At 71.3% G+C, this 49,981-nt stretch carries 52 protein-coding genes (1 of these 52 cut by a window edge); 30 read left to right on the top strand and 22 right to left on the bottom strand.

Going from position 1 to position 49,981, the window contains the following annotated elements; translation table 11 throughout:
* Window positions 1–15: 15 nt before the first annotated feature.
* The 3 genes from SSMG_RS24860 to SSMG_RS24850 are packed head-to-tail and all read right to left on the bottom strand — an operon-like array spanning window position 16 to window position 3,230.
* Window positions 16–1,002, bottom strand: coding sequence for an RNA polymerase subunit sigma-70 (locus SSMG_RS24860; RefSeq protein ID WP_009080565.1), 987 nt, complete (start codon window positions 1,000–1,002; stop codon window positions 16–18).
* A 15-nt stretch (window positions 1,003–1,017) separates the two neighbouring features.
* Entirely contained in the window at window positions 1,018–2,571 is a 1,554-nt protein-coding gene (locus SSMG_RS24855) for an MDR family MFS transporter (RefSeq protein ID WP_009080563.1), read from the bottom strand.
* Window positions 2,572–2,621: 50 nt separating this feature from the next.
* Complete coding sequence (locus SSMG_RS24850) at window positions 2,622–3,230, bottom strand: TetR family transcriptional regulator (protein ID WP_009080561.1); 609 nt, start codon at window positions 3,228–3,230, stop codon at window positions 2,622–2,624.
* 100 nt (window positions 3,231–3,330) lie between these two features.
* Between SSMG_RS24850 and SSMG_RS24845 the strand changes: the two genes are divergently transcribed.
* Entirely contained in the window at window positions 3,331–4,074 is a 744-nt protein-coding gene (locus SSMG_RS24845; protein ID WP_009080559.1) for an SDR family NAD(P)-dependent oxidoreductase, read from the top strand.
* A gap of 158 nt (window positions 4,075–4,232) precedes the next feature.
* The gene (locus SSMG_RS24840; RefSeq protein WP_037714758.1) at window positions 4,233–5,459 is read left to right on the top strand and encodes an LCP family protein; all 1,227 of its coding nucleotides are present in this window, start codon (window positions 4,233–4,235) and stop codon (window positions 5,457–5,459) included.
* Here the strand turns inward: SSMG_RS24840 and SSMG_RS24835 are convergent, their stop codons facing one another.
* The 4 genes from SSMG_RS24835 to SSMG_RS47155 are packed head-to-tail and all read right to left on the bottom strand — an operon-like array spanning window position 5,460 to window position 8,105.
* Entirely contained in the window at window positions 5,460–6,812 is a 1,353-nt protein-coding gene (locus SSMG_RS24835) for a sensor histidine kinase KdpD (RefSeq protein ID WP_009080557.1), read from the bottom strand. It abuts the gene before it with no gap.
* Window positions 6,809–7,489, bottom strand: coding sequence for a response regulator transcription factor (locus SSMG_RS24830; protein ID WP_037714756.1), 681 nt, complete (start codon window positions 7,487–7,489; stop codon window positions 6,809–6,811). Before SSMG_RS24830 ends, SSMG_RS24835 begins: the two co-directional genes overlap by 4 nt.
* 50 nt (window positions 7,490–7,539) lie before the next feature.
* The gene (locus SSMG_RS47160) at window positions 7,540–7,713 is read right to left on the bottom strand and encodes a hypothetical protein (RefSeq protein WP_009080554.1); all 174 of its coding nucleotides are present in this window, start codon (window positions 7,711–7,713) and stop codon (window positions 7,540–7,542) included.
* Complete coding sequence (locus SSMG_RS47155) at window positions 7,710–8,105, bottom strand: hypothetical protein (RefSeq protein WP_009080552.1); 396 nt, start codon at window positions 8,103–8,105, stop codon at window positions 7,710–7,712. Before SSMG_RS47155 ends, SSMG_RS47160 begins: the two co-directional genes overlap by 4 nt.
* Before the next feature lie 141 nt (window positions 8,106–8,246).
* On the opposite strand from SSMG_RS47155, the gene SSMG_RS47150 reads away from it, so the two are divergent.
* Entirely contained in the window at window positions 8,247–8,618 is a 372-nt protein-coding gene (locus SSMG_RS47150; protein WP_037714754.1) for a helix-turn-helix domain-containing protein, read from the top strand.
* A 3-nt stretch (window positions 8,619–8,621) separates the two neighbouring features.
* On the opposite strand, the gene SSMG_RS24815 is transcribed toward SSMG_RS47150, so the two are convergent.
* Window positions 8,622–9,389: an IclR family transcriptional regulator gene (locus tag SSMG_RS24815; protein WP_009080548.1), complete on the bottom strand. Its 768-nt coding sequence runs from the start codon at window positions 9,387–9,389 to the stop codon at window positions 8,622–8,624.
* Window positions 9,390–9,546: 157 nt separating this feature from the next.
* Here SSMG_RS24815 and SSMG_RS24810 point away from each other — a divergent pair, with 157 nt between their 5' ends.
* Entirely contained in the window at window positions 9,547–10,257 is a 711-nt protein-coding gene (locus SSMG_RS24810) for a CoA transferase subunit A (protein WP_009080546.1), read from the top strand.
* The gene (locus SSMG_RS24805) at window positions 10,254–10,883 is read left to right on the top strand and encodes a CoA transferase subunit B (protein ID WP_037714751.1); all 630 of its coding nucleotides are present in this window, start codon (window positions 10,254–10,256) and stop codon (window positions 10,881–10,883) included. The genes SSMG_RS24810 and SSMG_RS24805 overlap by 4 nt, the downstream gene beginning before the upstream one ends.
* A 124-nt stretch (window positions 10,884–11,007) precedes the next feature.
* On the opposite strand, the gene fahA is transcribed toward SSMG_RS24805, so the two are convergent.
* From fahA to SSMG_RS24760, 9 genes are all read right to left on the bottom strand, one after another.
* On the bottom strand, window positions 11,008–12,177 hold the full coding sequence (gene fahA / locus SSMG_RS24800; RefSeq protein WP_009080544.1) for a fumarylacetoacetase: 1,170 nt from the start codon (window positions 12,175–12,177) through the stop codon (window positions 11,008–11,010).
* Window positions 12,174–13,001, bottom strand: a complete 828-nt coding sequence (locus SSMG_RS24795; protein ID WP_037714749.1) for a hypothetical protein — start codon at window positions 12,999–13,001, stop codon at window positions 12,174–12,176. The genes fahA and SSMG_RS24795 overlap by 4 nt, the downstream gene beginning before the upstream one ends.
* Entirely contained in the window at window positions 12,998–14,197 is a 1,200-nt protein-coding gene (locus SSMG_RS24790; protein ID WP_009080540.1) for a homogentisate 1,2-dioxygenase, read from the bottom strand. The genes SSMG_RS24795 and SSMG_RS24790 overlap by 4 nt, the downstream gene beginning before the upstream one ends.
* Before the next feature lie 158 nt (window positions 14,198–14,355).
* A complete protein-coding gene (locus tag SSMG_RS24785; protein ID WP_009080539.1) occupies window positions 14,356–14,895 on the bottom strand; it encodes a MarR family winged helix-turn-helix transcriptional regulator in 540 nt (179 codons plus the stop codon).
* Window positions 14,896–14,938: 43 nt separating this feature from the next.
* Window positions 14,939–16,273, bottom strand: coding sequence for an MFS transporter (locus SSMG_RS24780; RefSeq protein WP_009080537.1), 1,335 nt, complete (start codon window positions 16,271–16,273; stop codon window positions 14,939–14,941).
* A gap of 139 nt (window positions 16,274–16,412) precedes the next feature.
* Entirely contained in the window at window positions 16,413–17,819 is a 1,407-nt protein-coding gene (locus tag SSMG_RS24775; protein WP_037714746.1) for an FAD-dependent oxidoreductase, read from the bottom strand.
* The gene (locus SSMG_RS24770; RefSeq protein ID WP_037714744.1) at window positions 17,816–18,610 is read right to left on the bottom strand and encodes an SDR family NAD(P)-dependent oxidoreductase; all 795 of its coding nucleotides are present in this window, start codon (window positions 18,608–18,610) and stop codon (window positions 17,816–17,818) included. Before SSMG_RS24770 ends, SSMG_RS24775 begins: the two co-directional genes overlap by 4 nt.
* Entirely contained in the window at window positions 18,603–19,436 is an 834-nt protein-coding gene (locus tag SSMG_RS24765) for an SDR family NAD(P)-dependent oxidoreductase (protein ID WP_009080531.1), read from the bottom strand. The genes SSMG_RS24770 and SSMG_RS24765 overlap by 8 nt, the downstream gene beginning before the upstream one ends.
* Window positions 19,437–19,459: 23 nt before the next feature.
* Window positions 19,460–19,879, bottom strand: coding sequence for a nuclear transport factor 2 family protein (locus SSMG_RS24760; protein WP_009080529.1), 420 nt, complete (start codon window positions 19,877–19,879; stop codon window positions 19,460–19,462).
* A 118-nt stretch (window positions 19,880–19,997) separates the two neighbouring features.
* Here SSMG_RS24760 and SSMG_RS24755 point away from each other — a divergent pair, with 118 nt between their 5' ends.
* A complete protein-coding gene (locus SSMG_RS24755; protein WP_100266869.1) occupies window positions 19,998–20,675 on the top strand; it encodes an IclR family transcriptional regulator in 678 nt (225 codons plus the stop codon).
* A 90-nt stretch (window positions 20,676–20,765) separates the two neighbouring features.
* Here SSMG_RS24755 and SSMG_RS24750 read toward each other — a convergent pair whose 3' ends face one another.
* Together SSMG_RS24750 and SSMG_RS24745 are read right to left on the bottom strand one after the other, a co-directional pair.
* Window positions 20,766–21,416, bottom strand: coding sequence for a response regulator transcription factor (locus SSMG_RS24750; RefSeq protein WP_009080525.1), 651 nt, complete (start codon window positions 21,414–21,416; stop codon window positions 20,766–20,768).
* On the bottom strand, window positions 21,413–22,645 hold the full coding sequence (locus SSMG_RS24745) for a sensor histidine kinase (RefSeq protein ID WP_037717901.1): 1,233 nt from the start codon (window positions 22,643–22,645) through the stop codon (window positions 21,413–21,415). Before SSMG_RS24745 ends, SSMG_RS24750 begins: the two co-directional genes overlap by 4 nt.
* Window positions 22,646–22,822: 177 nt before the next feature.
* Here SSMG_RS24745 and SSMG_RS24740 point away from each other — a divergent pair, with 177 nt between their 5' ends.
* The 5 genes from SSMG_RS24740 (at window position 22,823) to SSMG_RS24720 (ending at window position 27,465) form a co-directional block, all read left to right on the top strand.
* Window positions 22,823–24,262 (top strand): glycosyltransferase family 39 protein, encoded by a 1,440-nt coding sequence (locus tag SSMG_RS24740; protein WP_009080520.1) that lies wholly within the window; start codon window positions 22,823–22,825, stop codon window positions 24,260–24,262.
* Window positions 24,259–24,888: a GPP34 family phosphoprotein gene (locus SSMG_RS24735; protein ID WP_009080518.1), complete on the top strand. Its 630-nt coding sequence runs from the start codon at window positions 24,259–24,261 to the stop codon at window positions 24,886–24,888. Before SSMG_RS24740 ends, SSMG_RS24735 begins: the two co-directional genes overlap by 4 nt.
* 81 nt (window positions 24,889–24,969) lie before the next feature.
* Window positions 24,970–25,734: an isocitrate lyase/phosphoenolpyruvate mutase family protein gene (locus SSMG_RS24730; protein ID WP_009080516.1), complete on the top strand. Its 765-nt coding sequence runs from the start codon at window positions 24,970–24,972 to the stop codon at window positions 25,732–25,734.
* A 10-nt stretch (window positions 25,735–25,744) separates the two neighbouring features.
* Window positions 25,745–26,767, top strand: a complete 1,023-nt coding sequence (locus tag SSMG_RS24725; protein ID WP_037714741.1) for an aminotransferase class V-fold PLP-dependent enzyme — start codon at window positions 25,745–25,747, stop codon at window positions 26,765–26,767.
* A 32-nt stretch (window positions 26,768–26,799) separates the two neighbouring features.
* Window positions 26,800–27,465 (top strand): hypothetical protein, encoded by a 666-nt coding sequence (locus SSMG_RS24720; RefSeq protein WP_100267119.1) that lies wholly within the window; start codon window positions 26,800–26,802, stop codon window positions 27,463–27,465.
* Window positions 27,466–27,513: 48 nt separating this feature from the next.
* Here SSMG_RS24720 and SSMG_RS24715 read toward each other — a convergent pair whose 3' ends face one another.
* Window positions 27,514–28,434: a ferritin-like domain-containing protein gene (locus SSMG_RS24715; protein WP_037717897.1), complete on the bottom strand. Its 921-nt coding sequence runs from the start codon at window positions 28,432–28,434 to the stop codon at window positions 27,514–27,516.
* A 111-nt stretch (window positions 28,435–28,545) separates the two neighbouring features.
* Here SSMG_RS24715 and rimP point away from each other — a divergent pair, with 111 nt between their 5' ends.
* The 7 genes from rimP (at window position 28,546) to SSMG_RS24680 (ending at window position 35,259) form a co-directional block, all read left to right on the top strand.
* Window positions 28,546–29,064: a ribosome maturation factor RimP gene (gene rimP, locus SSMG_RS24710; protein ID WP_037714739.1), complete on the top strand. Its 519-nt coding sequence runs from the start codon at window positions 28,546–28,548 to the stop codon at window positions 29,062–29,064.
* A complete protein-coding gene (nusA, locus tag SSMG_RS24705) occupies window positions 29,061–30,119 on the top strand; it encodes a transcription termination factor NusA (RefSeq protein WP_037714737.1) in 1,059 nt (352 codons plus the stop codon). The genes rimP and nusA overlap by 4 nt, the downstream gene beginning before the upstream one ends.
* A gap of 89 nt (window positions 30,120–30,208) precedes the next feature.
* On the top strand, window positions 30,209–30,511 hold the full coding sequence (locus SSMG_RS24700) for a YlxR family protein (protein WP_050788270.1): 303 nt from the start codon (window positions 30,209–30,211) through the stop codon (window positions 30,509–30,511).
* A gap of 89 nt (window positions 30,512–30,600) precedes the next feature.
* Window positions 30,601–33,555 carry a translation initiation factor IF-2 gene (gene infB, locus SSMG_RS24695; RefSeq protein ID WP_009080503.1) on the top strand — a complete coding sequence of 985 codons (2,955 nt, stop codon included), beginning with the start codon at window positions 30,601–30,603 and terminating at the stop codon, window positions 33,553–33,555.
* Between the two features lie 65 nt (window positions 33,556–33,620).
* Window positions 33,621–33,914, top strand: coding sequence for a DUF503 domain-containing protein (locus SSMG_RS24690; protein ID WP_009080501.1), 294 nt, complete (start codon window positions 33,621–33,623; stop codon window positions 33,912–33,914).
* Window positions 33,915–33,947: 33 nt separating this feature from the next.
* Entirely contained in the window at window positions 33,948–34,421 is a 474-nt protein-coding gene (gene rbfA / locus SSMG_RS24685) for a 30S ribosome-binding factor RbfA (RefSeq protein ID WP_009080499.1), read from the top strand.
* Window positions 34,422–34,425: 4 nt separating this feature from the next.
* Entirely contained in the window at window positions 34,426–35,259 is an 834-nt protein-coding gene (locus SSMG_RS24680; protein WP_037714735.1) for an alpha/beta hydrolase family protein, read from the top strand.
* Between the two features lie 37 nt (window positions 35,260–35,296).
* Here the strand turns inward: SSMG_RS24680 and SSMG_RS24675 are convergent, their stop codons facing one another.
* Entirely contained in the window at window positions 35,297–36,331 is a 1,035-nt protein-coding gene (locus SSMG_RS24675; protein ID WP_037714732.1) for a TRM11 family methyltransferase, read from the bottom strand.
* A 25-nt stretch (window positions 36,332–36,356) separates the two neighbouring features.
* Between SSMG_RS24675 and SSMG_RS24670 the strand changes: the two genes are divergently transcribed.
* On the top strand, window positions 36,357–37,367 hold the full coding sequence (locus SSMG_RS24670) for a bifunctional oligoribonuclease/PAP phosphatase NrnA (RefSeq protein ID WP_009080496.1): 1,011 nt from the start codon (window positions 36,357–36,359) through the stop codon (window positions 37,365–37,367).
* Window positions 37,368–37,642: 275 nt separating this feature from the next.
* On the opposite strand, the gene SSMG_RS24665 is transcribed toward SSMG_RS24670, so the two are convergent.
* Window positions 37,643–38,212, bottom strand: coding sequence for a TetR/AcrR family transcriptional regulator (locus SSMG_RS24665; RefSeq protein WP_037714728.1), 570 nt, complete (start codon window positions 38,210–38,212; stop codon window positions 37,643–37,645).
* A gap of 244 nt (window positions 38,213–38,456) precedes the next feature.
* Between SSMG_RS24665 and SSMG_RS24660 the strand changes: the two genes are divergently transcribed.
* The 11 genes from SSMG_RS24660 to dapB all read left to right on the top strand — a co-directional run.
* Entirely contained in the window at window positions 38,457–39,794 is a 1,338-nt protein-coding gene (locus tag SSMG_RS24660) for an MATE family efflux transporter (protein WP_009080489.1), read from the top strand.
* 57 nt (window positions 39,795–39,851) lie between these two features.
* Complete coding sequence (locus tag SSMG_RS24655; protein ID WP_009080488.1) at window positions 39,852–40,673, top strand: PhzF family phenazine biosynthesis protein; 822 nt, start codon at window positions 39,852–39,854, stop codon at window positions 40,671–40,673.
* Between the two features lie 113 nt (window positions 40,674–40,786).
* A complete protein-coding gene (locus SSMG_RS24650) occupies window positions 40,787–42,103 on the top strand; it encodes a nitrate/nitrite transporter (RefSeq protein WP_037714724.1) in 1,317 nt (438 codons plus the stop codon).
* A 100-nt stretch (window positions 42,104–42,203) separates the two neighbouring features.
* Entirely contained in the window at window positions 42,204–43,121 is a 918-nt protein-coding gene (gene truB, locus SSMG_RS24645) for a tRNA pseudouridine(55) synthase TruB (protein ID WP_009080484.1), read from the top strand.
* A 41-nt stretch (window positions 43,122–43,162) separates the two neighbouring features.
* Complete coding sequence (locus SSMG_RS24640) at window positions 43,163–44,128, top strand: bifunctional riboflavin kinase/FAD synthetase (RefSeq protein WP_078560869.1); 966 nt, start codon at window positions 43,163–43,165, stop codon at window positions 44,126–44,128.
* A gap of 165 nt (window positions 44,129–44,293) precedes the next feature.
* On the top strand, window positions 44,294–44,767 hold the full coding sequence (locus SSMG_RS24635) for a helix-turn-helix transcriptional regulator (RefSeq protein ID WP_037714715.1): 474 nt from the start codon (window positions 44,294–44,296) through the stop codon (window positions 44,765–44,767).
* Window positions 44,768–44,770: 3 nt separating this feature from the next.
* Complete coding sequence (gene thpR / locus SSMG_RS24630; RefSeq protein ID WP_009080478.1) at window positions 44,771–45,274, top strand: RNA 2',3'-cyclic phosphodiesterase; 504 nt, start codon at window positions 44,771–44,773, stop codon at window positions 45,272–45,274.
* 145 nt (window positions 45,275–45,419) lie between these two features.
* Window positions 45,420–45,689: a 30S ribosomal protein S15 gene (rpsO, locus tag SSMG_RS24625; protein ID WP_009080476.1), complete on the top strand. Its 270-nt coding sequence runs from the start codon at window positions 45,420–45,422 to the stop codon at window positions 45,687–45,689.
* Window positions 45,690–45,925: 236 nt separating this feature from the next.
* Complete coding sequence (locus SSMG_RS24620; RefSeq protein ID WP_009080475.1) at window positions 45,926–48,175, top strand: polyribonucleotide nucleotidyltransferase; 2,250 nt, start codon at window positions 45,926–45,928, stop codon at window positions 48,173–48,175.
* Between the two features lie 80 nt (window positions 48,176–48,255).
* On the top strand, window positions 48,256–49,626 hold the full coding sequence (locus tag SSMG_RS24615; protein WP_199785977.1) for a pitrilysin family protein: 1,371 nt from the start codon (window positions 48,256–48,258) through the stop codon (window positions 49,624–49,626).
* Window positions 49,623–49,981, top strand: the start of a protein-coding gene (dapB, locus tag SSMG_RS24610) for a 4-hydroxy-tetrahydrodipicolinate reductase (RefSeq protein ID WP_009080471.1). Its footprint extends 391 nt past the window's final position; the window shows 359 of its 750 coding nt (coding positions 1–359); it begins with the start codon at window positions 49,623–49,625; the stop codon falls past the right edge of the window. The genes SSMG_RS24615 and dapB overlap by 4 nt, the downstream gene beginning before the upstream one ends.

Below are 49,981 nucleotides of genomic sequence, written 5' to 3'. Positions count from 1 at the left end.
CCGCCCGGGCGTTTTTTATGCGTCGAACGTTTCGGCGAGTCCATACGGCGCCAATGCCGCGGTTTCGAACGCGGCCATCGCGGTGACCAGTCCGTTTCGCACGGTGAGGACACAGACGCCGAAAGCGCGATAAACCGATTCGCCGGGCCGGCGCAGATATCCGGCGACCGCGGGCTGCCGGTTGGCGCGCACTGGCACCATCCGGAAACTGCCCCGGTAGTGCGGCGATTGCGGATCGAAACTCGGCCTGAGCGCGCCGAGAATCCGATCACGGCTGTCGAACCACAACGGGTACGGCGGCATCACCGCGCGTGCGTCCTCGCTCAACACAGCGGCCACCGCCTGCACGTCCGCCGATTCGTAGGCGGCGATGAACTTCCGCAGCAGCGCCGTTTCCTCGGCGGTCGTGCTGTCCGGAGCGGACCATTCGGCGCGTCGGGCGGGCAGCCGGGCGCGCAACGTCTCCCGCCCTCGCTGCAGCGCGCTGTTCGCCGAGGCCACCGAAGTGCCCAGCAGTTCCGCAGTGTCCTTTGCGGACCAATCGAGCACGTCGCGCAGGAGCAGCGCGGCCCGTTGCCGCGGCGGGAGCAATTGGATGGTGGCGAGGAACGCCAGTTCGATGGTTTCCCGTTCGACGACCGCAGCGCCGGGGTCGTCCGGCGCCGCGGGGTCGAGCAGCAGGTCGGGGAACGGTCCGAGCCATGGAACGTCGAGCGCGGAGATTTCGCCGGCCGGGTCGCCCGCCGGGCCCAGTTCGTCCGGCAGCGCGCGCCGCGGCCGCCGGGCGAGCGCGTCGAGGCAGACGTTGGTGGCGATCCGGTACAGCCAGGTCCGCACGCTCGCGCGCCCAGCGAAGCCCGCACGGCCTTTCCAGGCCCGGAGAAACGCCTCCTGCGTGAGGTCCTCGGCCTCCTCGAACGAACCGCTCATCCGGTAGCAGTGCACGCGGATCTCACGGCGGTGCCGTTCGAGCTGGGCGCCGAACTCCTCGTCGCTGGTCACCCAGCAGACGGTAGCTCAGACCGCCTCGTCCGCCAGCCGTTCCAGCCCGCTCTTCGTCTTGAGCGGCAGGTGCTTCAGGAACGCCACCGCGACCACGACCAGCAGGGCGATCGGCGCGCTGATCAGGAACAGGTCGCTCGTCGCGATGCCGTACGCGTCCCGGATCACCGCGACGACCGGAGCGGGCAGTTGCGCGAGGTCGGGCACCTTCCCGCCGCCGGACCCGGCGGACGCGGCCGGTCCGAGCCCGTCGGCGATGAGCGTGCCGACCCGGCTGGCCAGCACCGCGCCGAGCGCGCTCACGCCGATCGACCCGCCGAGGCTGCGGAAGAACGACAGCGTCGAGGTCGCCGCGCCGAGATCGGCGGCGGGCACGTCGTTCTGCGTCACCAGCACCAGGTTCTGGTTCAGCATGCCCACGCCGACGCCGAGCACCAGCATGGACAGGCTCAGCTCGAGCAGCGACGTGTGCGCGTCGATCAGCCCGAGCAGGCCGAGCCCCGCCGCCATCAGCACCGCGCCGAGCAGCAGGAACGGCTTCCATTTGCCGGTGCGGCTGATCAGCTGGCCGGACACAGTGGACGAAACGAGCAGGCCGAAGATCATCGGCAGGCTCATCAACCCGGCCACCGTCGGGGATTTGCCGAGCGCCAGCTGGAAGTACTGCGACAGGAACACGGTGCCGCCGAACATCGCGACCCCGACCAGGAAACTCGCGACAGTGGCGAGCGTGACCGTGCGATTGCGGAACAGCGCCAGCGGCACGACCGGTTCGCGCACCTTCGCCTCGACCCACACCGCGAGCACCAGCACGAGCACGCCGGCCGGCACGAGCACCGCGGTCTGCCAGGAACCCCAGGCGAAGGTCGAGCCGGCCAGCGACGACCACACCAGCAGCGTCGAAACGCCGAGCATGATCAGGAACGCGCCGAGGTAGTCGACGTGCACCTCGCGGCGCAGCGTCGGCAGGTCCAGCGTGCGCTGCAGCAACAGGATCGCGGCGAGCGCGAACGGCACGCCGAGGAAGAAGCACCAGCGCCAGCCGAGCCACGAGGTGTCCACGAGCACACCGCCGATCAGCGGGCCCGCGACCGTGCCGACCGCGAAGACCGCGCCGAAGACGCCGGAGAACTTGCCCAGCTCGCGCGGCGAAACGATGGCCGCCATGATGACCTGGGCGAGCGCGGTGAGCCCGCCGCCGCCGACGCCCTGGGCGATCCGGCTGAGGATCAGCACGTCGATGTTCTGTGCGAGACCGGCCACCAGCGAGCCGACCACGAACAGCCCGAGCGAGAGCTGGATCAGCAGTTTCTTGTTGTACAGATCGGAAAGCTTGCCCCAGAGCGGGACGGTCGCGGTCATCGCGAGCAGTTCGGTCGTGACGACCCAGGTGTAGGACGACTGGCTGCCGCCCAGCTCGGACACGATCCGCGGCAGGGCGTTCGCGACCACAGTGGACGCGAGGATGGCGACGAAAATGCCCATCATCAGGCCGGACATCGCCTGCAGCACGTGCCGGTGGCTCATCGCCGGTGCGGGCGCGGGCGATTCCGCGGCGGACAGGGACATGGACAGTCCTTTCCGGACTCAGAGAGAGATTCGGAGAGATTCGGGGAGGTTCAGCGGGGGTCGGGCAGGCCCGCGGCAGCCGCGGCGGCGGCCTCGTCGAAGATCTCGAGCAGCGGTCGCGTCCCGTTCCGGGCGGCCCAGCGGGTGAGCGACGCGGTGAGCACCCCGCCCGCCACCGCCAGCAGCAGCGACGGGAACAGGTCCTTCTCCGCGTCGGTGCCGGAACGCTGGGCGATGGCCGCGACCAGCGGCTCGCGCGAGCCGGAGTTGAGCGTCGTCGCGCGGACGAGCAGCGACGGATCGCCCTGGATGATGCGCAACCGGGTCAGCCACTCGTCGCGGTCCCGCTCGATGTCGGCGAGGTCCTCCCGGACGGCCGCGATGAACGCGGGAAACGCGTCGACCCCTTCCGGCTGCGCGAGAAACCGGGCGAGCGTTTGCTCGGCCCGCTCCGCGTGGTCGGCGTACGCGAGCAGCACGGCGTCCTCTTTGACCGGGAAGTAGTTGAAGAACGTGCGCGCGGACACCCCCGCCTCGGCCGCGATGTCGTCGACGGTGACCTGGTCCAGACCACGCTCGGCAACCAGCCGAAGCGCGGCGAGAGCGATGGTGCGGTGGGTTTCGAGCTTCTTGCGCTCGCGCAAGCCGGGAGGGGGCACGTGCTCAGGGTAGCCAGATCTTGCAGAAGCTGCAAAGTTGCAGTTTGTGAACCAGGGCACCTCGCCGGGGCCGGGGGAGGTGCTGGCAGACTCACCCACCGTGAGCGGAACGGTGCTGGTACTAGGCGGACGCAGCGAAATCGGGACGGCGGTGGCCGTCCGGCTGGCGCGGGGCGGGGCGCGGCGGTTCGTGCTCGCCGCGAGGCCGGGAGCGGACCTCAGCGAACCGGCGGCCGCCCTCCGGGAAGCGGGGGCGGAGACCGTCGCGACCGAGGACTTCGACGCCGACGACCTCTCCGCGCACCGCCCGCTGCTCGAGCGCGTCATCGAGGGGCACGGGCCGCTCGAGACCGTCGTGCTCGCGTTCGGCATTCTCGGCGACCAAGCGCGCGCGGAGACGGACGCCGCGCACGCCACCGCGATCGTGCACACCGATTACGTCGCTCAGGTGTCGGTGCTCACTCACACGGCGGAACTGTTGCGTACTCAGGGTTCCGGAAACCTCGTCGTTTTCTCGTCGGTCGCCGGGATTCGCGTGCGGCGGGCGAATTACGTGTACGGCTCGGCGAAAGCGGGCCTCGACGGGTTCGCCTCGGGACTGTCCGACGCGCTGCACGGCACTGGCGTGCACCTGCTGCTCGTGCGTCCGGGCTTCGTGATCGGCCGGATGACCGAAGGAATGTCTCCCGCGCCGTTCTCCAGCACCGCCGATCAGGTGGCCGACGCGACCGTCGCGGCATTGCGCCGCCGCCGGGAAGTCGTGTGGGTGCCGGGCGTGTTGCGCTTGGTGTTCGCGGCGATGCGGTTCGTGCCGCGCGCGGTGTGGCGGCGGATGCCGCGCTGAACTCCCTGTGCCCGCAGGGGCACCGGCTGTCGCCGCGCGCTCGGCCGAACGGGCAGCATCACATCTTCGCGACAGGTTTCTCAGGCTATTCCCAGCTAACGCGGCGATCCTCGAAGGAGGGGGCCGAGAGCCGGCCCCGGGGAAGCGAGGAACCGGCCGTGCTGATCACGTCCCGGGGCCGCCGCATCGGCGGCCGTGCGGTGCTGGGTGTGGTGTCCACCCTGGTACTGGGCGCCACCGGATTCGCGTGGTCGCAACTGCACCGGCTGGACACCAGCCTCGTCACGGCCGACGTCATCGCGCCCGCGGCGCAGGTCCCGGACGCCCCGGCCGGGGAACCGCTCACCGTCGCGCAGAACATTCTGTTGGTAGGTCTCGATTCCCGCACCAAACCGGACGGGACGCCGCTGCCGCAGAACGTGCTCGACGCGCTGCACGCGGGCAGCGGGGACGACGGCGGCAACACCACCGACACGATGATCGTGGTGCACGTCCCGGCCGGCGGCGCGGCCGCCACCGCGATCTCGATCCCGCGCGATTCCTATGTGGACATTCCGGGTTACGGCAAGCACAAGATCAATTCGGCGTACAGCCGCGCGCGCTCCGACCAACGGGGAAAGCTCGCCCAGCAAGGAATGAGCGGCCCGCAGCTGGAAGTGGCGGCGGACGCGGCCGGGGCGAAATCTGCGATCGCCGCGGTGCAGCAGCTCACCGGGCTCACCGTCAACCACTACGCCGCGGTCAATCTCGCCGGGTTCGCCGCCCTGAGCCAGGCCGTCGGCGGGGTGCGAGTGTGTCTCAAGGCCCCGGTGCACGATTCCTACTCCGGAGCCGATTTTCCCGCCGGGACGCAGACCATCTCCGGCACCCAGGCGCTCGCCTTCGTGCGGCAGCGGCACGGCCTGCCCAACGGCGACCTGGACCGGATCGCGCGGCAGCAGGCCTTCCTGTCGGCGATGGCGAAAACCGTCCTCGGCTCCGGCACTTTCACCGACCCGTCGCGGCTTTCGTCCCTGGTGGACGCTTTGGAAGGTTCGGTCACTCTCGACCACGGCTGGAATCTCCTGAGCTTCGCCCAGCAACTGCACGGCCTCAGCTCGGGCGCGATCGCGTTCGGCACGATCCCGGTGCAGAGCCTGTCGATGGCCACCCCGTCCGACGGCGACGCGGTGAAGGTGGATCCGGCGCAGGTGAAGCAATTCGTGCAGACGCAGATCAGCTCGCCGGACGTCGCGGCGTCCGGGGCGACCTCCGATCCGGGCACAGTCCGCCCGTCGTCGAGCGGAGGCATGGTGCGGCCGATCGCGGAGACGACCACGCCGACTCCGCCGGCGGGAACCCCGGCGCAGCCGAAGCTGACGACGGCCAGCGGGTGTGTGAACTGATCAGGCGAGCGGCAGTGTGATGGTGAATGCCGCTCCGCCCTCGGGTGCCGGTCCAGCCGTCAAGGTCCCGCCCATCCGGGTCACCAGCCCGTGTGCCAGCGCCAGCCCGATGCCGGACCCGACCGGGCGGCTGTCGCGGTACCGGGCGTTGAGCACGCCGCGTTCAAAAGCCACCGGGTAGTCCTCCGGCGCGAGCCCGGGACCGCCGTCTCGGACCGACAGGTGGGCGTGGCCGTCCGCGACCGACAGGGCGAACACCATCGGCGCACCCGCGGGCGTGACGCGCAGCGCGTTCTCCGCCAACCCGTCCACGACCTGGTGCAGCCGCCGGGCGTCGGCGGTCACCATGGCGGGTCCCGGGGGAGACTGCACGGTCAGCGGGACATCCGAGCGGGCGCAGCGCAATTGCCACACCTCCGCGCAGTCCCGGACCAGTGCGGCGAAGTCGAAAACATCCAGGTCGAGCTGGAATTCGTCGGCGCCGAGGCGGGCGAGTTCCAGCAGATCCGACACGAGCCGTTCCAGGCGTTGGGCCTCTCGGTGGATCGTCTCCCCGGCCCGGCGCGCGTCCGGGCCCGAAGCGACTCCGTCGGCGATCGCCTCCGCGAAACCGGTCACCGCGGTCAGCGGGGTGCGAAGTTCGTGCGACACCGACAGCAGGAACTCGCGTTGCCGGGCTTCGCTGCGGGCCAGCGCGTCGGCGAGTTCGTTCAACGATCCCGCGACCTGCGCGACCTCGGCGGGGCCTTCGACCGGCACCCGGACATCGCGCCGGCCCGCGCTGAGGCTGCCTGCCGCGGCGGCCGCGCGGCGGAGGGGGCGGCCGAGCAAGCGTCCCGAGACGTATCCGGCGACGGCGGCGACCAGAAGTCCGATGCCGAGGGCCAGAAGAATGTTGCGCAGCAACGCATGTTGCGTCGATTCCGCGCTGCGCACGGGCTGCACCAGCGCGAACGCGGCTTGCGGGCCGACCGGGCGCACTTCCACGAGGTAGTCGACAGTGCCGATCGTGACCCGCGTCGAATGGTCCTTTCCGGACGTGAGCCCGGCCCGTTCCGCGGCGCGCACCGCGGTCGCCTGTCCGGAATTCTGGCCGCTGACCCGGTGCACGACGACCTCGATGCCCTGCCCCCGCACGACCGCGGCGGCCTTGCCGATCGCGAGCCGGTTGCCGATGCCCGTGTCGTCGAGCTGCCCGGCGATGACGTCGGCCTGGTCCCGCAACGACTGCTGCAGCACCGAATCCGCGGTGTTGCGGACCAGGCGGGACGCGACGAGCCCGGCCACCAGCACCGCGATCCCGGCGACGGCCAGGCACACCACGGTGATCCGGAGCGCGAGCGTGGTTTTCATCCGGCATCCGCCGCGTAGCCGATGCCCCTAACAGTCCGAATTGGACTGTCATCGCCGAGTTTTGCCCGCAGCTGCGCGACATGCACGTCCACGGTGCGGGTCCCGGCCGCGGCGGCGTAGCCCCAGACCGCGCTGAGCAGCTGATCGCGCGACAGCACTTGGCCGGGGTGGCGCAACAGGTAGGCGAGCAGATCGAATTCGGTGGAGGTCAACGCGACCTCGGCCTCGCCTGCCCAGGCGCGGCGGCCGGGGACGTCGATGCGCACGCCGCCGCAAGCCAGCGTCGTGGCCGGGCTTCCGGACGCGCGGCGCAGCACAGTCCGCACGCGGGCGGCGAGCTCACGCGGGCTGAACGGTTTGGTGAGGTAGTCGTCCGCGCCGATTTCCAAGCCCAGCAAGCGATCCAGCTCGTCGTCGCGGGCGGTCACGAACAGCACGGGCGTCCAGTCGCCCGCCGCGCGCAGCGCCCGGCAGATCTCGATGCCGTCCATTCCGGACAGTCCGATGTCGAGGACCACCGCGACCGGCCGCAACCGGCGGATCGCCGCGAGCGCCTTCGCCCCGTCCGGCTCGACCTCCACCCCGAACCCGTCGCGCCGCAGGTACAGCGCGGCGAGTTCGGCGATCGCGGTCTCGTCCTCCACGACGAGGACGAGACCGCGGCCAGCTGACCCCATGCGGGCTCCCGTTCCTCCGGCCGACTGCGTCGGGGGAAACGGTACGCGGGTCACCGCTGCCCGTCGCCCGCCATGTCGGACTGGATGGAGTCCAGCGTGGACTGGATGCTGCTCAGATCGCCGTCCGGCGCCGCCCCCGGCGACGGTGCCGAACCGTTGTCGCAAGCCACGCAGCCGAGCCCGACGGCGGCAGCCGCGGCAGCGATCGCGATCAGCCGCCTCACTTCGGCGCCTGACAGTGCGCCGCGGCGAACGCGTCGAGCTGCTTCGTCGCGTTCGCCAGCTCGCCGAGCCGGCTCTGGCGCTTGTCCGCCCGCTTCTGCAGCCGGTCGGCCTGCGCGGCGTGCCCCTGCGTGCGGGCGTCGTTCGCGCGCGCCTTGAGATTCGCGACCGACCCGGCGACCTCGGGTCCGCCGTTGATCCGGTTGGTCAGATTCTGGGCCTGTTTGCGCAGTTTCGGCACCCACGCCGTGCACATCTGCTGGACCTCCTGGGGGCTCAGCGTCACCGGAGCCGGGGCCGGCGCCTGCGTGTCGGCGCTGGCGATCGGCGCGGCCACGAGCAGTCCGGCCGCGATCCCGCAGCCCGCCAGTGCCAGCCGCCTCGTTCCTCGCATCGTTCTCGTCCTCCCGTGTCGGTGTTCCGAGGACCACCGTCGCGCGCGGGTGTACGAGCGGTGTGGGACGGATGTTCGGGTTCGGTAAAGCCTCTCGGCCCGGCGGAGTGTTACTCTCTTGCGGAGAGTGAGGAGGCCGCCGTGCTCGGAAACCCGTACGACCGCGATTGCCCGACGCGCCAGCTGCTCGACCGGATCGGCGACCAGTGGACGGTGCTGATCGTCGGCGCGCTGACGGACGGCCCGCTGCGCTTCACCGAGATCGGCAAGCGCGTCGACGGGATCTCGCAGAAGGTCCTGACGCAAACCCTGCGCAGCCTGGTCCGCGACGGCATCCTCGTCCGCACCGCGTACCCGGTGATCCCGCCGAAGGTCGAGTACGAGCTGACCCAGCTGGGCCGCAACCTCGCCGAACCGCTGGAACTGCTGGACCGGTGGGCGCGCCGGAACATGGACCAGGTCATGACTGCGCGAGCGGCGTACGACAAAGAGAACGCCGCCACTGCTTCTTGACCCTCAGGAGGGCTGGCGCAGCACGTTCGTCAACGCATGCGCCTCTTTGAGCAGCAATGCCCCCAGCTCGGGGCGCCGCTCCGCGCGGAACCGCGACTCCACCCCGGTCAAGGTCAACGCCCACGCCGGCTCCCCGGCGGGCGTGAACACCGCCGCCGCCATGCCCCAGCTTCCCTCGACCACCAGCCCGGGATTGGTCGAATACCCGTCCTCCCGCGTCCGCGCGATCCGGGCCCGCACGTCCTCCGCGCGGTGCGCCGGACCCCATTCGGCCGTCAGATCCACTGTGGACAGGTACTCCTCGACCTCCCGGTCCGGCAGCATCGACAGCACCACCAGCCCCGCCGACACCACGCCCAGCGGGAACCGCGCGCCCTCGTACAGCACGAACGACCGGATCGGGAAGTCGCCGTCCTCGCGCAGCAGGCAGACCGTCTCGTTGCCGCGGCGGGCGGAGAAGAACGCGCTCTCGCCGGTGGCCGCGGCCAGCCGGTGGACGCTCGCGCGCGCCTGCTGCGTCACGTCGTAGCGCGGGGCGGCCGCCTCGCCCAGCAGGTACAGCTCCGGGCCCAGGTACCAGCGGCCGCTCTGCCGGTCGCGGTCGACGTAGCCCTCGGCGGCCAGCGACGCGAGCAGCCGGTGCACGGTCGGGCGGGCCAGGCCGCACTGGCGCGCGAGCTGAGAGGTCGACGCTCCGTCGCGGTAGGTGGACAATGCGCGCAGGACCGCGGACACCCGTCCGACGACGTGGTCCGGAGGCGAGGTGGGCACGGGATCGAGGGTACGTCCGCTCAGTGAACGCATCGGGCGCGGGTGTTCGGTGCGCGAGAGGTTTGCCGGGGATCCCGGCGTGTCGGTTGACCCGTTTCCCCTGCGCTGGGTTGTATGCGGGGACTGACCACTCACCGAACGAAGTGGAGAGGATGCCGTGCCGACGAAGTACCGCAGCGCCGCGGAGGCCCTCGACGGGCTGCTCGAGGACGGGCTGACGATCGCGGTCGGGGGCTTCGGCCTCACCGGGAACCCGAACGACCTCATCGAGGCGGTCCGGGACTCGGGCGTGCGCGATCTGACGATCGTCTCGAACAACATGGGAGTCGACGGGGCCGGGCTCGGCATCCTGCTCGAGAACCGGCAGGTGCGCCGGGTCATCGCGTCGTACGTCGGCGAGAACAAGCTGTTCGCGCAGCAGTACCTCGACGGGACGGTCGAGGTCGAATTCACCCCGCAGGGCACGCTCGCCGAGCGGATGCGGGCGGGCGGCGCGGGGATCCCGGCGTTCTACACCAAGTCCGGCGTCGGCACGCCGATCGCCGAGGGCAAGCCGCACGCCGAGTTCGACGGCGTCACCTACGTGCAGGAGCGCGGGATCGTCGCGGATCTTTCCCTCGTGCACGCCTACGTCGCGGACCCGGCCGGGAACCTGATCTACCGGTACGCCTCGCGGAACTTCAACCCGCTGGTCGCGACCTGCGGCAAGGTGACCGTCGCCGAGGCCGAGCAGATCTCGGACGACTACCTCGACCCGGAGCGGATCATCACGCCGGGGATCTACATCCAGCGGCTGATCCAGGCCGTCGAGCGGGAAAAGCAGATCGAAAAGCGGACCGTGCGCGTGCGTGAGGAGGCGTCGGCGTGAGCTGGAGCCGGGAGGACATGGCCAAGATCGGGGCTCGCGAGCTTCGGGACGGCGATTACGTGAACCTCGGGATCGGGATTCCCACCCAGGTGGCGAACCACATTCCGGACGGGGTGCAGGTGACCTTGCACAGCGAGAACGGGATTCTCGGGCTGGGGCCGTTCCCTTGGGAGGGCGAGGAAGACCCGGACCTGGTGAACGCCGGGAAGCAGACGGTCACCTTGCAGCCCGGGGCCAGTTTGTTCGATTCCGCCGAGTCTTTCGCGATGATTCGCGGCGGGCATATCGATCTGGCGTTGCTCGGGGCGTTGCAGGTCGGCGCCAACGGGGATTTGGCGAACTGGACGGTTCCCGGAGCGTTGGTCAAGGGGATGGGCGGCGCGATGGATCTCGTCGCCGGGGCTCGTCGGGTGGTGATCATTACGGATCACACCGCCAAGGACGGGACGCCGAAGATTGTCGAGAAGTGCACGCTGCCGTTGACCGGGGCGGCAGTGGTGAACCGGATCATCACCAACTTGGCGGTGCTGGATGTGACGGACGACGGGCTGAAGCTCGTGGAGCTGGCGCCTGGGGTTTCGTTGGAAGAGGTGCGGGAGAAGACTGGGGCGCCGGTCGCGGAATAAGCGGGCACGGCGCGGGGGAGGGCTGGGCGCCTCGCTGGGTTAGGCACGCAGGTGCGGCTAGGTCCGTGAAGGGCTCCTTGAGGGAAACAGATTCCCTCAAGGAGCCCTTCACGGACTTCTGCCGTTATTGCGCGGGCAGGATGCGGCCCCGGACCTCGCCGAAGCCGAGGGTCGCGCCGCCGCTGGTGGTGGCGCGACCGGTGATCACGACCTCGTCCCCGTCCTGCAGGAAGGTGCGGGATTCGCCGTTGACGGTCAACGGGTCCCGGCCGCCCCAGGAGAGTTCCAGGAACGAGCCGCGTTCGGCCGGTTCCGCGCCGGAGATCGTGCCGGAGCCGTAGAGGTCGCCGGTGCGGGCGGAGGCGCCGTTGACGGTCAGGTGGGCCAGCATTTGCGCGGGAGACCAGTACATCTCCCGGTACGGCGGGCGGGACACCTCCTGGCCGTTCCACTCCACGGCCAGGGTGATGTCCAGGCCCCACGGCGACGATTCCCGCAGGTAGGGCAGGGGTTCCGGCGAGGTCTGGCCGGGCAGCGGCACGCGGGCCTCGGCCAGCGCCAGCACCGGGACCACCCACGGCGAGATCGACGTCGCGAAGCTCTTGCCCAGGTTCGGGCCCAGCGGGACGTACTCCCAGGCCTGGATGTCGCGGGCGGACCAGTCGTTCAGCAGGACCGCGCCGAACACGTGGCGAGGGAAGTCGTCCGGGGAGATCGGCGTGTTGGCCGGAGTGCCCGCGCCGACGATGAAGCCCAGTTCCGCCTCGATGTCCAGGCGGGTGCTCGGGCCGAAGACCGGGCCGTCCTCGCCCTTGCGCTGGCCGCTCGGGCGGACCACGTCGGTGCCGGACACGTAGACCGTGCCGGAGCGGCCGTGGTAGCCGACCGGGAGGTGTTTCCAGTTGGGCAGCAACGGTTCCGCGTCCGGGCGGAACAGGCGGCCGACGTTCGACGCGTGGTGTTCCGAGGCGTAGAAGTCCACGTAGTCGGCGACGTCGATGGGCAGGTGCAGCTGGACGTCGGCGACCGCGTGCACCGCTTCGGCGGGCACGTCGCCGGTGACCAGCGACTGCAGCCGGGTGCGGACCTCGACCCAGCGGTCGTAACCCTGCGCCATGAAGGCGTTCAGCGTCGGCTCGGCGAAGACCGCGTCGCCGAGCGCGATCGACAGGTCCAGCACGTGCTCGCCCACGCGCACGCCCACTCGGGGGCTGCCGTCGCCCGCCGAGAAGACGCCGTACGGCAGGTTTTCGACGCCGAACGGGGAGCCGGCGGGGATGTCGAGCACGGTCATGCGGGGGCTCCGATCAGGCCTAGGTCTGTCAGTTCGGTGAGCGGGTCGGTGATGCTGCAGGTGCCGAACGAGGTGAACTGCGCGCGGGCCGCGGACAGGCGTTCCGGGGCCAGCGCGCGGATCCGGTCGGAGACCGCTTTGGCGTCGCGTTCGGCAAGCAGCGCAACGACTTCCTCGTCCTCGGCGCCGCGGTCGGCTGCCTCGGCGGCGAGCAGGAGGTTCAGGAATCCGTGCTGCTCGAAACCCGTGTCGGGGTCGGTGTTGCGGATCGCGTGGTGCAGGCCCGCGGTCGCCTTGAACGGCACGCCCGCCTCGGCGGTCGCGCGGATCGCGGCGGCGAGTTCGGCTTCGTCCGGGTAGTACTCGGCCGACGTGCCGCCGGTGCGGAACTTCGCCTTGTGCGGGGTGCCGGAAAGCGCTTGCAGCAACGGAATCCGGCGTTCGTCGCGCGGGATCTCCACGGCGATCGGAACCGGGCAACCGTCCACTGCGGACAGGAACTCGGCGACGCGCATTCCCTGCGGCACCGCGATTTCCAGCGATTCGACCGACACCGGGAGGCCGTCGACGGCCTTGAGCACGTCGGCGATCCCGCCCGGCCCGGCGGGCAGCGTCACGGTCAGCGGCAGGGGCGTCGAGCGGCCCGCGACGACCTCGGCCAGCTCCGCCAACCCAGACGCGGCGACGACCAGCGGGCCGACCATCGCGGCGTACGAGGAAGCGGTGTGCCGGTCGTGCGCGGCGACGGCGTCCGGCAGCGGCGCGAGGCCGGGCGGGAAGACCGCCGCGTCGTCGAGCAGGCCGCGGGTCAAGGCGTCGGTCACGACTGCGGTCCCCGTCCTGCCCAGGTCCAGGCGTAGCCGGGGTCGTCGCTCGCGTGGCCGCCCTCGCCGATCTCCAGCGGGCGGAACGTGTCGACCATGACGGCCAGCTCGTCGAAGAACTCCGCGCCGAGCGAGCGTTCCACCGCGCCCGGCTGCGGGCCGTGGCTGTGCCCGCCGGGGTGCAGGCTGATCGAGCCCTGGCCGATGCCGGAGCCCTTGCGCGCCTCGTAGTTCCCGCCGCAGTAGAACATCACCTCGTCGGAGTCCACATTGGAGTGGTAGTACGGCACCGGGATCGAGAGCGGGTGGTAGTCGACCTTGCGCGGCACGAAATTGCAGATGACGAAGTTGTTGCCCTCGAACACCTGGTGCACGGGCGGCGGCTGGTGCACGCGGCCGGTGATGGGCTCGAAATCGGAGACGTTGAACGTGTACGGGTACAGGCAGCCGTCCCAGCCGACCACGTCGAACGGGTGCGTCGGGTACACGTAACGCGTGCCGACGACGCCGCGCGAGCCGCGGTGCTTGACCAGCACCTCGACGTCCGTGCCCTCGACGAGCAGCGGTTCGGCCGGGCCGTGCAGGTCGCGCTCGCAGTAGGGCGCGTGCTCCAGCAACTGGCCGTACCGCGACAGGTAGCGCTTCGGCGGCGCGATGTGCGAGTTCGCCTCGATCACATAGGCGCGCAACGGTTCCGCGCCCTTCGGCACCCATCGGTGCGTGGTGGCGCGGGGGAGAATCACGTAGTCGCCGGTGCGGGCGGGCAGCGCGCCGAACACCGTTTCGACGACCGCTTCGCCGGACTCGACGTACACGCATTCGTCGCCGATCGCGTTGCGGTACAACGGGGAAGCCTCGCCGGCGGCGACGTAGGAGATCCGCACGTCGCCGTTGCCGAGCACGAGACGGCGGTTGTTCACGACATCCGCGCTCTTCCATTCCTCGCCCGGGAACAGCGTGTGCAGCTTGAGGTGCAGCGGCTTGAGCGGCCGGTTCTCGGTGAGCGTCTGGTCCGGCAGTTGCCACGGCGTCGCGTCGACGATCGCGGACGGGATGCCGCGGTGGTAGAGCAGCGACGAGTCGGAGGAGAAGCCCTCTTCGCCCATCAGCTCCTCGGAGTAGAGCCCGCCTTCGGGCGTGCGGTGCTGGGTGTGCCGCTTAGGCGGGATGCTGCCCGCGCTGCGGTAGTAGGCCATGGGTCGCCTCCTCGGCGCGAAGTAATCAAAGTATGTACTACTTTCCGGCCAGCGTAGTCCCCCAGCCGAGCTGTGGGAAGGGCTGGCGGCTGTCCGTGAAGGGCTCCTTGAAGGAATCAGATTCCCTCAAGGAGCCCTTCACGGACAGCGGTGCCGGGTCAGCGGCGGGTCGCGAACCCGGCCCGGCCGGAGATGAGCTTGTCGAGCAGCATCACCAGCACGCGCTGTTCGGCCTCGGTGAGCACCTCGACCCACCCGGCCTCGCGTTCGTTCTGCGCCTCGAACACCTCGAGCATCTCGGCGTGCCCGGCCTCGGTGAGCGAAAGCCGCACCGAACGGCCGTCCGTCTCGCCCGGCGTCCGCGTCAGCAAACCCTCGCTGACCAGGGACTTCGCCAGATTCGACACGGCCGCGCGGCTCATCCCGGCAAGCCGCGCGGCCGCGGACGGTTCGAGCGGCCCGGCCAGCCACACGACGAACAGCACCCGGAACGCCGACCACGACCGCCCGCGCGGCCGGTGCACGGCGGCTTCGAGGTCGTAGGTGACCAGGTTCGACGCCCGGTTCAGCGTCAGCAGCACCTCGGTCGCCAGCTGGTGGCGGAACCCGAACTCCTCGGACAGCCTGCGGTTGGCCAGCGCGATGAACGACCAGAAGTCGAGCGAGTCCGGGTCCGGCGGCGCGGCGGGGTCCTGCATGGAGAGCACTGTAACCGCGCCGCCGGGATAATCAAACTCGAAACTACTTCACCGGACGGGCCAGGCGGGCCCCGGCGTCGCGCGGCACCTTCAGGAACGCCAGCATCGCCGCGGCGACGACCAGGCAGCCGATCGGGAAGTACAGCCCCACCGTCACGTCGCTCTCGGTGGCCGCGAGCCCGATCGCGTACGGCCCGAAGAACCCGCCGAGCGCGGCGATCGAGTTGATCGCGGCCAGGCCGACCGCGGTGTGCTCCTTCGACAGCACCCGTGCGGCCATCGCCCAGTACGGCGCGAGGTAGCCGAGCACGCCGATCGCCGCCAGCGAGAGGCTGATCAGCGACAACGCCGGCACGGTCTTGAACTGGATCGCGCCGAAGAAGCCGATCGCCGCCACCAGCACGGTGCCGATCACGTGGCCCTTGCGCTCGCCGGTGCGGTCGGAGTTGCGGGCCAGCAGCAGCATGCCGACCGCGCCGACCACGTACGGGATCGCGCCGAGCAGGCCGATGTTGGTCGAGGAGTACTTCGGGTCGAGCTGCTTCACGATCAGCGGCAGGAAGAACGTGAGCCCGTACAGCCCGCAGGCGATGAAGAGGTTGGAAATCGCCAGCAGCAGGACCTTGCCGTCGCGCACCGCGCGCAGCTGGCCGAGGAACGTCTCTTTCTCCTCCGGCACGTACTCGCGGTCGATCTCCGCCTGCAGCCAGGAGCTTTCCTCAGCGGTCAGGAACTTCGCGTCGGCGGGCTTGTTCGGCAGGCAGAAGAAGGTCAGCAGGCCGATCAGCACGGCGGGCGCGCCCTGCAGGATGAACACCCACTGCCAGCTGCTCATCCCGAACCAGTGCACGTGGTCGAGGATCCAGCCGCCGAAGAGGCTCCCGAGGATCAGCGCGATCGGCTGCGCGAGCGCGAGCGTCGCGATGGCCCGGCCGCGTTCCTTGCCGCGGAACCAGAAGGTCAAGTACAGCAGCAGCCCGGGGAACAGGCCCGCCTCGGCGATGCCGAGCAGGATCCGGGCGATCATCAGGTGCGTCACGCTCGCGACGAACCCGGTCAGCACGGTCACGATGCCCCAGCTGACCGCGATCCGGCTGAGCCACAGCCGGGCCCCGACCTTCTTCATGATCATGTTGCTGGGGACCTCGAACACCACGTAGGCGAGGAAGAAGATCGCCGACGCGACGCCGAAGGTCGCGGCCGTGATGGTGAGTTCCTTGGCCATGCCGAGCTGGGCGTAGCCGATGTTCGCCCGGTCCATGTAGTTGAAGATGTAGAGCAGCAGGACGATCGGCATGACGCGGACGCCGACCTTGCGGACGGTGCGTCTGGCCAGCGGCGAGTCCGCCGTGGCGGCGGCTGCGGCGGGGACGGACATGGGTTCTCCTCGACGGTGAGCAGTACTGTGTTGATCGTTGTCGATCCGGCTGCTGCCGCGGCCGAATGGCTTGCGGCAACGGTCGGGTCCCGGGCGGGGGTCGGCCTTCTTTCGGCCGGATCGGCAAGTGTGTGGCTGGTCAGGCAGCGGCGGAACGGCCGGCGATGCGGCCCATGGTGACGGCGTTGGCGACCGCGTTGCCGCCGCCGACGTAGCGGAAGCCGAGCACTCCGGCCCCGGCCTCGCCCGCGGCGAACAGCCCGGGCACGCGGTCGCCGCGGACGTCCAGCACCGCGGCGCCGGAGTCGATCTCCAGCCCGGCGTGCGTGCAGACCAGCTCGGCGGGCAGCGTGCGCGCGGCGAAGAACGGCCCGGTGGCGATTTTCGCGGGCGGTTCGGCCGCGCCCTTGGCGGACAGCGTTTCGTGCCGCAGGAACTCCGGGTCCTCGCCGCTGGGCAGCTGGGCGTTCCATCTGTCCACAGTGGCCTGGAGAGCGGCGGCGGGCACGTTCATCTTGCCCGCCAGTTCCTCCAGGGTGTCGGCACGGAGGGTGCGGCCGGCGGCCGCTTCGGACAGTACGTGTTCGGCGTTCCAGTGCGCGTAGCCCGGCGGAAGATCGCGGCGCGCTCGGTCGTCGAAGACCATCCACACTGGACCGTCCTGCGCGGAGATGATGCCGCTGGACACCGCGTACGAGGCGTCCTCGTCCATGAACCGGCGGCCGTGCGCGTTCACCAGCACGCGCGAGCGCGGCGGGAAACCGGACTGCCAGTGGTGCAGGCGCTGGAAATACGCGGTCGGCAGCAGCAATCCCCAGCCTTCGCCAGTGATCGACGCGGACACCTGCTCGCCGAACGAGAAGTGGTCGCCTCGCGAGCCGGGCGCGGCGACGACGAACAGATCCTCGCCCGCCGCGTCGGCGTCCGGGTAGTACCGCGAGCGCAGCGCGGGATCCTGGGCGAACCCGCCGCTGGTCACGATCACCGAATTCGCGCGGACCTCGATGCCGTCGGCGACCACGCCGGCGACCCGGCCGTCCTCGACGAGCAGCCGTTCGACGCGGGTGTTCAGCACCGCTTCCGCCCCGGCCTTGCGGCGCGCGCGGTCGAGCACCTGGACGAGGCCGTAACCCTGGTCCTTCGGCACGTGCCCGCGCCAGACGTCCTCGACGCCCGCCCGGGTCAGACCTGGGGTGTGCGCGTCGTGCGACACCTTCGCCGGGATTTCCGCGCCGAGCCCGATCAGCCATTCGACCGCGGGTCCGGCCTCGCGGCAGAACGTCTTGAGCAGCCCGGGTTTCAGCTGCCACTGGTTGAGGTCGAGGTAGTGCTGGAAGAACCGCTCCGGCGTGTCCTCGATGCCCAGTTCGCGCTGGACGCTCGTGCCCGCCGCGGTGAGCATGCCCGCGGACAGCTGGGTCGAGCCGCCGAGTTCCTTCTCCGCTTCGAACAGCAGCACCGAGGCGCCGTGCTCGGCCGCGGACACCGCCGCGGCCAATCCCGCGCCGCCCCCGCCGATCACCACGACGCCCATGTCGACGCTCATCCGAGATCACCTCCGGTTTCGGCGAGAATGCGATGGTAGAGACCGTTGGAGACGAGGCCGCCGTCCACTGTGACCTCGCTTCCGGTCAGGTAGGTGGAGCGATCCGACAGCAGGAACAGCACCGTGTCGGTGATTTCCTTGGGGTCGGCCATCCTTCCGGCGGGCACACTGTCCACAGCGGACTTGACGAACGCGTCCGCGCCGGCCAGCAGTCCGGTGTCGACCAGTCCGGGATGGACGGAGTTGACCCGGATCCGCCACTTCGCGAAATTGCCCGCGGCGGACTTCGACAATCCGGTCAAGCCCCATTTGCTGGCGGAGTAGGCGGGGGAGAAGTAGCCGATCTGACCGGAGATCGACGAGATGTTCACGATCGAACCGCCGCCCGAATCGCGCATCAGCGGCGCGGCCGCGCGCATCCCGTGGAACGGCCCGGACAGGTTCACCGCGAGCACCCGGTCCCAGACCTCGGCGGTGGTGTCCTGGAATTCCAGCCGCCGCGAGATCCCGGCGTTGTTCACGAGCCCGCCGAGCGAACCGTGCTCGGCGCGGATCCGGTCGAGCACGCGAGTCCACTGTGCTGGTTCGACGACGTCCATCGGGTACGGAGTCGCCGCACCGCCCGCCGCGCGGATCTCGTCCGCGATTTCGTCCGCACCAGCGAAATCCGCGACGCAGACGTGCACGCCGCGTTCGCCGAGCGCCCGGGCGTGCTGCGCGCCCATCCCGTTCGCCGCGCCTGTCACGAGCACGACGTCCGGGTAGCGCACGGCTTCGGTGGCGTCAGACATGCCGGGAGCCGCCGTCGACCGCGAGGCTGTGCCCGGTCACGTACCGCGAGCTGTCGGAAAGCAGGAACAGCAGCACGCCGCACACCTCTTCCGGCGAGCCGATCCGGTGCAGCGGCACCGCGTCGAGCGCCTTCGCCAGCGCGGGCGCGTCGTCCTGGATCCAGCGCGTCATCTCGGTGTCGATGTAGCCCGGGGCGATGGCGTTGACCCGGATGCCCTGGTCGCCGAGTTCCACCGCGAGCGATTCGGTGAGGTGCGCGACCGCGGCCTTCGAGCTGCAGTACGCCGCGCGGCCCTTGCGCACGCGGACCGCGGACACCGACGCCATGTTGACGATCGCGCTGCCCGGTTCCATCCGCGCGGCCGCGGCCTGCGCGCCGAACAGCACGCCCTCGACGTTCACCGACAGCGTCGAGCGGATCTGCTCCGGCGTGATGTCCGGGACCTCGGCGTACGGGAAGATCCCGGCGTTGTTGACCCAGAAGTCGATGCGGCCGAACTCGTCGATCGCGCGCTGGGCGAGCGCGACGTGGTCCTCGGCGCGGGTGACGTCCACCGCGGCCGCGACGATCCGGCCCGGCTTGTCCTCGACGGACTCGGCGGCCAGCGCGGCGGTCAGGTCGCCGGCGGTGGCGGTCATCGCGGCGGCGTCGAGATCGCCGCCCACCACGTGCACCCCGCGCGTGGCGAGACCGGCGGCGAACCGCGCGCCCATGCCGCGGGCCGCGCCGGTGACCACGGCGACCTTGCCCGGCATCTCCGGGTAGCGCGCGGTCGCGGGCTGGTGCAGCACCCGGCCGGGGCCGGTGGGCTCGAGAGTGGTCATCTGGGTTTTCTCCTCGTTGTTTCTCAGGGCTCGCGGTGCACGGTGCGGCGGCGCACGCGCCAGCCGTCTGCGGTGCGCACGAGTTCGTCGTCCAGCACGGTGAGCCGGTGCAGCCGCGGGGTGCCGCCTTCCGGCGTTCCGACGATCTGCAGATAAGCCAGCGCGCGCAAGGTGTCCTCGGTCTGTCCGTTTTGGACTTCCACTGTGGACACCACGTGCCGCAGCCGTTCGCCGGACTCGACGCATCCCGCGTGGAACCGCTCGGCGAACGCGGTCAGCGCGGCGGTGCCGACGGCGGGTTCCGGGTAGCTGGGCGAGACGAACTCCCCGTCCGGGGTGAAGGTGGCGGCCCAGCGCGCGGCCTGCCCGGAGTCGATGGCGTGGCTCTGGCGGCCGTAGAGCTGGTGCACCGCCAGCACGTCCTCGACGGGGACTTCGCTCATGGTCCGGTACCTCGATCCGCGGGGAGTTGCCTCGAACGGCAAACGTGCTATATTCGCACGCACCGTGCGATATGAAGGAACAGTAGGTCGCCGGATGAGCTGTCGTCAAGGGAGTCGTGTGTCCGAATCGGGGACGTCGAAGACGCTGAGCCACGGTCTTCAGGTGCTGGAGCTGCTGGTGGAGCATCCGCAGGGGCTCACGATGACCGAAATCGCCGAGGGGATCGGCGTGCACCGCACGGTCGCGCACCGGCTGGTGCGCACGCTGGAGGCGCACCACCTCTGCCGCCGCGACCGGTTCAAGCGGATCTCGCTCGGCACCGGCCTCGTGCGCCTGGCCGAGCCGGTCGAACAGGACCTGCGCACGCTCGCGCGCCCGGTGCTGGAGGAGCTTTCGGACGCCGGCCGCGCGTCGGCGCACCTGGTCGTCCGCGAAAACGCCGAGCAGGTGCGGATGCTGATGATCGTCGAACCGCGGCAGGCGCGGATGCACGTGTCGTTCCGCAGCGGCCAGCTGGACCCGATAGGGCGCGGGTCGGCCGGGCTCGCGCTGCTCGCGGCGGAACCGCCGGTGGACGGCGAACGCGAGGAGATCACCCGCGCCCGGGCCCGCGGCTACGCGGTTTCGGTGGGGGAGATCGCGCCGGGGATCACCGGGATCTCCGCGGTGGTGCCGACCGGCCGGGACGCGCCGGGCACGAGCATCGGGCTGTCGTTGTTCGAGGCCCCGGACCCGGACGAACTGGGCCGGTTGGTGGTGGCGTCGGCGCAGCGGCTGGGTTCGCTGCTGAAGTGAGGTGACGGCGCTGAGTCCGGCCTCGGGCAGGTTGGGCTCGTGAGTGTTTATGCCGGTTAGAACCGGCATAAACACTCACGAGCCGCGGGGCTAGCGGCCGACGAGCCCGGCCTCGTGCGCGAGCAACCCGGCCTGCGTCCGGTTCGTGCAGTCGAGCTTCACCAGCATCCGCGACACGTAGCTCTTCACCGTCGCCTCCGCCAGGTGCAGCCGAGCGGCGATGTCCGCATTGGACAGTCCTTCTCCCAAGCAGGCCAACACATCCCGCTCTCGCTCGGTCAACCCCGCGGTCCGGCGGCGGGCTTCGTCATCGCGGCGATGGCCGTCCGCCGACAACGCGACCAACCGGCGCGCGGCGGACGGCGACAACACCGTGTGCCCGTCCGCGGCGACCCGGACCAGGCCGATCAAGTCCTCCGGCGGCGTCGACTTCACCAGGAATCCGGCCGCGCCCGCGCGGAGGGCGCGGATGACGTAGGTGTCCGCGTCGAACGTCGTCAGCGCGACGACCGCGGGCGGTTCCGGCAGCGTGCAGATCCGCTCGATCGCGGCCAGCCCGTCCACGCCGGGCATCCGCAGGTCCATCAGCACCACCGAAGGCCGGTGCCGGACCACTTCCTCGACCGCCTCCGCGCCGTCCCCCGCCTGCGCGACTACCTCGATGTCGCCGGCCGAACCGAGGATCGTGCGCAGGTGCGCGCACACCATCGGCTCGTCGTCGGCCACCACGACCGTGATCACCGGGCAGCACCTTCCGTGGTCGGGACGTAGGCGGGCAGTATCGCACCGATCTTGAACCCGCCGCCGGGCAGCGGGCCCGCCTCGAAGGTCCCGCCGACGAGTTCGACCCGCTGGCGCAGCCCGCTCAGCCCGGTGCCGGAGCCGGTGCCCGCGAGCGCCGCGTCCGGCGGCCGGGTCGCGCTGGTGTTGGCGACCGCGACGTCCAGTCCGCCCGGGTGATAGCGCAGCGAAACCGTCGCCGAGCAGCCCGGCGCGTGCTTGCGGACGTTGGTCAGCGCCTCCTGGACCACGCGGTACGCGGTGCGCGCGACGGTCGGCGACACCGACGCCCGGTCCCCGGTCACGGAAAGCTCGGTCGCGATCCCGACCGCCGCCGATTCGGCGACCAGGTCCGCCACCTCGCCGGGCAGCGGCGGGTTCGGCGGCGTTGGATTCGGCAGTGTTGGATTCGGAACTGGCGGTTCGATTCCGGTTCCGTTGCGCAGCACGCCGACCAGGTCGCGCAGTTCGTCCAGCGCGTGCGCGCCCTCGCGCCGGATGTCCTCGGCGGCGGACTTCACCGACGGATCCGGCGAGGTCACACCGAGCGCGCCCGCGTGCAGCACCATCAGGCTCAACCGGTGCGTGACGACGTCGTGCATCTCGCTCGCGAGCCGTCGGCGCTCGGCCGCCAGCGCCTGTTCGGCGAGCAGATGCTGCTCGCGCTCCGCGCGCTCGGCCCGGTCGCGCAACGAACTCAGCAACTGCCGCCGCGCCTCGAAATACAGCGCGATCGCGACCGGAAGCGCGGTGCTCAACAGCCCGAACGGCGTCGTGTTCCAGGCCGGATTCCACGGCCGCGTCGCCAGCAGCGCGAGGAATCCGGCGATCCACAGCAGCCGTCGCCGGTCCAGTTGCCGAACGAGCTGCGCCAGCACGATCGGCGTGATCGTCGGGACGGTCATCAGCGTCGGCTGGCGGACGGGCACGAGCAGGCCGGGGGAGAAGAGGTCGGACGCCAGCATCGCCAGCGAGGCCACGATCAGCAGTCCGGCGACGCCGTTCGGGAAGCGCGCCAGGAGGAGCAGGGACGCGTCGCAGACCAGTTCCAGCACGAGCGTCGCGTGCGGGCCGAGGAAGCCCGTCGTGGGCCCGGCGGCGAGGAAAAGCCCGAAGTCGAGGCAGGCGAACACCAGCGCGGTGCCGCCGAGCCAGAGCCAGTCGGTCGACCGCGGCCAGGTGTGGCGCATGCTGGTCACCCGGCCACGGTATCCGTTCGTCCGCCCGGTCGCGCCGGATCCGCACCGCCCGGGTGGCGGGCTACCGCCGAAAGTTGCGGACCGGGCGGAAGCGATCCACTTTCGTCGCTGCGAGTCGCTACCGAACACGCTTACGCCGCACCCGCCCGGCACGGTGGACTCGACGCCATGACGAGCGAAGGACTCCCGAGGTTCGCCCGGCTGCCGGTGCTGGCGGTCGCGGCGGGCGCCGTGGCGCTGCTGGTGGCGACGAGCACCCGGTACGCGCACGGCTTCGACGAGCTGTACTTCCTCGTGGCCGGTCGAGATCACCTGAGCTGGGGGTATTTCGACCAGTCACCGCTCGTCCCGCTGCTGGCCGGCACGCTCGACCAGTGGTTCCCCGGCTCGCTGGCCGCGCTGCGGCTGCCGATGGCGCTCGCGGCCGGCGCCGGGGCGATCGTGACCGCGCTGACCGCCCGCGAACTCGGCGGCGGTCGCGGAGCACAGACGATGGCGGCCGGGGCGTACGCGACTTCGGGGCTGATCATCCTCAGCCACTGGGTCGCGACGTACGCGCTGGATCCGTTCTTCTGGACGCTCGTGGTGTTCCTCCTCGTGCGCTGGACCCGGACCCGGCGCGACGGTCTGCTGGTGTTGGCCGGAGTGGTCACCGCGGTGTCGCTGGAGACGAAATTCCTGATTCCCGCGTTGTGGGGCGCGGCGCTGGTCTCCGCGCTGATCCTCGGGCCGCGCGACCTGGTGTCCCGGCCGAAACTGTGGCTGGGCGCGCTGATCGCCGTCGTGGCCACGCTGCCGACGGTCTTCTGGCAAGCCACGCACGGGTGGGCCTACACCCGGATGGGCGAGGTCGTCGCGGCCGAATTCCCCGGCTACCTCGCCTTCGCGCGCGACGGTGTGCTCGGCGCGGGAATGGGCATCGGCGTGCTGGCGCTGCTGTACGGGATGTGGCGGCTGTTCCGTTCGCCGGACCTGGTGCCGTACCGGTACCTCGCGGTGGCGTTGCTGCTGGTCGTGGCGGTGATCGTCGGGACGCACGGCCGCTCGTATTACTTGATGAGCCTGTATTCGCTCCCGTTCGCCGCTGCCGCGACTGAGCTTTCGCGCCGGAATCTGGTGCGGTGGTGGAAGATTCCGGTCGGAATCGCGTTCGCTCTTTCGGCCGCGGTCACTATTGCCGGGCTTCCGGTGTGGCCCGCTTCGATGAAGGAGACGTCGTTCGGGCCGTTTCCGCTCGGCACCGCGTTCGCGGCCGGGGAGACCGCGCAACAGCAGCTGGCGGACGGCGTCGGGCAGGCATATCGGTCGCTGCCCGAGGAAATGCGCCGGGAAACCGCCGTATACGGCGAAATCTACCCGTTCGCCGCGGCCGTCGAGTACTACGGCCCGCGGTACGGGATCGACAATGCCTACAGTGGACACCGAGGCTACTGGTACTTCGACCGGCCGCCGGATACCGCGAAGAACGTGCTTTTCGCGGGCTTCGATCCGGCGTTGCTGCGCCCGTACTTCTCCTCGGTGACTGAAGTGGTGCCCGGACTGATGTGGCTGTACACCGGGCGAAAGCAATCCTGGGAAACGATCTGGCCAGAGGTGAAGAAACAATGAGCGATTCCTTGTCCGCGCGAGCGTATTTCCTCGCCTGCGACCCGGACGGCGGCCCGGTCTCCCGCCGTCCCCGGGCCGCCTTGCTGGTCCGCGCGGCCGCGGTGACCGACCTGGTCCTGCGCGGCAACCTCCGCGACCAGCGCGGCCACGCCGAACCGACCGGCGCCGCCCCGACCGGCGACCTCCTGCTCGACGACCTGCTCGCCGACCTCCGCGCGCACAGCCCGGCGTCGTGGCGCGCGCTGCTGCGCCGGGGCAAGAACGACACGCTGCAGGCGCTGGAAACGCAACTCTCCGCGGCCGGGCTGCTCGAAGAGAGCAGCAGTTCTTTCTGGCACCGCAAGGTTTTGGTGCCTTCGGACCCGGCGCGAGTACGTGACGCGCACGCGCAGCTCGATCACGCGCTGACCGCGCCGCTGTCCGAAGTGGACGCTGCCGCCGCGGCGCTGGCCGCTCTCTCGGCGGCGTCCGGCGCGGGGATGTCCCGGTCGGACGCGCGGCACCACGCCGATCGATTGCAGGAACTGGAGAAGCTCGCCGGACCAGCGGTTCCGGCGTTGCGGAAAGCTGTCGCGGGCCGCCGCGCAGCACGGATCGCGGCGTTCTCCGGCGGCTCCGGAGGCTGAGAGGCTGAGCTGTCGGTCAGCCGAGGGGGCTGACCGACAGTTCGGCCGCCGCCGAAGCGTGGACGTCGTACCGTGGCGGACATGACCTCCTTCGCCGCGTTGCACGTCCCGGGCCGTCCGCTGTTGCTGCCGAACGTCTGGGAGTTCGGGTTCGCCGCCGCCCTCGCCGCCGCGGGCCACCCCGCGGTCGGCACCACCAGCCTCGGCGTTTCGGCCGCCGCCGGGCTCGCCGACGGCGCCCCGGCGTCCCGGGCCGCCACCGTCGCACTGGCGAAATCGCTGGCCCCGCTGGACATCCTGGTCAGCGTCGACCTCGCCGACGGCTTCAGCGCCGACCCGGCGGAGGTGGCGGACCTCGTCGCGGAACTCGCCGACGCCGGGGTCGTCGGCGTCAACCTGGAAGACAGCCGAGGCGACACGCTCGCCCCGATCGTCGTCCAGGCCGCACTGCTGGCCAAGGTGCGCGAACGAGTCCCGGGCATGTTCCTCAACGCCCGCACCGACACGCACTGGCTCGGCACCGGTCCGGTCGCGGACGCCGTCACCCGGGTCCGCGCGTACGCCGACGCCGGCGCCGACTGCGTCTTCGTCCCCGGCCTGCACGAATCAGCGGACGTCGCCGAGCTGGTCGAATCGGTCGAGGTGCCGGTGAACCTCCTGCACCTGCCCGGGAAAGCCACTTTCTCGGAATTGGCTTCCTTGGGCGTGGCGAGGGTCAGTCTCGGCTCAACCCCTTACCGCGTAGCGCTTTCCGCCGCACTGGCCACAGTGGACTCCGCCAGGGAAGGGAGGGAGCTGCCGATGAAACCGCCTTCGTACGGTGAGATCACGGCTTTGCTCCCGTAATCTGAGCGCCATGATCTTCGGAGGAAGCACCGACTTCGCTGTCCCCGCCGGATACCTCAACACGCCCAGCATCGGGATCCCGCCGGCTCCGGTCGCCGAAGCGGTCGACGCCGCGGTCGGCCGGTGGCGCACCGGCAAGGACGCCCCGTCGGACTTCGACGAGGCGGTGTCCCGTTCCCGCGGCGGATTCGCGCGGCTGGCCGGGGTCCCGGCGGAGCGGGTGGCGATCGGCGCGTCGGTGTCGCAGCTGGTGGCGAACGTCGCCGCCGGGCTGGCCCCGGACGCCCGGGTGCTGGTCGCCGAAGGCGAATTCACCAGCGTCACGTTCCCGTTCGCGCAGCGGGCGAACGTCACCGAGGCGCCGCTCGCCAAGCTGGCGCAGCACGTCGAAGGCCACGACCTCGTCGCGGTCAGCCTCGCGCAGTCCGCCGACGGCGCGCTGCTGGACACCGCCGCGCTGCGGGCCGCCTCCGAAGCCGCCGACGTGCCGGTCCTGATCGACGTCACGCAAGCCGCGGGCTGGCTGCCGCTCGACGTCGCGTGGGCGGACTGGATCGTCTGCGCGGGCTACAAATGGCTGTTCTCGCCGCGCGGCTGCGCCTGGCTCGCGGTGCACCCGCGGGCGCACGAGCGGACCCGCCCGGTCGCGGCGAACTGGTACGCCGGCGACGATCCGTGGTCCTCGGTATACGGAATGCCACTGCGCCTGGCCGGAAACGCGCGCGGGTTCGACCTTTCGCCGGTCTGGTTCTCGCACGTCGGCGCGGCGGAGGCGTTCGACTACCTCGCGGCGCTGGACCTCGCCGCGGTGCGCGACCACAACGTCGGACTGGCCGATTCCCTGCGCACCGCGGCCGGGCTGGAGCCGCAGGGCAGCGCGATCGTGGCGCTGGAAGCCGATCCCGCGCGGATCGCCGAAGCCGGGATCTCCGCGAGCGTCCGCAACGGGCGGGTCCGGGTCGGTTTCCACCTCTACAACGGCCCTGACGACGTCGAACGCGTTCTGGCCGCCCTGGGCGCGGCATCTGGCTGAAAGTCGTGCGGGCGGTGAACTACGGTGTTCGCGTGTCCCCTCCGCACTTCACCCCCGGACCCTCGGACACGGCCCCGATCGCGGCCGTGCCCGCGCGCCCGGGTCCGCCGCCCGGGCCGTCGCGCAACCGCGCCCTGCTGCTGCGCGGCGCCGGGCTCGTGGCGATCGCCGTCGTGGCCGGGCTCGTCTGGTACCTGATCCGGCACGACAGCACGCCGGAGGCTCCGGTCGCCGAATCTCCGGCGACCACGGCGAAGCCCGCCTTCGACTACAAACTGGCCGAAGGCCCGGTCAAGGCCACCGACTGCGCCGCCAACGCCTACTCCGGAGCCAAGAAGTTCTTCCAGGACAACCAGTGCAAGTCCCTGGCGCGGGCGCTGTACACGGTGCAGTCCGGGGACGCGAAGGCGCTGGTCTCGGTCGTGCTGGTGACGATGCCGGACGCGGCGAAGGCGACCGAGCTGAAGGAACTCACCGACCGGGACGGCACCGGCAACGTGAGCGACCTGGTCCGCGACGGCACCTTCCACGACACGGACGCCCCGAAGCTGAGCGGCAACGAGGCCGAATACCAGTCGAAGGCCAACGGCCCCGAGGTGACGATCGTGCTGACCGACTTCTACTACGGCCACCACGACAAGCAGCTGCTCACCCGGATCGCGAAGAACGCGCTGACGCTGTCCGGCAAGCTCCGCTGAGGTCGCGGTGAACGCGCAGGCCGGATTCGCCCGGCCTGCGCGCTTTTCCTAGGAAGGCTGCCCGGGGAGGGCGACGGCGGCGGGCTTCTGCCCGGCCTCCTGCCGCCACGGCATCCCGCGCCGCGCCGCCGCGATCAGCGCCTGCAAAGCCATCCCGCGCAGTCCCGAATCATCGGTGTGCGTCAGCACGGCAAGCCACGCCGCCGCGGTATCGGCCTCCGCGCTCGCCACCAGCGCGGCTGCCGAAGCAGTGTCCGTAACCGGCTTAGGCGGCACGTACGCGGCTTCAGGCGCCACCGGCGTCGCCGAAGCCGAGGTGATCATCTGCATGACCGCGTCCCGCCGCGCGGTGTGCTCCGCGCGCCCCGCCTTCACCGCGTCCCCGAAGTCGCCCGGCAGGAACGCCGTCACCAGGCCGTAGACCCACAACGACGCGTGCTCGGCCGCCAGCGCCTTCTGCAGCGAATCGACCGCTTCCTTCGGCACCGACGACAGCGCGGTCACCGCCTTCGCGTCCGCGCCCGGCCCGAGTTCCGGCGCGACCCGCTGCAGCCCGGCGCACCCGGCGGCCACCGACGCGACGAGCCCGGCCCGGTACGCGGGCAGCGCGGGCACCAGGTCCTCGGCCTGCTTGCGCGCGGCGGCGAGCCGGTCCTTGAACCCGCCGAGGTCCGTCGGCGCGGGAGGGACGTTCTCCGCCTTCTTCGGCCGGTTCAGCCGGTCCACCTCGGCCTTCAGCGCGGCCGCCTGCGCGGCTCTGGCGTCGGCGACCTGGCCGGCCGCGTCGCCGCCGGCGGGCAGCTTCCTGGCCGCGGCGGCGTCCGCGTCGGCCATCGCCAGCAGCGGGGCCAGCGGATCGGGGGCGTCGTCGTAGCCGCCGGAGCAGGCGGCGAGCGGCACAGCCGCGGCGACAGTGGCGCTCAGTGCGCCCAGACGCAGCACGGCGCGCCGGGAGAGGTCTGCGGTCACGTCGGCCCATCCTGCCAGGCCGCCCGGGTGCGCCGCCGCTCGCGCGTCTTCGCGGGGGCGCAGGATAAGCTTGACCTTCACCGACCAACAGGCCGAACAGGAGTGCTCCACGTGCCCAACGAACTCGCCAGCCGGCTGGAGCCGATCGTGGCCGAAGCCGTCACGACCGCGGGTTTCGACCTCGACTCGCTCGAGGTGCAGCAAGCCGGAAGGCGACAGCTGGTGAAGGTGGTCGTCGACTCCGACGACGGCGTCGGCCTGGACGAGGTCGCCGAGGTCAGCCGCACCGTCTCGGCCGCACTCGACGAGAACGAGCACGTGCTGGCGAGCGCCTACACGCTCGAGGTCACGTCGCCGGGCCTCGACCGGCCGCTCACCCAGCGGCGGCACTGGCGCCGCGCCCGGTTCCGCCTCGTCAAGATCACGCCCGTCGAGGGCTCCGCCTACCTCGGCCGCGTCGGGCACGCCGGCGAGAAGAGCGTGCGCGTGCTCGCCGACGGCCGGATCAAGGACGTGCACTACCAGTCCGTCGCGAAGGCAGTGGTGGAAGTCGAATTCAAGCAACCGCCCGCCGAAGAACTCAAAGCACTGACCGCGGACGAGGACGAGAAGAAGGAGGAGTCGAAGTGAACGTGGACATCGCCGCGCTGCGGGCGATCGAACGGGACAAGGACATCCCCTTCGACACGGTCATCGAGGCCATCGAGACCGCGCTGCTCACCGCGTACAAGCACACCGAGGGCCACCAGCCGCACGCCCGCATCGACATCGACCGCAAGACCGGCCTCGTCCGCGTCCTCGCGCACACCCTCACGTCCGAGGGCGAGGTCGACGAGGAATGGGACGACACGCCCGAGGGCTTCGGCCGGATCGCCGCGACCACCGCGCGCCAGGTCATCCTGCAGCGGCTGCGCGACGCCGAGCACGAGAAGACCTACGGCGAGTTCTCCGCCAAGGAGGGCGAGATCGTGGCCGGGGTGGTGCAGCGCGACGCCCGCGCCAACGCTCGCGGCATGGTCGTGATCCAGGTCGGCGACACCGAGGGCGTGCTCCCGCAGGCCGAGCAGGTCGCGGGGGAGTCCTACGAGCACGGCACCCGGATCAAGGCGTTCGTGTTCGGCGTGTCGCGCAGCAACCGCGGCCCGCAGATCATGCTGTCGCGCTCGCACCCGAACCTCGTGCGCAAGCTGTTCGCGCTGGAGGTCCCGGAGATCGCCGACGGCACCGTCGAGATCGCCGCGGTCGCCCGCGAACCGGGGCACCGGTCGAAGATCGCCGTGCGCTCGACCATTCCCGGCGTCAACGCCAAGGGCGCCTGCATCGGCCCGATGGGCGCGCGCGTGCGCAACGTGATGAGCGAGCTGGCCGGCGAGAAGATCGACATCATCGACTGGTCCGACGACCCGGCCAAGTTCGTCGGGAATGCCCTGTCGCCCGCGAAGGTTGTGTCGGTACGTGTCGTGGACGAGCGCGCCAAGACGGCGCGGGTCGTCGTGCCGGACTTCCAGCTGTCGCTGGCGATCGGCAAGGAGGGCCAGAACGCCCGCCTCGCCGCCCGCCTCACCGGCTGGCGGATCGACATCCGCAGCGACGCGGCCCCCGCCGAACCGGCCGGTCCGGGGGAGGGTGAGCAAGACCACGCCGGCCAGGCGCGGCCCGCCGCGGCAACCGGTTCGGCCGACTGAAGGTGCAGGCGCTAGACTCGACAACGGTTCAAGACCCGCGAAGGGCTACTGGGGACACCCCCGACCTCCAGCGCCACCGGCACGCGCCGGTGCGCACGTGTGTCGGCTGCCGGAAACGGGACTTGACCGCAGAACTGCTGCGCGTGGTCGCGGCGGACGGGCGGCTGGTCGTCGACGAACGTCGGCGGCTGCCGGGCCGGGGTGCGTGGCTGCACCCGGGGCCGGGCTGCCTGGCCAAAGCCGAGCGGAAGCGGGCGTTCCCCCGGGCCCTCCGGGTCCAGGGCGCGCTCGAGGCCGCGGGGCTGCACGACCACGCGGCGTTCGCCGCGGACGACGACGCCGGGACAAACCCGGGGTCGCGAGATACAAGGAAGCAGGTCGACCCGTCATGAGTCAGCCGTGAAGCTGAAGCCATGAACGCGCGACGATAAGGACGAGGTCAGCGGGTCTTCCGCCTGGCCTCCCCTAGATGAGGAGAGCTGTGCCAGGCAAGGCCCGCGTACACGAGCTCGCTAAGGAGCTCGGCATCACCAGCAAAGAAGTTCTCGCCAAGCTGAAGGAGCAGGGCGAGTTCGTGAAGTCCGCGTCGTCCACCGTCGAGGCGCCCGTCGCCCGCCGGCTCCGCGACGCGTACCCCGCCAAGGGCGGGAAGAAGCCCGGCCCCACGCCGGGACCGCGCCCGGCTCCGAAGCCGGCCGCCCCGCAGCAGCAGAGCGCCGCCGCGCAGGCCCCGTCCGCTCCGGCGCCCGCGCCGCAGCAGCAGGCCCCGGCCGGGAAGCCGGGCCCGCAGGCCGCCAAGCCGGCGGCCTCCCCGGCCCCGAAGCCCGGCGGACCGCGTCCCGGTCCGCGCCCGCCCGCACCGGCCCAGCCGGCCCCGGCGCAGGAGGTCCCGGCCGCCAAGGCCGAGCCCGCCGCGCCCAAGCCGGCCCCGAAGCAGCAGGACTCGTCGTCCGCCGGTTCGGTCGTGCCGCCCAAGCCGCAAGGCCCCAAGCCCAGCGGGCCGCGTCCCGGTCCGCGTCCCCCGCGGGTCGGCAACAACCCGTTCGGCGTCGGCTCCGGGTCCCCGGCCCCGCGTCCGCCCGCCCCGCGCCCCGGCCCCGGCCAGGGCGGCGACAACCGTCCCCCGCGTCCGGGCGGCGGCCAGGGCGGCGACACCCGTCCGCCGCGTCCCGGCGGCGGCCAGGGCGGCGGCAACCGGCCGAGCCCGGGCAACATGCCCCCGCGCCCGAACCCCGGCATGATGCCGGGCCGCGCCCGTCCGGCCGGACCGGCCGGCGGCCGAGGCGGTCCCGGCGGCGCCGGCCGTCCCGGCGGCGGCGGTCGTCCGGGCGGCGGCGGTGGCGGCGGCTTCCGCGGCGGTCCCGGCGGCGGCGGTGGCGGCGGCTTCCGTCCTGGGGGTGGAAGTGGCGGCGGCGGTGGCGGCTTCCGTCCGGGCGGCGGCGGTGGCGCCCCGGCCGGCGGCGGCGGTTTCCGCGGCGGCGGCGGTCGCGGCGGCCCCGGCGGTCGCGGCGGCACGGCGGGCGCCTTCGGCCGTCCCGGCGGCCCCTCGCGCAAGGGCCGCAAGTCGAAGCGGCAGAAGCGCCAGGAGTACATGGACAACATGCAGGCGCCCAGCGTCGGCGGCGTCCGCCTGCCCAAGGGGCAGGGCGAGACGATCCGGCTGCCGCGCGGCGCTTCGCTGACCGACTTCGCCGAGAAGATCGACGCCAACCCGGCTTCGCTGGTGCAGGTGCTCTTCCACCTCGGCGAGATGGTCACCGCGACGCAGTCCGTGTCGGACGACATCCTCGAGCTGCTCGGCGGCGAGATGAACTACGTCGTCCAGGTCGTCTCCCCCGAGGAGGAGGACCGCGAGCTGCTCGAGACCTTCGACATCACCTATGGCGAGGACGAGGGCGGCGAGGAGGACCTGCAGGTCCGTCCGCCGGTCGTCACCATCATGGGTCACGTCGACCACGGTAAGACCCGGTTGCTGGACACGATCCGCAAGACGAAGGTCCGCGAGAGCGAGGCCGGCGGGATCACCCAGCACATCGGCGCCTACCAGATCGAGACCGAGCTCGAAGGCGTGCCGCGGCTGATCACCTTCATCGACACCCCGGGCCACGAGGCGTTCACCGCCATGCGTGCCCGAGGCGCGAACTCGACCGACATCGCGGTGATCGTGGTGGCGGCCGACGACGGCGTCATGCCGCAGACGGTGGAGGCGATCAACCACGCGCAGGCCGCGAAGGCCCCGATCGTGGTCGCGATCAACAAGATCGACAAGGAGGGCGCGAACCCGGACAAGATCCGGCAGCAGCTCACCGAGTACAACCTCATCGCCGAGGAATACGGCGGCGACACGATGTTCGTCGAGATCTCCGCACGGGAGAACATCAACATCGACGGGCTTCTCGAGGCGATCCTGCTGACCGCGGACGCGGCTCTGGACCTGCGGGCCAACCCGGACATGGAAGCACAGGGCGTCGCGATCGAGGCGCACCTCGACCGCGGCCGCGGCCCGGTGGCCACCGTCCTGGTCCAGCGCGGCACGCTGCGCGTCGGCGACTCGGTCGTGGCGGGCGACGCCTACGGCCGCGTCCGCCGGATGGTCGACGAGCACAACGAGGACGTCACCGAGGCGCTGCCCTCGCGTCCGGTCCAGGTCATCGGGTTCACCTCGGTGCCGGGAGCGGGCGACACCTTCCTGGTGGTCGACGAGGACCGCGTCGCCCGGCAGATCGCCGAGCGCCGCTCCGCCCGCACCCGCAACGCGCTCAACGCGTCGCGCCGCAAGCGGGTCAGCCTCGAGGACCTCGACTCCGCCCTGAAGGAGACGAGCAGCCTCAACCTGATCATCAAGGGCGACAACTCGGGTACCGTCGAAGCGCTCGAAGCGGCGCTGCTGCAGCTGGACGTCGGCGAAGACGTCGAACTGCACGTCGTGCACCGCGGCGTCGGCGGCGTGACCGAATCGGACATCGACCTGGCGACCGCGTCCGACGCGATCGTGCTCGGGTTCAACGTCCGGGCGCAGGGCAAGGCGACCGAGCGGGCCACCCGCGAGGGCGTCGACGTGCGCTACTACACGGTCATCTACCAGGCGATCGAGGAGATCGAGCAGGCTCTGAAGGGCATGCTCAAGCCGGAGTACGAAGAGGTCGAACTGGGCCGCGCCGAGGTCCGGGACGTCTTCAAGTCCTCCAAGATCGGCACGATCGCGGGTTGCCTGGTCATGTCCGGCGAGATCCGGCGCAACGCCAAGGCCCGCCTCCTGCGCGACGGCAACGTCGTGGCGCAGAACCTGCCGATCAACTCGCTGCGCCGGTTCAAGGACGACGTGGTCGAGGTCCGCGAAGGGTACGAGTGCGGTCTCACGCTGGGCTCGTACAGCGACATCAAGGTCGACGACGTGATCGAGACCTACGAACAGCGGGAGAAGCCCCGTGCGTGAGTGACCGGTCCGGGGTGCGCCAGCCGCGCACCCCGGACCGCCCTCGCGGCATAACTTCGCTGCCTATGTTTGTCGGAGCCTTGGAGCTCGACCTGCTGCTCGACGACGTGCATTCGTTGAAGCAGAAACGATCCGTGGTGCGGCCCGTCGTGGCCGAACTGCGGAAGCGATTCGCCGTCTCGGTCGCCGAGGCGGGACATCTGGACCTGCACCGGCGCGCGCTCATCGGCGTCGCCGCGGTCGCCCCCGACGGAGAGCACATCCGGGACGTGCTCGACGCGTGCGAGCGGTTCGCGGCCGGCCGACCGGAGTTCGAACTGCTCTCCGCGCGCCGCCGGCTGCTCGGCCCGGACGACTAGCACCCCGGAAATCCGGAGAAGGAGACCTCAGCCATGGCCGATCCCGCTCGGGCACGCAAGCTCGCCAAGCGGATCTCGCAGATCGTGGCCTCGGCGATCGAACACGACGTCAAGGACCCGCGACTGGGCGCGGTGACCATCACCGACGCCCGCGTCACTGCGGACCTGCACGACGCCACGGTGTACTACACGGTGCTCGGCGAAAGCCTCGACGCGGAGCCGGACTTCGCGAGCGCCGCCGCCGCGCTGGAGGCCGCGCGCGGCGTCCTGCGCACGAAGGTGGGACAGGGCACCGGCGTCCGCTACACCCCGACGCTCACCTTCGTCGCGGACAGCGTCCCGGACGACGCCCGCCGCATCGAAGAACTGCTCGCCAAGGCCCGCGAATCGGACGCCGAGGTGGCCCGCCGGGCGACCGGAGCGCAGCCCGCGGGCGAGGCGGACCCGTACAAGGCTCCCCGTGCCGAAGAGGACGAGGAGCAAGCAGAAGAGGAGACGCGCGGCTGAAGCGATGCGGTCAAAGCCCGGTGTCACGCGACGCGGCCTGCTGTTCGGCGGTGCCGCGGCGCTCGTCTCCGCCTGCACCGGGCGCTCCGCCCCGGTGGTTGCGCCGGCCCCGGCTGCCCCGGCCTCCAGCCCGGCGCCCCTGAAAGCGTCGATCACGATCCACCGCAGGCATTCCGCGGCCCGCGGCCGGGACGTCGACGTCGTGCTCATGACGCCCGACGGAGTCCCCAACGCCGGCCTCCCGGTGTGCGTCGCCCTGCACGGCCGCGGGGCGAACGCCCGCACGTTCCTTGACCTGGACCTGCCCGCGGCCCTCACCGCCGCGGTCCGGTCCGGGACCCCGCCGTTCGCGGTCGTCGCGGTCGACGGCAGCCACTACTGGATGCCCGACGGCGACGACGACCCGCACCGCATGCTCACCGACGAACTCCCCGGCTGGCTGTCCGAATCGGGGCTCCGCCCGATGACCGGGCTCTTCGGCATCTCGATGGGCGGCTTCGGCGCCCTGAACCTCGCCCGCCGCCGCCGAGACGTGACCGCGGTGGCCACCTGCAGCGCGGCCCTGTTCCGCACCTGGCCCGACGCCCGGTCCCGGCACGTCTTCGCCTCCGAGGACGCCTGGACGGCCGCCGAACCGCTGCGGCACCTGGACGAACTCCAGCCCCGGGACCTCGGCGTCTGGTGCGGCGACGGGGACCCGTTCCTGGCGGCCAACCGAAAACTGATCAGCGGCGCCGCCCCGGCGGTCTCGCGGATCACGCCGGGGGCGCACACGTCGGGGTACTGGAAGGGCGTTTTGCCAGAGGTGATGCGCTTCCTCGGGCCGCGGCTGAAGTAGCGGAAGCACCGGTCCGGGTGGTCGTGCCCCCGGGAATTCAGACCGGCTTTCCCGCCACCACCAGATCGCGCACGATCGCCTGGTCCACCCGGTGCGCCAGCTCCTCGTACGGTCCCCCCGACCGCACCGCCAGCCCCGCCCGTTCCAGGATCGCCACCAGTTCTTCCCGCGGCAGCACGTGCGTGTTCCACGAGATCCCCAGCGCCCCGCCCGGCCGGAGCACGCGGTTCCACACCGGGATCGCCGCCGCGAGCAGGTCGCGCGGGCTGCGGGCCAGGCCGGTGTCGCGGTGGCTGCCGTGCTGCACGCCGTACGGTGCGTCGGTCACGATCAGGTCCACTGACGCCGGGCGGAGGACCTCGTCGGTGGTCAGGGTGTCCGCGTTGAGGTAGCTGAGCCGACGGGTGCGGCCCGCCTTGTAGTCGTCCTTGTCGAACGCGTACTCGATGTCCAGCCGACGCCCGAGGCGGACCTTGTTGCGGCGCAGCTGCCCGGATTCGGCGGTGTGCTTCACGCGCTTCGTGCGCAGCCACGTCTTCACGAACTGTTCGTACGCCTCGAAATCGCGTGCGTCGACGTCGAGGCCGGTCGCGTCGAAGCCGTACATCACGGCCTGGTTCAGCGTCGTCCCGCGACCGCACAGCGGGTCGAGCACGTGCAGTTCGCGGTCCGGCCAGTCCGCGGGGCGCGAGGTCGCCAGCAGCGTGAGGTTGAGCAGCAGCTTCGTGAACTGCTCATTCGTCTTGCCCGGGTACTTCTGGATGGTCAGCAGGTCCGAATCCGCTTTCGCCAGCGGGTGCACGGCGACCGGCCGCAGCACGCCGTCGCCCAGTTCGAACAGGGCGTACAGCGAGGAAAGGTTCGACAGCAGCGCCAGGTCTCGCTCGCCGAGCGGCGCCGCGCAGGCGAATTTCACGTACCCGACACCGCCGAGCTCGATCTCTTCGATCGCCGACACCTCGGCGGAAAGACCAGCGCCGAGGGCCGCCAGCTCGGCGCGCAGCAGCGCCGGCGACGAGGCGGCGTACACGCGGTTGGCGGAAGGCAGAACGAGGATCACGTACTCAGGCATCCCGCAGAGCGTAGCGTGGCACTCCGTGACAGCTTCCCTGGTACAGGACATCGAGGCCGCCGCCGCACTGCTGGCCGAGGCCACCGACGTGACGCTGCTCGGACACGTGCGCCCCGACGCCGACGCCCTCGGCAGCGCGCTGGCCCTCGGGCACGTGCTGCATCGCCGCGGCGCGCGCGTGCGAGTCGCCTTCGGCGAGCCGGACGAGGCCCCCGAAACGCTGGCCTGGCTGGACGTCGACGGCCTGATCACCCCCGTCGGCTCCCTCCCTCCGGCTGACGGCCTGTTGGTCGCCCTCGACACCCCGACCCTGGGCCGCCTGGGCAGGCTCGCCCCGAGGGTCGCCGCGGTCCGCGCCGCCGGCGGTTCGGTCCTGGTCGTCGACCACCACGCGACCAATGCCCGCTACGGCACCCACCACGTCGTGGACGACACTGCCGAAGCGACGGCGATCCTGGTCACGCGGATCGTCGAGGCGATGGGCGTCGAACTGGACGCGGCCGCCGCGCGGTGCTTGTACGCCGGGGTCGTGACGGACACGAGCGGTTTCCGCCGGGCGAGCCCGGAAACGCACCGGATCGCCGCCCGCCTCCTGGAAGCGGGCGCGGACCCGGGCGAGGTGGCCCGCCGCATCGTCGACGATCACCCGTTCGCGTGGCTGCCGATGCTCGCGCGGGTGCTGTCCGAGGCCCGGCTGGAACCCGAAGGGGCACAAGGATTCGGCTTCGTCCACACGGTGGTGCGCGCGGCCGCCGCGGCGACGGTGCGGCTCGAAGAGGTGGAGTCGGTGATCGACGTGGTGCGCGCTACCCGGGAGGCCGGGGTCGCGGCCGTGCTGAAGGAGGCCGGGCCGGGTCCAGTGTGGACGGTCTCGCTGCGGTCCGCGGGCGACATCGACGTGTCCGCGGCCGCCGCGGAGTTCGGCGGGGGAGGCCACCGCATGGCCGCCGGATGCACGGCGGAAGGCCCGGCGGAGGAGGTGCTGGACCGGCTCCGGGAGGCACTGGGGAGGGCGCCGCTGCTGCGCGCTTCCTGACCCGGGATGGGCGGCGCGCGGAGGGGTTTCGGCCGGTGGGGAGCGGGTTGTGCGGGCGGTGCGTGGCTGGTATTCGGTGGACCCCGCCCGCATCTTCGAGTTTCGCCGGTGCGTCCGGGCGACCGCTCGGGCTCGCGTCGCGGCCGGATCCTGCACCTGTCACCGGGAGCGGCGTAGTGGTGAGGTGGCTGGTGTTCGGCGGGCCCGTGCCCTCATCCTGAGACTTCACCAACGCGGCTGAGGGCAACCACTCGATGGCCAGATCCCCGCGCCGGTCACCGAGAGCGGCGCAGCCCGTCCAGCAAAAGGGTGACGACGTCATCCGCCTCGGCCCGCCACCGTGGCCGGTCATGGGCCGCGCCGATGCCGTGCAGCGCCATCATCACGGCACCGGCATCCACGTCGTCGCGCACCGCACCGTCCCGCACCGCAGCGGCCACCAGGTCGGCGACCGCCTCCTCCAGCGCTTGGCCGCCCCCGGCGAGAGCGCCTGAGCGATCCGCCAGGAGCGTTGCCAGCGTCCGCGCCAGGCCCTCGTGCGCGGCGATGTGGTCCACCATCCCGCGCAGAAAGGCCGCCAACGCCTCCGCCGCGGGCAGCGTCTCCTGCAACTGGCGGGCGCGCTCGCACAGCGCGGCGACTTCCCCGTGGTAAACCGCCTCGGCCAGGGCTTCCCGGGTGGGGAAGTGGCGGTACAGGGTGCCGGTGCCGACTCCGGCCAGGCGGGCGAAATCGTCGAAGCGCAGGTCGAAGAACTCGCCTGCGGCAAAGAGCTCGCGTGCCTTGGCGATCAGGACGTCGCGGTTGCGCTGGGCGTCGGCCCGCAGCGGCTTGTCGGCGGTCATGTGCTGCCTTCCGTCGGCAAAGGCAAAGCTGTCCTCCACGAAAGTGGAGATTGCCTCCGATTCGATCGTACCCTGCCCCTGCCGGTGTCCACTCGCGACAGCCGGGAGGCCGCGGCACCAATTAGGACTTCCGCAGCTCAGCGTCGGCCAAATTTCCTTGTCCGACAAGCGAATTCCACGCCCGGATCACCCGCCGGTGGTCGCCCCCGCCGGAATTGTCGGTCCCGGTAGCTACTCTCGTCCCGTGTCCGAAAACGCCACGACCACCGCCGTAAGCGGTGACCGCATTCCGCCCCGCCGAGTCTTCGGCCTCGCCGTGCCCGCGCTCGGCGTGCTCGCCGCCGAGCCGCTCTATGTGCTGGTCGACACTGCCGTCGTCGGCCATCTCGGGGCGTTGCCGCTCGCTGGCCTCGCGCTGGGCGGCGTGGTGTTGTCGCAGGTCTCCACGCAGCTCACCTTCCTGTCGTACGGCACCACTTCGCGCACCGCGCGGCTGCACGGCGCGGGCAGGCGCGCGGACGCGGTTCGCGAAGGCGTGCAGGCGACCTGGCTCGGCGTGCTGGTCGGGCTGGTGCTGCTGGTAGTGGGGCAGCTGCTGGCCGGGCCGATCGCCCGCGCGCTTTCGGGCAGCGACGAGATCGCCGAGGCGGCCGTGTCGTGGCTGCGGATCGCGTTGTTCGGCGCGCCGCTGATCCTCGTCACGATGGCGGGCAACGGCTGGATGCGCGGCGTGCAGGACGCCACCCGTCCGCTGCGCTATGTGTTGGCGGGCAACGGAATCTCCGCGGTTCTCTGTCCGGTGCTGGTGTATGCCGCCGGCCTCGGGCTGGAGGGGTCGGCGATCGCGAACATCGTCGCGCAGGTGGTGTCCGCGTCGATGTTCGTCGCCGCGCTGGTGCGGGAAAAGGTGCCGTTGCGGCCGGATTTCGCGGTGATGCGGGCACAACTGGGTCTCGGCCGGGACCTGGTGCTGCGCAGTTTCGCGTTCCAGGCGTGTTTCGTGTCGGCCGCCGCGGTGGCCGCGCGCACCTCGACCGAGGCGGTCGGGGCACACCAGGTGGTCCTGCAGCTCTGGACGTTCCTGGCGCTGGTGCTCGATTCGGTCGCGATCGCCGCGCAGTCGCTCGTCGGCGCGGCGCTCGGCGCGGGAGCGGCGCGGCAGGCGCGCGGGGTGGCCACGCAGATCACCGGATACGGCCTGGTCCTCGGCTGTTTCCTGGGCGTGCTGTTCGCGGCGTTGTGGAGCGTCCTGCCGCACGCGTTCACGTCCGATCCGGGAGTGCTCGGGGAAATCCCGCACGCTTGGTGGTTTTTCGTGGCGCTGCAACCGATCGCGGGGGTGGTGTTCGCGCTCGACGGCGTCCTGCTCGGCGCGGGCGACGCCGCCTTCCTCCGCACCGCCACGCTCGTCAGCGCCGGCCTCGGATTCCTGCCGCTGATCTGGCTGTCGCTGGCGCTGGGCTGGGGGCTGACCGGGATCTGGAGCGGATTGTCGCTGTTCATGGTGTTCCGGCTGGCGGCCGTGGTGGCGCGATGGCGGTCCGGGCGGTGGGCCGTGGTCGGCGCGGTGCGGGAGGCGTGACGGTCTGACGGCGAAACCCGCTCGCCGCCGGAGTACGGCGGATGCGAGGGTGGGCGCATGCCGAAGTTCACCCAGGTCGACGTCTTCACCGACGAGCTCACCCAGGGCAACGCGCTCGCTGTCGTGCACGGCGCGGACGGGCTGTCCGACGAGCGGATGGCCGCGTTCGCGAACTGGACGAATCTCAGCGAGACCACGTTCCTGCTGGAGCCGTCCGACCCGGCCGCCGACTACCGCGTGCGGATCTTCACCCCGGGCCGCGAGCTGCCGTTCGCCGGGCATCCGACGCTCGGGTCCGCGCGGGCGTGGCTGGCCGCCGGGGGAGAGCCGAAGGCCGGGCACCTCGTGCAGGAATGCGGGGCCGGGCTGGTCCGGGTGCGCCGCGACGGCGACCGGCTGGCGTTCGCCGCGCCTCCGCTGCTTCGCGGCGGTCCGGTGGCCGACGCCGACCTCGCCGCGGTGAAGCGCGGCCTGCACCTCGGCGACGCCGACGTGCTCGAAGCGCGCTGGGCGGACAACGGTCCCGGCTGGATCGCGCTGCTGTTGCGCGACTCGGCGACCGTCCTCGCGATCGAACCGGACTTCGCCGCGCTCGGCTCGTACAAGGTGGGCGTCGCCGGTGCGCAGCCGGCCGGTTCCGAAACGGCGTTCGAGGTCCGCGCGTTCAGCGACGTCGTCGAGGATCCGGTCACCGGCAGCCTCAACGCGGCGCTCGGCCAGTGGCTGATCGGCGACGGCATCGCGCCGGAGTCCTACGTCGCGGCGCAGGGCACGCGGCTGGGCAGGCGCGGGCGGGTGCACGTCGAACGGGACGGCGACGACGTGTGGGTCGGCGGCGAAACGGTCGTCGGCATCCGGGGCGAAGTGGATCTGTGGTGAAGCACACCCCGGTCACGGCTATGTATCGAGGTTGCTGAGGCGATACAACTATCGAGGCGGCAGCGTCGTCGTCCTCCTTTGTCCCGACGCTCGCCCGCACTCTGGAGGAACTCTTGACGCCCGCCGGCCGCGCCCCTGTCCGGTCCTGGCTCATCTGGCTCACCGCGGTCACGGTGTACCTGCTCGCCGTTTTCCACCGCACTTCGTTCGGCGTCGCCGGGCTGAAGGCGGCCGAACGCTTCGGCGTCGGCTCCGCCGCGCTCGGCATCTTCACCGTCCTGCAGGTCGGCGTCTACGCGGCCATGCAGATCCCGACCGGCGTGCTGGTCGACCGCTACGGCCCGCGCCGCGTCCTCACCGCCGCCGTCCTGATCCTCGGCTCCGGGCAGCTGCTGCTCGGGCTCGCCGACACCTACGCGCTCGGCCTGGTCGCCCGCGCCGTCCTCGGCCTCGGCGACGCGCTCACGTTCGTCAGCGTCCTGCGTCTCGTCGCGGCGCACTTCCCCGCGCACCGGTACGCGTTGCTCGCGTCGTTCACGTCGTGCGTCGGTTACATCGGCAACCTCATCGCGACCGTCCCGCTCACCTTGCTCCTCGACGGTCCAGGATGGACAGTCACCTTCCTCGCGGTCGGCGCGGTGACGGTGCTGTACTCGGTGCCGGTCGCGTTGCGCGTCCGCGACACCCCCGACGGCGTGCCGGAGCGCAAACGCGAACCCGTGCGCCCGGCGGAACTCGGCCGGCAGGTCAAACTGGCCTGGCGCACCCCCGGCACCCGGCTGGGTTTCTGGGTGCACTTCTCGACGATGTTCGCGCCGAACGTGCTGACCCTGTTGTGGGGCATGCCTTTCCTGGTGCAGGGCGAGGGTCTGCCCGCCGCGACCGCCAGCGCGCTGCTGACCGTCTTCGTGTTCGGCTCCATGGCGGGCGGCCCGCTGCTGGGCGCGGTGATCGGCCGCGCTCCGGCGCTGCGGGTGCCGCTGGTCATCGGCTACCTCGCCGGAGCGGCGATCGTGTGGGCGGTGCTGCTCGGCTGGAACGGCCACGTCCCGGTGGGCGTCCTCGTCCCGGCTTTCGCGTTCCTCACCCTGGGCGGCCCGGCGTCGATGATCGGCTTCGCCATCGCCCGCGACTACAACCCGCTGTCCCGCGTCGGCACCGCCACCGGGGTAGTGAACGTCGGCGGCTTCCTGGCGACCACCGTGACGGCGCTCCTGATCGGCATCCTGCTCCAGGCGACCGGCGGCAACTTCCGGATTTCGCTGCTGGTCGTCGTGGCCGTGCTGGCCCTGGGCGCGTCCCGGATGCTGGTGTGGTGGCGGCGGGCCCGCGCCCAGGTGTTCGCCGCGGAGGCGCGCGGGGAAGAAGTCCCGGTCCGGATCCGGCGGCATCGCTGGGACCGGGCGCCGGAAGAAGCCGTCGCCGCCTGAGCCAGCCGGGTCTCGTGAGCGGTGCCGCTGGCGAGACCCGCATCGCCCGGCCCCGAACCGGGCGCCGACCGCGAAACCCCGCCTAGGTAGGGTTTCCGCCGTGTCTCGCCCGAAAGAACCGCGTCGTCCCGCCCCTCCTCCCGGACTGCTCATCGTCGACAAACCGGCGGGCATGACGTCGCACGACGTGGTCGCGCGGGCGCGGCGGATCATGGGCACCCGCAAGGTCGGCCACGCCGGCACGCTCGACCCGATGGCGACCGGCGTGCTCGTGCTCGGCATCGAACGCGCCACCAAACTCCTCGGGCACCTCGCCCTCGACCGCAAGACCTACCTCGCCACCCTGTCGCTCGGCCGGTCCACCACCACCGACGACGCCGAGGGCGAACCGCTCGAAAACGATGCCGCGCCGGAAACCCTCGCCGCGGTCACCGACGAGCAGATCGCCGACGGCGTCGCGCAGCTGACCGGTGACATCCAGCAGGTGCCCAGCGCGGTCTCCGCGGTCAAGATCGACGGCAAGCGCGCCTACGCCCGGGTGCGCGCGGGCGAGGACGTCGTCCTCCCGCCGCGGCCGGTGACCGTGCACCGGTTCGACGTTCTCGGCCTTCGCCGCGAGGACGACCGGATCGAACTCGACGCGGTCGTCGAATGCTCGTCCGGCACCTACGTCCGCGCGCTCGCCCGCGATCTCGGCGCGGGACTCGGCGTCGGCGGGCACCTGAAAGCCTTGCGCCGCACCACAGTCGGGCCGTTCACGCTCGCCCGCGCGCGCACGCTCGACCAGCTCGAAGAAAAGCCCGAACTGTCCCTGGACCTCGACGCCGCCGTCGCCGCTGCGTTCCCGCGCCGGGATCTCGACGCCGCCACCGCCAAGGCCGTGCAGTACGGCAGGCGCATCCCCGCCGCGGGAATCGCCGGCACGTACGGCCTGTTCGCGCCGGACGGCCACGTGCTCGCGCTGGCCTCGGACGCCGAGGGAGTGACCCGCTCGGTGGTGGTCCTCCTGCCCGCATAGGGTGGGGGCAAAGGCACCTTGCTCGGGGAGAGTTGACAACAGTGCAGCGGTGGCGTGGGCTCGGGGACCTCCCGGGCGGCTGGGGACGGTGCGTGGTCACCATCGGCGTGTTCGACGGCGTGCACCGCGGGCACCAGGAACTGATCAAGCGCACCGTCGCGACGGCCGCCGAACGCGGCGTGCCCAGCGTGGTGCTCACCTTCGACCCGCATCCGTCCGAGGTGCTGCGCCCGGGCAGCCATCCCGCGCAGCTGACCACCTTGCGGCGCAAGGCCGAACTGGTCGAGGGGCTCGGCGTGGACGTGTTCTGCGTGCTGCCCTTCACCCTTGAGCTGTCCCGGCTCAGCCCGCACGAGTTCGTGCACGAGGTGCTGGTCGACCGGCTGCACGCGGCCGCGGTGCTGGTCGGCGACAACTTCACCTTCGGAGCCAAGGCCGCGGGCAACGTCGCGCTGCTGCGCGAACTCGGCCGCCGCTTCGGGTTCGTCGCCTACGGCGCGGAGCTCCAGGGGCGTTCGCTGGACGACGACCGCGGCGCCAACGACATCACCTTCTCCTCGACCTACGTCCGCTCGTGCATCGACGCCGGCGACGTGGTGGCCGCCGCCGACGCGCTCGGCCGCCCGCACCGGCTGGAGGGCATCGTCGTGCGCGGCGACGGACGCGGCCACGACCTCGGCTACCCGACGGCCAACCTGTCCACCGCGCGGTTCGCCGCCGTGCCCGCGGACGGCGTCTACACGGCCTGGTTCAGCCGGCTGTCCGACCCGGCCCGGCGGCTGCGCGCGGCGGTGTCGGTGGGCACCAACCCGACGTTCTCCGGCCGCGAGCGCACCGTCGAGGCGTTCGTGCTGGACGTCGACGAGGACTTCTACGGCCAGCACGTCGCGCTCGACTTCGTCACCCGGTTGCGGGATCAGGCGCGGTTCGGCGCTCCGGCCGATCTCGTGAAGAAGATCGACGAGGACGTGGCCCGGACCAGGCAAGCGCTCGGCTCGGACAGCTGAGCGCGCCGGTGCCCGGGGCGGGCCGGACCCGGGGCGAATCGGGCGTTCCGGCCCGGCGGGGGCCTCCGGGGTGGCAAGATGGGCCGGCGGCGCCGGACCGGAGGGACAGACGCGGGCCGGGCAGCACCGGGCCGCGGGACGACAGCGCTAGGGGAGCGGAGCCAGGTGGAGGACCACAAGATCGTCCAGCGGAACATCGCGCTGCAGCGGGAGTGGTACGGGGAGCCGCTCGGCGATCGGGTGCGCAGGCTGGTCGTGGCCTTCGACGTGTCGCAGGCGTTCCTGGCCGAGGTCCTGGGGATCAGCGCGCCGATGCTGAGCCAGGTGATGAGCGGCCGGCGGGCGAAGATCGGCAATCCGGTCGTGCTGGCCCGGATGATCATGCTCGAGCGCAAGATCCTGGTGCCCGAGGTCGCCGCGGGCGACCGCGACGCGATGCAGGCCGCGCTCGAGGACGTGCGCGATTCGCGGCCCACCGTCGGCCGCGACAACATCCCGGTCAGCTCGGACGAGAAGATCGTGCTCGCGGGCATCCGGGACGTCGCCGAGGACGAGAACCTCGCCGAGGCGGCCAAACTGCTCGACGAGGACTTCCCGGCGATCGCCGACCTGCTCCGCCGCGCGGGAGCGGGCCAGTAGCCGATGCGGCTGTTCTCCGCGCTGCGCCCGCCCGCCGACGTCGCGGCGGAGATCGCCGAGGCGCTCGGCGCCAAGGACCGGCTGTTGCGCTGGTCCGATCCGGTCGGCTGGCACGTCACGCTGGCCTTTTACGGCGAAGCGGACCCGGCCGACTGCGGCGCCTTCCTCGACCGGGCGCTGGCCGGCCGGAAATCCGTTGACGTCCGGCTCGCCGGTTCGGGAACATTTCCGGGAGTGCTGTGGTTGGGAGTGGCGGGGGAGGACCTCGCCGACCTCGCCGCGGCCGCGACCCCGGGCCCCGGCGAAGACCGTCCCTACCGGCCGCACCTGACGCTGGCGCGATGCTCCCGCACGCGGCCGCCGACGGCGTGGACGGAACGGCTGGCCGGTTTCCGCAGCCGGGTCTGGACCGCGGACCGCGTCGAGCTCATGGGCGGCGGCGCCCCGTACCGCACGCTGCGCACTTGGCGGCTGCGCCGCGCGGGCGAGGCCGTGCTGCCCAGCTAGCCGCACGCGCCGGAAGCCGCAGTTCAACCGGCTGGTAACCTCGGCAATCGGGTCCGGCTGCAGTCCGTGGCGGCCGAGACCGTCTCACCCGGCCGCGCGGTGCGGTGCGGGCCTCACGGCACGAGATGCACAAGGAGCACCACCAGTGGCGCTGTCCACCGAAGAGAAGAAGACGATCCTCGCCGAGTACGGGCTGCACGACTCGGACACCGGATCCCCCGAGGCCCAGGTCGCGCTGCTGACCAAGCGGATCATCGGCCTCACCGAACACCTGAAGACCCACAAGCACGACCACCACTCCCGTCGCGGTCTCCTGCTGCTGGTCGGCCGTCGCCGCCGGCTGCTGAACTACACGGAAAAGGTGGACGTGGCGCGGTACCGCGACCTGATCAAGCGTCTCGGCCTGCGTCGATAGCGTGCTGACGAGGGGGAGCGGCTCCGGCCGCTCCCCCTCGCCGCAAGCACACCCCCACACGGCGCGAGCGCGCTGGAGGAACGATCCCGCCGGTCCTCGGTAGTGGTTCCCGGGCAACGGACCCGGGGGCTTCGATCGAAGACCGGCCTCACACCTCCTCGAGCGTCCTCGGGCGAACCGGGTCCCACAGTGGGAGACTCACGCCGTACGAAGGAACCAAAGAGGAGATTGACCATATGACCGACTCCACCGGAGTCACCGTGTTCGAGACCGAAGCCGTTCTGGACAACGGCCGGTTCGGCACCCGCACCGTCCGGTTCGAGACCGGCCGGCTCGCCAAGCAGGCCGCCGGCGCCGTCGTCGCGTACCTGGACGAAGAGACCATGCTGCTGTCGGCGACCACGGCGTCGAAGCACCCGAAGGAGCACTTCGACTTCTTCCCGCTGACCGTGGACGTCGAGGAGCGGATGTACGCCGCCGGCCGCATCCCGGGCGCGTTCTTCCGCCGCGAGGGCCGCCCGTCGACCGACGCGATCCTCACCGCCCGCCTGATCGACCGCCCGCTGCGCCCGTCCTTCGCCGACGGCCTCCGCAACGAGATCCAGGTCGTCATCACCGTCCAGAGCCTCAACCCGGACGACCCGTACGACGTGCTGGCGATCAACGCCGCGTCGGCCTCCACCCAGATCGCCGGCCTGCCGTTCTCCGGCCCGGTCGGCGGCGTGCGCGTCGCGCTGATCGAGGACCAGTGGGTCGCGTTCCCGACCTGGCCGCAGCTCGAGAAGGCCACCTTCAACATGGTGGTCGCGGGCCGGATCGTCGGCGACGACGTCGCGATCATGATGGTCGAGGCCGAGGGCACCGAGCACACGCTCGACCTGATCGCCGCCGGCGGCAAGGCTCCGGACGAGGCCGCGGTGGCCGAGGGCCTGGAGGCCGCGAAGCCGTTCATCCGCGTGCTGTGCGAGGCGCAGCAGCGCCTGGCCGCCGACGCCGCGAAGCCGACCGGCGAGTTCCCGGTGTACCCGGCCTACCAGCCGGACATCTACGAGGCCGTCGCCGCGATCGCGTCCGACGAGCTGGCCAAGGCCCTGCAGATCGCCGGCAAGCAGGAGCGCGACGCCGCGACCGACGAGGTCAAGGCCACCGTCCTGGAGAAGCTCGGCCTCGGCGAGGGCGAGGCCTTCGAGGGCCGCGACAAGGAGGTCGGCGGCGCGTTCAAGGCGCTGACCAAGAAGATCATGCGCAACCGCGTCCTCACCGAGAAGATCCGGATGGACGGCCGCGGCCTGACCGACATCCGCCAGCTCTCGGCCGAGGTCGCCGTGGTCCCGCGGGCGCACGGTTCGGCGCTGTTCGAGCGCGGCGAGACCCAGATCCTGGGCATCACCACGCTGAACATGCTCCGCATGGAGCAGCAGATCGACTCGCTGTCGCCGGAGACGACGAAGCGCTACCTGCACCACTACAACTTCCCGCCGTTCTCCACCGGCGAGACCGGCCGCGTCGGCTCGCCGAAGCGGCGCGAGATCGGCCACGGCATGCTCGCCGAGCGCGCCCTGGTCCCGGTCCTGCCGAAGCGGGACGAGTTCCCGTACGCGATCCGCCAGGTCTCCGAGGCGCTGGGCTCCAACGGCTCGACCTCGATGGGCTCGGTCTGCGCGTCCACCATGGGCCTGCTCAACGCCGGCGTGCCGCTGAAGGCCCCGGTCGCGGGCATCGCCATGGGCCTGGTGTCCGATGAAGTGGATGGGGAGACGCGTTATGTCGCCCTCACCGACATCCTGGGCGCCGAGGACGCGCTGGGCGACATGGACTTCAAGGTCGCCGGCACGAAGGACATCATCACCGCGCTGCAGCTGGACACCAAGCTGGACGGCATCCCGTCCGAGGTGCTCGCGGCCGCGCTGAAGCAGGCGAAGGACGCTCGCCTCACCATCCTGGACGTCATCGCCGAGGCGATCGACGGCCCGGACGAGATGAGCCCGTACGCCCCGCGCGTCACGTCGGTGAAGATCCCGGTCGACAAGATCGGCGAGGTCATCGGGCCGAAGGGCAAGATGATCAACTCGATCACCGAGGAGACCGGCGCCGACATCTCGATCGAGGACGACGGCACGATCTACGTGGGCGCGGCCGACGGCCCGTCGGCGGAGGCGGCGATCGGCAAGATCAACGCCATCGCCAACCCGCAGCTGCCGAAGGTCGGCGAGCGCTTCCTGGGCACCGTGGTGAAGACGGCCGCGTTCGGCGCGTTCGTCTCGCTGCTGCCGGGCAAGGACGGCCTCGTGCACATCTCGAAGCTGGGCAACGGCAAGCGGATCGCGAAGGTCGAGGACGTGGTGAACGTCGGCGACAAGATCCGCGTCGAGATCGCCGACATCGACAACCGCGGCAAGATCAGCCTGATCGTGGTCAAGGAAGAGGACGCCGCGAAGCCCGCCGAGGGCGACGCAGCTCCGGCCGAGACCGCCGAAGCCAAGTAAGGCTCGCTCCGCGAAGCCAGGTCCGTGAAGGCCCCCTCTCCGGCCGGGGAGGGGGCCTTCACCGCATGTTGAACAAAGGAATGCTTTTGGCACGGCAGGTTTCCGGGCACGAGCAGCCCGTCGGCACCACCCGTACGCTTGAGTCCACTTCGGACGGTGCGGTCGTCAAGCGGAGCGTCCTGCCCGGCGGCCTGCGGGTGATCACCGAGCACGTCCCCGCGTCCCGGTCGGCCACGGTCGGCCTGTGGGTCGGCGTAGGTTCCCGCGACGAACCCTCGCCGGTCGCGGGCGCGGCGCATTACCTGGAACACTTGCTGTTCAAGGGAACCGCGCACCGCGACGCCACCCAGATCGCCGAGGAAATCGACGCGGTCGGCGGCGAATTCAACGCCTTCACCGCGAAAGAGCACACCTGCTACTACGCCCAGGTCCTCGACGCGGACCTGCCGCTCGCGCTCGACCTCGTCACCGACGTGGTCTTCGAAGCGCAGTGCACGGACCGCGACATGGACATGGAACGCAGCGTCGTCCTCGAAGAAATCGCGATGCGCGACGACGACCCGGAAGACTTGCTGCACGAGGAATTCGTCAGCGCGATCCTCGGCGACCACCCGCTGGGCCGTCCGGTGCTGGGCACGGAAAAGTCCATCACCGAGATGTCGCCGGTCGCGCTGCGGGGCTTCTACCGCCGCCGCTACACGCTGCCGCGGATGGTGCTCGCGGTCGCCGGGAACGTCGAACACGGCCAGGTGCTGCGGCTGGTCAAGCGCGCGCTGAAGGACCGTCTCGGCGGCACTGCGACGCCGGTCGCGCCGCGGTCCGGCCGGGCGCGGCTGAAGACGGTGCCGAAGCTGGCGCTGCACCCGGACGACACCGAGCAGGCGCACGTGATGCTCGGCTTCCGCGCGCTGCCGCGGCACGACGAGCGCCGGTTCACGCTGTCGGTGCTCAACGCGGCGCTCGGCGGCGGCATGAGTTCCCGGCTGTTCCAGGAGATCCGCGAGCGCCGGGGCCTGGCGTACCAGGTGTATTCGTCGGTGGCGAGCTACGCCGATCTCGGGCACATGTCGGTGTACGCGGGCTGCCAGCCGGAGCGGCTCGGCCAGGTCGCGGGCGTGATCCGGGAGGTGCTCGACTCGGTCGCCGCGGACGGGCTGTCCGACGCCGAGGTCGCGCGCGCCAAGGGACAGTTGCGCGGCGGGCTCGTGCTGGGCCTGGAGGACACGTCGTCGCGGATGTCCCGGATCGGCAAGAACGAGCTGAACTACGCCCGGTACCTGGGCGTGGACGACACGATCGCGCGGATCGACGCGGTCACGACCGAGGACGTGTGTGCGCTCGCTCGCACTCTGCTGCGGCGCCCCGGCGGGGTGTCGTCCGCGGCGGTGGTGGGGCCGTACGCTCACGCCGACGACCTTCCCGACGATCTGCACGAGGTGATCGCGTCATGACCGAGTCCCCGATCCGCGTCGGCGTGCTGGGCGCGCGCGGCCGCATGGGCGCCACCGTGGTGAAAGCCGTGGAGGGTGCCGCGGACCAGGAACTGGTGGCCGCGCTGGACGCCGGCGACGATTTCGCCGCGCTCGAAAAAGCCCAGGTGGTCGTGGACTTCACGCATCCGGACGCGGTGATGGACAACCTGCGCTGGCTGATCGCGCACGACCTGCACGCGGTCGTCGGCACCACCGGCTTCAGCGAGGAGCGGCTGGCCGAACTGCGCGGGCTGCTGGCGGACAAGCCGTCGGTGGGCGTGCTGGTCGCCCCGAACTTCGCGCTGGGCGCGGTGCTGGCGATGCGCTTCGCGGC

The organism is Streptomyces sp. AA4, from assembly GCF_000158875.1.
Lineage (GTDB): Bacteria > Actinomycetota > Actinomycetes > Mycobacteriales > Pseudonocardiaceae > Amycolatopsis.
Note: the sequence above shows the minus strand (reverse complement) of the source record. Positions and strands in the feature narration are given on the sequence as shown.

Coding starts and splice junctions, on each gene's coding strand:
- SSMG_RS24830 (WP_037714756.1), bottom strand. CDS start 7,489: ATGGGGTCAGCTGGCCGCGGTCTCGTCCTCGTCGTGGAGGACGAGACC.
- SSMG_RS24780 (WP_009080537.1), bottom strand. CDS start 16,273: ATGTCCGTCCCCGCCGCAGCCGCCGCCACGGCGGACTCGCCGCTGGCC.
- SSMG_RS24665 (WP_037714728.1), bottom strand. CDS start 38,212: ATGACCGCCGACAAGCCGCTGCGGGCCGACGCCCAGCGCAACCGCGAC.
- SSMG_RS24725 (WP_037714741.1), top strand. CDS start 25,745: ATGATCTTCGGAGGAAGCACCGACTTCGCTGTCCCCGCCGGATACCTC.
- SSMG_RS24730 (WP_009080516.1), top strand. CDS start 24,970: ATGACCTCCTTCGCCGCGTTGCACGTCCCGGGCCGTCCGCTGTTGCTG.
- SSMG_RS24735 (WP_009080518.1), top strand. CDS start 24,259: ATGAGCGATTCCTTGTCCGCGCGAGCGTATTTCCTCGCCTGCGACCCG.
- rbfA (WP_009080499.1), top strand. CDS start 33,948: ATGGCCGATCCCGCTCGGGCACGCAAGCTCGCCAAGCGGATCTCGCAG.
- SSMG_RS24855 (WP_009080563.1), bottom strand. CDS start 2,571: ATGTCCCTGTCCGCCGCGGAATCGCCCGCGCCCGCACCGGCGATGAGC.
- SSMG_RS24790 (WP_009080540.1), bottom strand. CDS start 14,197: ATGGCCTACTACCGCAGCGCGGGCAGCATCCCGCCTAAGCGGCACACC.
- SSMG_RS24740 (WP_009080520.1), top strand. CDS start 22,823: ATGACGAGCGAAGGACTCCCGAGGTTCGCCCGGCTGCCGGTGCTGGCG.
- SSMG_RS24775 (WP_037714746.1), bottom strand. CDS start 17,819: ATGAGCGTCGACATGGGCGTCGTGGTGATCGGCGGGGGCGGCGCGGGA.
- SSMG_RS24620 (WP_009080475.1), top strand. CDS start 45,926: ATGACCGACTCCACCGGAGTCACCGTGTTCGAGACCGAAGCCGTTCTG.
- SSMG_RS24745 (WP_037717901.1), bottom strand. CDS start 22,645: ATGCGCCACACCTGGCCGCGGTCGACCGACTGGCTCTGGCTCGGCGGC.
- fahA (WP_009080544.1), bottom strand. CDS start 12,177: ATGACCGTGCTCGACATCCCCGCCGGCTCCCCGTTCGGCGTCGAAAAC.
- SSMG_RS24770 (WP_037714744.1), bottom strand. CDS start 18,610: ATGTCTGACGCCACCGAAGCCGTGCGCTACCCGGACGTCGTGCTCGTG.
- SSMG_RS24680 (WP_037714735.1), top strand. CDS start 34,426: ATGCGGTCAAAGCCCGGTGTCACGCGACGCGGCCTGCTGTTCGGCGGT.
- thpR (WP_009080478.1), top strand. CDS start 44,771: ATGCGGCTGTTCTCCGCGCTGCGCCCGCCCGCCGACGTCGCGGCGGAG.
- SSMG_RS24655 (WP_009080488.1), top strand. CDS start 39,852: ATGCCGAAGTTCACCCAGGTCGACGTCTTCACCGACGAGCTCACCCAG.
- SSMG_RS24615 (WP_199785977.1), top strand. CDS start 48,256: ATGCTTTTGGCACGGCAGGTTTCCGGGCACGAGCAGCCCGTCGGCACC.
- SSMG_RS47155 (WP_009080552.1), bottom strand. CDS start 8,105: ATGCGAGGAACGAGGCGGCTGGCACTGGCGGGCTGCGGGATCGCGGCC.
- SSMG_RS24760 (WP_009080529.1), bottom strand. CDS start 19,879: ATGAGCGAAGTCCCCGTCGAGGACGTGCTGGCGGTGCACCAGCTCTAC.
- SSMG_RS24690 (WP_009080501.1), top strand. CDS start 33,621: ATGTTTGTCGGAGCCTTGGAGCTCGACCTGCTGCTCGACGACGTGCAT.
- SSMG_RS24835 (WP_009080557.1), bottom strand. CDS start 6,812: ATGAAAACCACGCTCGCGCTCCGGATCACCGTGGTGTGCCTGGCCGTC.
- SSMG_RS24785 (WP_009080539.1), bottom strand. CDS start 14,895: ATGCAGGACCCCGCCGCGCCGCCGGACCCGGACTCGCTCGACTTCTGG.
- SSMG_RS24765 (WP_009080531.1), bottom strand. CDS start 19,436: ATGACCACTCTCGAGCCCACCGGCCCCGGCCGGGTGCTGCACCAGCCC.
- SSMG_RS24675 (WP_037714732.1), bottom strand. CDS start 36,331: ATGCCTGAGTACGTGATCCTCGTTCTGCCTTCCGCCAACCGCGTGTAC.